Below are 57,671 nucleotides of genomic sequence, written 5' to 3'. Positions count from 1 at the left end.
CCTAATAAGGCAACACTTTTAGTATCAAGAATGAGCGCTTGCGGAGGCTCCTGTGAGTCTTGCGGCGCCGCTTGTGCAGAATCAAAGCCTGAATATATAGAGGTCTTAAATACACAAGATTTAAAACCAGGAGACAGGGTAGAACTTTTAATGGATGCAAAAACCGTTTTAAAATTTATAAGCCTTGTATATGGTATGCCACTTATATTTTTAATTACAGGAGTTATAATTTCTTTAAGTTTAGGATTTAGCCAAATGCTAAGTGTTGGCTTAGGATTTGTAATGATGATTATTTCATATCTTATAATTAAAAAAATAGATAGTAAGTTTAAAAATATGGAAAAAAATTTGGTAGTAAAAAAGATTTAATATGAAAAATAAAGCACTTTTAATTTTCGCAAGTCTTCTTTTAATTTTCAGTGTAGGACTTTTTTATTTTTCTACAAACCTCAACAAAAACATTGAAAATATAAAAAATGAAAATAAGGACCTTGCAAAAAAAGTTGAAGAGAAAACTTTTGATCGAGATCATCTTCAGGGAGAAGCCCTTATTTCAAGAGAAGATTTGGAAAATTTAAAAAATGAATTTAAAATTAAATATGGTTATGAATTTGATAAGGGCGAAAAAGAATTGGTAAATGAGGAAGTTAAAAACCTTGAAAACAAAAATTCAAAAGTTACTGAAAATATTAAAAATATAATCATAAAATACAAGGATTTTTACATCGGCAACTATTTTAAAGATGAAAATTTAGACCTTATAATCGGAAATTTCCTAAATATGTCCAATATTGAAACTGAACAGATAACTAAAGACCTTTATGAAGTTTCAGACATAAATAAATTTATGAACCAAAATATAAATGAGGGGACTCTTGGTTATTTAGTAAAATTAAATGGAGATACGAAGACATTAAAACTTATGTATTTCGCAGCCATAATCGTTTCAAGAGACTTTAATGATGTTGTGTCGACCTCTGATATCAGTAACAATTATAACGCTCTCTACGAGCGTGCTATAGCTTTAAAAACCATATTTAAAGCTATGGAAGACATGGGAATTAAAACTGGAAATTTATCTTCAAAAAATTTGAATCAATTTGCCTATGAATTAAAAGTACAATTTGATGATTTCTTTATGAGAAAGGGAGTCATTGAAACCCTAAAGGCAGGTGTTGAAGATGAAAAATAGAATGCCTTTAATAATAAGCTCTGTCTTTATAATAATTTCAATGCTATTGGGATTTTTTTCCTATAAAAGTTACAGTGAATACAGTGAAAAAATAGCTTTTGAAAAAACTCAAAATGAAAAATTAAAAAATGAGCTTAAAACAAGAACAAGTGAATACGAAAAATTTGAAGAAGAACTTAAAGAACTTGAAGAAAAGAAATTAAAAATAGGTGAAAAATCAAAGGAACTTGATGCTATAAATATTGCAATCGATGGAGAAGCAGGCATAAAAGATTTAAAAACTTCTGCAATAAACTTTATAGGTGCAAACTTTGACATCGACAGAATAAAAAGTTTAGCTGACAGGGGCTTTAAATTAAAAAGTTTAAATTCCACCTATTATGACAATTCAAGTGTAGGATCTATAGAAATCGCAAAAATAAATCTTGTTTATAATGCAATTAAATTTAATTTTGAAGCTATAAACGGAATGAATGAAAAAATTACAGTTCAAAACAACATGCTGAAAAAGAGAGAAGGAGTTTTTAATTATTTTAAAAATTCCAACTATTTAATTAAAAATTATCTCTATAAGGGGATTATTTCTAATAAAAAGAAAGGTAATTTAAAATATAATTCTGAAGACTTTAAAAAATCTAATACAAATATATTGGCACTGAAAAAAAGTCTTATATCAATGTACGATACACTTTTGATGCCAACTCAAAAAAATGCAAGTTATTTGAATTTGGAACTTTCAAAACTTGAGGCGGAAAAAAATAATTCAAAAACAGTTTTGGAAAATGCAAAATTTAGTGAAGATGAAAACAAAAGACTTAAAAGAATATACGACACTATGATTTTTGGAATAGACACCTTAAGTCAAAATGTAGATTATTTAAATAATTATGACATTTTAGATAAGACATTTGCAAAAGACGGTAAAAATATAGTTGTAAGATATCTACTTGATGAAAGAGGAAGAGTTTCACTAATACAAGAAAAAATTCCATCTCAACTTACAAATTTATATTATTTTGCCAGCGATGGAAGTCCCTTTGCTGCAACAAACTTAAATAATTTTAATATAGCCTATATAAAACTAAATTCAAAAAATAGTGCAACATATAAAAATAAGGGCCTAAATTATTTAAAACAATTTAAAAACTTTGTAAAATAACAAAAAACACTCTTAAATTTAAATATAATTTGAGAGTGTTTTTTTATTATAAATTTTCTTTAAAATACAAGGACTATAAAAATTTAATGTTTTTTCTGTTACAATAAAGGCAAGTTAAAGTTTAATTTTTTATTTTTATGGAGTTACAAAATGAAAAAATTTAAGATTTTTTTGATTTTATTAATAGTTTTAATAGCCTGCCTTCCTGCAACACTTATGGATAATTTTTATACATTTATATCGATTTTAAATATTTTTATATTAAGTCCCTTAGCAATTCCACTTTTATTTATTCTTCCTAAATTGTTAGGTAATAACATTTTTTATATTTTGTATGTTTTATTTTTACCCTTAGGATATAACATTCTTGTAAGTATTGTATCTTTAAAGGAAAGCGACTATATAGCCATTCCTATAATTTTTTTATTTATAGGATTTGCTATTATGGAATATTTAAAAAATTCAAAAAATAGTCTTTATGAAGCAAAATAATTTATAGGATTTAAAATCAACAAAAATTATTATAATTTTAAAAGGAGCAAAAAATGAAAGAAATGAAAAATCCAAAGGTTGCCCTTGTTCAAGCTGCACCTTACATATTTGACAAAGAAAGAACTTTGGAAAAAGTTTTAAAGCTTATAAAAGAAGCTGCTTTAAAAAAACCAGACATTATTGTTTTTCCAGAACTTTTTATACCAGGTTATCCCTTCGGTATGACTTTCGGCTTTACAGTTGGACATAGAGATAATTCTGCCAGAAAAGATTTTAAAAGGTATTATGACAATTCAATTTTAGTTCCAGGAAAGGAAACAGCCCTTTTAGGACAGGCAGCAAAGGAAGCTGGAGCCTATTTAAGCATAGGAATAAGTGAAAAAACTGAAAATAATGCAAGTTTATACAATACAAACATTATTTTTGACAAAAATGGAGATTTAAAATATATACACAGAAAATTAAAACCGACAGGAAGTGAAAGAGTAATTTTTGCTGACGGACAAAAATATTTGCTTCCAATTTTAGATAGTCCCTATGGTAAAATGGGAAGTTTAATTTGTTGGGAATCTTATATGCCTCTTGCAAGAGTTGCCCTTACTGAAAAAGGTATGGTTATTTTAATTGCCCCTAATACTAATGACAATTTGGAATGGCAAGACACAATTAAACATATAGCTATAGAATCTCACGTTTTTTATTTAAATTGCAACATGATAATTAAAAAGGAAAATTATCCTAAAGACTTAAAAACTTATGGCGAAATTGAAAAATTAGATGATCTTCTTTGTCGTGGGGGAAGTTCCATTGTGGATCCTTACGGTCACTATTTAGTAGAACCTGTTTGGGATAAAGAAGAAATAATTTATGAAAGTTTAAACATGAATGATATTGTAAAATCACGCATGGAATTTGACTTGTGCGGCCATTATGGAAGAGATGATGTTTTTAATTTTTCCTATAAGGAAATTTAAATAATAAAACAAAATTTAACTAAGAGTTGACAATAAAAAACCAAGGTCTTATTATTATAGTTAAGTTTATCGGAGCAAAGCGATAAAGAAAATTTTTAAGGAGATTTAAATGAAAAATAATAAGTTTACATCAACATGGGGTTTTATACTTACAACTGTGGGCTCTGCAGTAGGCATGGCAAATGTGTGGGGTTTTCCATATAAACTTGCAGCAAATGGGGGCGGAGCATTTTTATTAGTATATTTGTTTTTTATAGCTATTTTTTCTTATTTCGGTTTGTCCGCAGAGTATGCTGTTGGAAGGTATTCAGAAACTGGAACATTAGGTTCTTATGAAAAGGCCTGGTCCCATATTAAACTTCCTAAAGTTGGAAAAGCTGTTGGAATTTTACCTCTTTTAGGGTCTATTTGTATTGCAATAGGTTATGCGGTAATTATTTCTTATGTTTTAAAATCTCTTTTTCAAAGCTTGACAGGAAGTTTGATGACAGTTGATTCTGAAGTTTGGTTTAAGTCATTTTCAAGTAAAAATTTCAGTGTTATACCCTTTCACTTTATAGTAATTGTTGCCACTCTTTTAACCTGTATAAAGGGTGCAAGTTCTATAGAAAAAGCAAATAAAATTATGATGCCACTTTTTTTCATTTTATTTGTAGTTTTGGCTTTTAGAGTTGCTTTTCTTCCAAAAGCTTTTGAAGGATATAAATTTATGTTTACGCCTGATTGGAAGATGGTTCTTCATCCAAAGGTTCTTGTAGGTGCTATGGGGCAGGCATTTTTCTCCCTATCAATAACAGGAAGCGGCATGATTGTTTGTGGAGCTTATTTAAATAAGGATGAAGATATAGTTGCAGGAGCAAAACAAACTGCAATTTTTGATACTATAGCGGCTCTTGTAGCAGCTCTCGTTATGATACCTGCACTTTTTTCTTTCAGTGAAAATCCTGAAGGAGGACCGGGTTTATTATTTGTAACTCTTCCTAAAATTTTACAAAATATGAAGGGGGGAAGAATATTTGCCCTAGCTCTATATCTTGCAGTTTTATTTGGCGGAATTTCTTCTTTACAAAACATGTTTGAAGTAGTTTGCGAATCCATTCTTCATAATTTTAAAAAGCTGAACAGAAAAACAGTTTTGGCATTTATAGGATTAGTAGCCTTTATACCGGGAATTTTCATGGAACCTATAGGAGGAGTTAAGGGAGCAATCCTTGGAGGCTGGGGACCTTGGATGGACCTTGTTTCCATTTATATTATTCCTATGGGAGCAACTCTCGGTGCTTTCTCATGGTTCTGGATTATGGACAAAAATGCACTAATAAATGAAATAAATACAGGAAGTAAAACTAAATATACAAAAACTTGGTACTACCTTGGAAAATTTATTTATGTACCAATGGCTGCGATTTTATGTTTTGTAGCTTTATATTTTAAAGTTGCCTTTTAAAATGTATTAAAAAAAGACCTTACTTAAAAAGTAGGGTCTCTTTTATTTCAAAAACAAATTTACCTGTTTTCATTATTGTTATCTACGGCTTTTCTTCTTTTTTTCTTTTTTGAAGAATTATTTTCATCTGATATTAAATCTTTATTTTTAGATTTTCTTTTTTTACTGCTTTTAGATTCGCTGTTATTATTTCCAGATGAATTTTTCTTTTTTGAAGAATCTTTATCTTTATCTTTATCTTCATCTTCATCATCATACCAAGATAATTTTTGAACATTTCGAGGTTTTGTATTTTCTGCAAACATTTCACTATAACCATTTACATATTTTCTATAGATTCCATCAGGTTTTTCAAAATCTTCATTTTCAAGACCTTCATGAATTGGAGTCATTATATGTCTAAAAACAGTTGCAGCTTTATCAGAGGAGAATCCCAAGCTTTCATGCCTGTCGTTAGCAAGCATAACAGAGCAAGTATAATATGGGGTAAATCCTACAAACCATGCTTCTTTTTTTTGATTTGTAGTTCCAGTTTTACCTGCAGTTGTCATCCCTGGCACTCTTGCATTTGTTCCTGTTCCTCTTCTTACTACTTCTTTTAAAATATCAGTTAAAATATAGGCATTTTGAGGACTTGTAACTTCCTTTTCTTCCATTTTGTGTTCATAAATAACCTCACCGGAATTTGTTAAAATTTTTGAAACCATGTAAGGCTTTTTGAAAATACCCTTGTTTGGAAAAACTGTGTAAGCACCTGCCATTTCCAAGGGGCTTATTCCTCTGTACATTCCTCCAAGGGAGAGGGAATAACCTATATCTTGAACTCTATCAACTGTTGTTACTCCTAAACTTTCAAGAGTATCCATAATTGAATAGAAATTTTTATCATCATTAACGTGCTGAGAATAAACAGAATTTTTGTTTTTTCTATCGTTAAAATCAGTGTTTATATCCCTTGAAACAAGATAAGTTCCAACATTTGATGACCTTACAAGAAGTTGCCTTATTGTTTGCCAACCCCTATAAGAACCGACATTTGTGGGTTTATAAGTTATATAAGGAAGATTAACGTATTTTAAGTTTGAATCTAAATAAACATCGCCAGCTGTTGCACCATGGTTAAAAGCTGCCAAGTAAGGTCCTATAGGCTTTATTGAAGATCCAGGAGATCTTGGAATTAAAGCTCTATTTGCATTTCTTCCTCCACCGACTCCACGACCACCAACAAGAGCTACAATTTTATTGCTTCCGTTTTCTATAATGACAGATCCAATTTGAGGTTGAGGATCTCCTGATTCATTAACCCAACTCCTTGGATAAAGAGAGGGGTTTGAAACTGTATCTTCAAGAGATTTTTGAACTTTTGTATCCATAACAGTGTGGATTTTAAGACCGCCTTTATAAATTTTTGCATTTGCTTCTTCTTGGGAGTAGCCTAAACTTTCTAAAATTTTTATACTTTCATCAAGAGCACTTTCCACATAGTATGAAGAAATTCCCTTTTTCTGTTTTACACCTAAATTTAAATTTATGGTTTCATTCATTGCAGCATCAAAATCTTCTTTACTAATCTTTCCTTGTTGAAGCATGGCTTTTAAAATCTTATGTTGCCTTTCAAGTGATACCGGATTAAATTGAGCCTTCATTGGAGTTAATTGATTAGACTCAACAAGGCGATAGTCAAAATTATCAATTTTTCCCATATCAAAAAGTTGTTTAGCAATATTTAAGGTATTTTCATCATTGGGATTTACAGAAGGGTCTATAGGGACCATTTCAATTTGAAGTTCCTGTAAATTATCTGAAGATTCAATTTTAACTCTGTTATAAGGTGTATATTTTTCAGGATAATTTGTAATACCTGCAATTAAAGCACATTCAGCAAGGCTTAACTTAGAAACGTCTTTTCCAAAAAAGGTTTTGGAAGCTGCTTGCACTCCAACCGTTCCTTTAGAAAAACCTGCAGAATTTAAATAAGCTTCGAGAATTTGATCTTTATTTAAATCTTCTTCGATTTTGTAGGCATAATAAATATCTCTTAGCTTTCTTTCAATGTTTTTTGATCCGCTTGTATATAAGTTTTTTGCAAGCTGCATAGTTATAGTTGAACCACCTTGATCGAAAGATCCGCTTTTTATATCATAATATAAAGCACCTAAAAGTCTTTTAAAATCAACTGCGGAGTGATTGAAAAATCTTTCATCTTCAACAGAAATAACTGCATTTTTTAAATTGTCCGGAATTTTTTCAATGGAGACAAATTCAGCAAACTCATCTTTAACAAGAGCTTGTAATAAATTTTCATTGGAGTCATAAACTCTTGATGTTTCAAATAATTTATCTCTATATTTTTTAGGCTCTACAGGAGGAGCTTTTTTCAAGACTGAAACAAGACTTGTAGCAGCAATAGCTGAAACAGAAACTCCAACCATAGTTATAAGTAAAAATAATATTTTAAAAAATGAAGAAATCCGAAAATGTCTTCTTTTTCTTTTCTTTTTCATACAAACCTCCAATTACATAAAATTATAACAGAAAGCCCCTATTTTCAAAAGTAGTTAAAGTATTAATTAAATATTAAGAAAATTTGAAAATTTTTTAATAAAAAGATATACTAAAGAAGATTTTGAGGTGATTTATGGAACTTATGCTTGCACCTATGGCAGGTTATACAGATAAAGTTTATAGAGGCATTGCAGTTGATATGGGTTGTAACTCAACTATAACTGAAATGGTAAGTGCAAAAGCTCTTTTTTATAATGATAAAAAAACTTTGGAATTAATGGAACTTAATAACAATGAAAAAAATGCTCAAATACAACTTTTCGGAAATGATCCAAAAGTCTTTTCGGATATTGTAGATAAGATACCAAAAAATTTTAAGTTTATAAACATCAATATGGGTTGTCCTGCACCGAAAATTGTAAAAAATGGAAGCGGGTCGGCACTTCTTGATAGTCCTGATCTTTGCGCAGACATTGTAAGGGCTATAAAAAGTGAGACGGATACACCTGTTTCAATAAAAATAAGAAAGGGAATTTTTAATAGGAATCAGGGTATTGAAGTTGCAAAAAAATGTGAGAAAGCTGGAGCATCAATGATAATTGTCCATGGCAGAACAAGAGAAGAGTACTACAGTGGAAATAATGATTGGGATTTCATAAAAAATTTAAAAGAGTCTGTTTCCATAGATGTTATAGGAAACGGTGATATAAAAAATTATGAAGATGCTAAAAGAGCTGTAGAATTTTCGGGGGTAGATGGTCTTGCAATTGGCAGAGGTGCCATAGGAAATCCCTTTATTTTTAAAGAAATAAATTATAGAGAAAGAAATTTATATTATGAAGAGCCTTCATTAGAAGAAAAAATGAATATGTTTTTAAATCATTTAAGGCTTTTAATTGAATATAAGGGTCAAAGAATAGGGATAAGAGAAATGCGTAAACAGTTTGTGGGATATAGCTTCGGTTTGAGAAATTCAAAAAATATGAGAAATCAATTAAATAAACTGGATGAATATGAAGAAGTTGAGAAACTTATAAAAGAATATGTTTCAAAATACGCAGATTCCTTGACTTTACAAGGTTTTTTTAATATAATAGGTTGAATTAAAGGCGGATGCCTTATTTTTATTAGCGAGGTTTTAAAATTGGTAGAAAAAGATATATTTTTCACTCCTGAGGGACTTGAAAAAATAGAAAATGAAATAGAATATTTAAAAACTGTAAGAAGAAAAGAAGTTGCTGAAAGAATAAAAATAGCTCTTGGCTATGGAGATTTATCAGAAAACTCCGAATATGACGAAGCTAAAAATGAACAAGCTCAAGTTGAAGAAAGAATTGCAAAACTTGAAATGATGGTTAGAAATGCCAAAGTTATCGACGGAGATGCTTTAAATACCGATAAGGTTAATATAGGATCTATGGTTAAAGTTTTAGACGTTAAGACTAAAAAAGAAACAGTTTTTAATATTGTAGGTTCAGCAGAAGCTGATCCCCTTAAAGGAAAAATTTCAAATGAAAGCCCTGTAGGGGCAAAGCTGATTGGAAAAGAAATAGGCGACATTGTTGAGATAGAAGTTCCAAAGGGAACTATAACTTACAAAATAGAAGACATTTCTTTATAAGGAGGAAAAAATGGCAAAGCAGCCGCAAGATTTAAATGAAATGCTTCATATGAAGCGTAAAAAACTTGAGGAACTGAGAGAAAGTGGTAAGGATCCCTTTATTAATGAATCTTATCCTGTAAAAAATTATTCTCAAGAAATAAAAGATAACTTTGAAGAATACGAAGAAAAAGAAGTAGCCATAGCAGGCCGTGTAATGAGTAAAAGACGTCATGGTAAAATTGCTTTTTTGGATTTAAGAGATTCAAAGGGTACAATTCAAATATTTTTGAGAAAAGATTTTATGGGAGAAGATTACGATGTTATAAAAGACATTGATATCGGAGACATAATAGGAGTTACAGGTCTTGTATTTAAAACAGATGCAGGAGAAATTACAGTAAGAAGTTCTCAAGTAATTCTTCTAAGTAAATCTTTACAAATTTTACCTGAAAAGTGGCATGGTTTAAAAGATATAGATTTACGTTACAGACAGAGATATGTTGATTTAATTGTAAATCCGGAAATAAAAGAAATTTTTATAAAGCGTACTAAGATAATAAAAGCAATAAGAGAATATCTTGATAACAGAGGTTATTTAGAAGTTGAAACTCCAATTCTGGGAACAGTAGCAGGAGGAGCAAACGCAAGACCCTTCTTAACTCACCACAACACTCTTGATATAGATATGCAGCTTAGAATTGCCAACGAGTTATTTTTAAAAAGACTTATAGTCGGCGGTTTTGACAAAGTTTATGAAATCGGTAAAATGTTTAGAAACGAAGGAATGGACGCAAGACACAATCCTGAATTTACTAACATAGAACTTTATGAAGCTTATGTTGACTATCAAGAAATGATGAGAATAACAGAAGGAATATTTGAATATGTTGCACAAAAAGTCTTAGGAACAACAAAAATAAATTATCAAGGAACTGAAATTGAACTTAAAGCACCATGGAGAAGAATAACCATGGAAGAAGCTATTAAAGAATATGCCGGAGTTGATTTTGAAAAAATTGAATCAGATGAAAAAGCAAGAGAAATTGCAAAGGCAAAGGGACTTGAAGTTCAAGAATCTTGGACAAGGGGAAAAGTTATAAGCGAAATGTTTGAAGAATTTTGCGAAAGTAACTTAGTTCAACCTACATTTGTAATAGGACATCCCGTTGAAGTATCACCCCTTGCAAAGAGAAATCCTGATGACCCAAGAATAACTCAAAGATTTGAAGCATTTATCAATACTTGGGAGCTTGCAAATGCCTTTTCTGAATTAAATGACCCCATAGATCAAAGAGAAAGATTTGAGCAACAAGTAAGAGAAAAAGAACTTGGAGATGATGAAGCTCATCCAATGGATTATGACTTCATAAACGCCATAGAAGTAGGACTTCCGCCTACAGGAGGACTGGGTATAGGTGTTGACAGGATGATTATGCTTCTTACAAATCAACCTACAATAAGAGATATAATTTTCTTCCCAACAATGAAGCCAATAGGCTTAGAAAAGGCAGAAAATGGGGGTTTGTCAAAAGAAACTTACGAAACTTACGACAAACTTACGACAGAAGAAATTGACCTTTCAAAAGTGAAAGTTGAACCATTATTTGAAGATATGGTAGACTTTGAAACTTTCTCAAAATCTGATTTTAGAGTTGTAAAGGTTAAAAACTGCGAAGAAGTTCCTAAGTCAAAAAAACTTTTGAAATTTACATTAGATGATGGTTCTGAAAAAGAAAGAGTTATTTTATCTGGTATTAAGGAATATTACAGCGCGGAGAGCTTAATTGGAAAGACACTACTTGCAATTTGTAATCTTCCTCCTCGTAAGATGATGGGAATCGACTCAGAAGGTATGATTATATCTGCAATTTGTGAGTATGACGGTGAAGAAAAACTTAACTTAATAATGCTGGATGATAATATTCCAGCAGGATCAAAATTATATTAAAGGACACGCTAATTATGAAACTGGGGTTTGTTATGAATCCCAGTTTAATTTTTAGGAGTATGTATGAGATGGATAATTAGAATAATTTTATTACCGATAAGATTAGTGTTGAGTTTGCTCATAGCTTTTTTAACCTTCATATTAAGTTTGAGTACTGCGTTGTTAAGCGTAGTTTCTACTTTGATTTTTATAATTGGAATAGCTAGCATTTTTCAAGGAGACAAGCAAATTGTAATTGAAGCACTAATATTAGCATTTTTATTTAGTCCATTTGGATTACCTAAATTAGGTATATATGTTATTGGATTATTAGAATTATTAAACTATACAATAAAATCAATTTGAAGAAAAATAAATATAAGACAACCGTAGACGATAGAAAGTAATAATTCTGTCGTCTTTTTTATTTCAAAGAAAGGAGGTAGGGATGAATTTTGATTATTTTTATAATAGGCAATCTGAGATGTATAACTTCATTAGGTTACCTATGGTATTAATGGAAGATGAAATTTTTAAGAGCATTTCTATTGAAGCTAAAGTTTTGTATTCATATATGCTTAATCGAATGGGTCTTTCATATAAAAATGGCTGGATAGATGAAGATGGAAAAGTCTTTATTTACTACACAATTGAAAGTATAAAAGATCAATTTAATTGTGCGAGTGAAAAAGCGAATAAATTAATAGCTGAACTTGATATTAAATCAGGAATAGGACTGATTGAAAAGAAAAGACAAGGACTGGGAAAGCCTAATAGAATTTATGTTAAAGACTTTATGAGCATATTTAATAATATGGAATTAAAAAATCAAGAAGTTCGAAAAACAAAATTCCAGAAGTTCGATAATCGAAATTCAAGAGATTCGAATATCGAAAGTCAAGATTTTCGAAAATCGGAAGGTAACTATAACAATATTAGTAATAATGAGTTAAGAAAGAATGATTTTAGTAAGGGACAAAAGCCTTATGGAATATATAAAAATATATTTTTGACTGATGAAGAATACAAGGACTTAACAAATGAGTTAGGAAGTAGAATTAATGAATACATTGATAGATTGTCGTCATATATGAAAGCAAATAACAGAGTGTATCAAGACCACAAGGCAACGATAATTAATTGGTATCTTAATGATCAGGCAAAAAACATTAATGATAATACAACAAAGAAAATGAATTACGATATAGGAGAGAGTTTATGAAAAACTTAAAAGATTTTGTATTAAGAGAAAATGATATTGAAAGAAATGGACATATCTATTGCAAGGTATGTGGTACAAGAGTAGATGGAGAATTACTTGACCTTGGATTTACAAAGTTTATTCCTAGAATTAAATGTGAATGTGAAATAAAAAGAGATAAGGAAAACGAAGAAAGAGAAAGACTGATGAGAATATCGACATTGAAAAGAGATTGTTTTTCATCGCCAAACCAACACCAATATACTTTTGAGAGATTCTTAAATGAAAAAGGTCAAGCTTACAAGGTTGCTTACAATTATGCTAAAAGTTTTGAACAAATGAAGGAAGACAATGTTGGACTTTTATTTTATGGAGATGTTGGCAGTGGAAAGACTTATCTTGCTTGTTCTATTGCAAATGAATTAATTGAAAGAGAACAAGTTAAAGTTAAGATTATGAATTTATCTCAGGTTATAAATCAAATACAAAAATCAGCATTTAAGCTAGATTCAAATGAAATTATAAGTAACCTCTCTAATATTCCTTTGTTAATTTTAGATGACCTTGGAATTGAAAGGGATACATCTTATGCAAGAGAACAGGTATATAACATTATAAACTCAAGATACTTAAAGGGTAGGCCGACAATTTTCACTACAAACTTATCATTAGAAATTATTCAAAATCCTAATATTGAACTTGAGTATCAGAGGATATATTCAAGAATACTTGAAATGACAATACCAGTTAAAGTTATAGGAGAAGATTTTAGAAGAAAAATCCATCAAGAGAAGTTAAGAAAATACAAAGAGTTACTTTTATATGGAGGTGGAATAGATGATTAATGAAGAAGTATCTAGGTCAAGTCTTAATCTTGAAGTAAGACTTGCAAAAGCAACAAGTAAAGCAATTCTTGATGCCTTAAAGAAAGTTCACAAGCAAATAGAAGAGCAAGGAGGTTTGAAAAATGTAATAAAAAATAATGGAGAAGAAGTAAAACTAAAAGATATGGTTAAAAAGGGACAGTTAGAAGAAATTAATCTAAAGGATCCTGAGTTAAAAGAACTAAAGAAAATTTTAAATAAACACGGAGTGAAGTTTTCTGTTATGAAAGATAAGGAAACTGGAAACCACTCTGTGTTTTTTCAATCTAAGGATATAAAAGTAATGGAACATGCCTTTAAAAAAGCAGTTAAGGAATCTGAAAGAAAGGCCGATAGAAAAGATTCAATAACGAAGACTATAAATAAGTTTAAAGATATGGCTAAGGATACCATTAGCAAAGATAAAGTTAAAAATAAACATAAGGAGCAAAGCTTATGATAAGTAATTTAAAAACATTTGAAAATAAGAATTTTGGGAAACTCACTGTTATAGAAAAAGACGGTGAGTTTTTCTTTATAGCTAATGAAGTAGCAACTATGCTAGGATATGTCAATCCAAGAAAAGCTGTTTATGACCATGTAGATGAAGAAGATAAGGGTGTAACGAAATGGAACACCCCTGGAGGAATACAGAATATTTCAATAATTAATGAATCAGGATTATATTCACTTATCCTCTCATCAAAACTACCACAAGCAAAAATATTCAAAGCTTGGGTAACTAGAGAAGTCTTACCAAGTATTAGAAAAAATGGAGGATATATAGCTGGTCAAGAAAAGAAAACTAACGAAGAGCTACTTGCAGATGCAATTCTGGTAGCCAATAGAATTATTGCCGAAAGAGAAGAAGAAATTGACGAATTAAGACCAAAGGCAGATTATTATGACAAATTAGTAGATTATAACCTACTTACAAACTTTAGAAATACTGCCAAAGAGTTAGGAATACCACAAAATCAGTTTATAAGCTTTTTAATGGATAAGGGATTAATTTATAGAGATAAGAAAAAGAAACTCTTACCTTATGCAGATAAGAACAAGGGATATTTTGAAGTCAAGGAATGGGTTGATCCACTAGGTACACTTGTAGGAATACAAACATTTATAACACCAAAGGGAAGACACTACCTACTAATTTTATTAGATAGTGAAGGTTTCTACGATGAATAAGATATTAGAAGCCATTCTTTCTGATATTAAAAACTTAATTAAAATAGACAACCCAAAGAAATTTATATTATCAAACATTCCCTATTTATCATTTTGCTACATTGGAAATATCTTTTCTAAGCACATAAATTCTTATGTAGGAGGAGATATTATTGATAGAATAATGGTGGGAATTTCTGATATAGGAACTTTATCTTATATACCAAGCCTTAATCCAAGGGACTTGTTAGTAGGTATATCAGTTGCTGCTCTTGTTAAGCTAATTGTTTATAGCAAAGGAAAAAACAAAAAGAAATATAGGCAAGGTAAAGAGTATGGATCTGCAAGATGGGGAGAAAGCAAGGATATTGCTCCATATATTGACCCTAAGTTTGAAAACAATGTTCTTATAACTAATACTGAAAGACTTACAATGAACTCAAGACCTAAAGATCCTAAATACGCTAGGAATAAAAATGTATTAGTAATAGGAGGTTCTGGATCAGGAAAGACAAGATTTTATGTAAAGCCAAATCTAATGCAAATGCACTCTTCCTATGTAGTAACAGACCCTAAAGGGACACTTGTGTTAGAGTGTGGAAAAATGCTTTATGAAAATGGATATGACATAAAGATTTTAAACACAATAAACTTTAAAAAATCTATGAAATACAATCCCTTTGCTTATTTGAGAAGTGAGAAAGATATTTTAAAGCTTGTCCAAACAATAATTGCTAATACTAAGGGAGATGGAGAAAAGGCAGGAGAAGATTTTTGGGTAAAGGCTGAAAAGTTATATTACACTGCCCTCATCGGTTATATATATTATGAAGCACCTGAAGAAGAAAAGAACTTTAAAACACTCTTAGATATGATTGACGCAAGTGAGGTTAGAGAAGATGACGAAACCTATATGAATCCAATTGATAGGCTTTTTGAGGCTCTTGAAAAGAAAGACCCAAGTCATTTTGCAGTTAAGCAATACAAGAAATATAAACTGGCAGCAGGAGTAATAGAATTAAGGAGAACACTTAATCACTGTTTTAGTGAAATATGTACTTCTTAATTCTTTTTTATTTAAGAAATTAAGAGGAAGGAGGAAAAAGTGAGGAATTTTGAAAAGATAACAGCACTCTATGAGAGATTAAGTCGAGATGATGAACTTGAAGGAGAAAGTAACTCAATCGTTAATCAAAAGAAAATCCTTGAAGAATATGCAAGTAAGAATAATTTAACCAACATCATCCATTTTACAGATGACGGAATAAGCGGGACACAGTTTGACAGACCGGGATTTATGGCAATGATGAACGGAGTCAATCAAGGAAATATTGGTTGTATCATTGTAAAAGATATGAGCAGACTTGGCAGAGATTATCTCAAAGTCGGTCAATGTATGGAGATACTAAGACAAAAGGGCGTAAGACTAATCGCTATCAATGATAATGTAGATAGTTTTTACAGAGAAGATGATTTTACTCCCTTTAGAAATATCATGAATGAATGGTATGCAAGAGATACATCAAGAAAAATACAATCGACTTTCAGGTCAAAAGGCGAAAGTGGGAAACATACTGCAAGCACACCGCCTTATGGCTATATCAAAGATGAAAAAGATAAAAACAAATGGATAGTAGATGAAAAAGCAGCAGAGATAGTAAGGCGAATATTTAACCTGACCATGCAAGGCAATGGTCCGTATCGAATAGCAAAGATATTGGAGAGTGAAAAAGTAGATATACCCGCCTATCATCAACAGAAATTAGGCTATGGACTATATCAAAGCAAAAACTTTGAACATCCCTATCGTTGGTGCAGCTCAACAATAGCAAGCATTTTAAAGAAACAGGAATACTTGGGGCATACAGTCAATTTCAAAACAAGAAAGCACTTCAAGGACAAGAAAAGCAAATATGTATCCGAGGATAACTGGCTTATTTTTGAAAATACACACGAGCCAATCATAGACCAAGAAACCTTTGATAATGTGCAAAGGATAAGAGGAAATGTAAAAAGGTATCCTGACGGTTGGGGAGAATATCACCCACTCACAGGACTAATGCATTGTGCAGATTGTGGGAGCAAGATGTATGTTCATAGAACAAGCAATTATAAGAATATTCCCTATTACACTTGCAGTGCCTATACCAAAACACCTTGTGGCACACTTTGTCCATCAGCACACAGAATAAAAGCAGAAGCGGTCTTAAACCTTATTAGGGAAACACTAAAAGATATTAAAAAATACCTTAATGAAGATAATGAAGCCTTTATCCGTTCCATTCAAAATGAAATGGAAGAAAAGGAAAAAATAGAGATAGAAAAGAAACGCACAAGGCTTATTGACAGCAAAGGAAGATTACAGGAATTAGAAAGACTGATGTGTCGTATCTATGAAGATATGATCCTTAACAAAATACCAAATAGCAGATATGAAATACTAAATAACCAATATGAAACGGAGCAGATAACTTTAAGTAAAGAAATTAAGGATTTGGAGCAGCAGGTATCAAGATATGAAAAAGAAACAGACAGAGCTAAAAAATTTATATCTCTTATCAGTCGTTATGAAAACTTTGATGAACTTACAACCACAATGATAAATGAGTTTGTAGAAAAGATTGTCGTACATGAAAGAGATAGAAAAGGAAGTCAGACATCAAAGCAAAAGATAGAAATTTACTTTAATTTCATAGGCAATTATGAACTGCCACAGGCGGAGTTAAGTGATGAAGAAAAACAAAAACTTGAGGAAGAAGAAAGAAAAATAAAGAAAAGAAAAGACAAGCTACATCAAAATTACCTGAAACGAAAAGCAAGCGGAAAACAGAAAGAGTATGAAGATAAATATAAGGCAAGGAGAGAACAGAAGAAACAGGAGAAAATAAAGGTTTTGAAAAGAGTGGGGATACCGGTGAGTGAGTATATAAAAACAAATATTTAAACCTATCTTGACAAATATTGAATTTTGATTTATTATTAAATATATATTCAGTATTGGAATAGAAAGAGGTGTGCTATGGCACAAGTATTAAAAGAAGAAGTTAGAAATAGAATACTCGAAGCAGCAGAAAAAGTATTTTATAAAAAGGATTATAGAGGTGCCAAATTAACAGAAATTGCAAAAGAAGCAGATATTCCTGTGGCACTAATTTATACCTATTTCAAAAATAAGGCAGTTTTGTTTGATGCAGTAGTAAGTTCTGTTTATATAAACTTCGAGTCAGCTTTTAATGAGGAAGAATCTTTGGAAAAAGGTTCTGCTTCTGAAAGGTTTGATGAAGTTGGAGAAAATTATATTCATGAACTTTTAAAAGATCGTAAGAAGTTAATTATTTTAATGGATAAAAGCTCAGGTACAAAGCATACAGAAGCAAAACAAAAACTCATATCGCAAATGCAGGTTCATATTGAAGTAAGTTTAAAAAGACAATCGAAACAGGAATATGATCCAATGCTTGCCCATATTTTAGCCAGTAACTTTACAGAGGGACTTCTTGAAATAGCAAGGCATTATCAAAGTGAAAAGTGGGCAAAAGATATGCTAAAACTTATTGCAAAGTGTTATTACAAGGGAGTGGAATCATTGTAAGTTGATTTGATATTTAAATGCGATAAATTTAAATTTTTGGAGGAGATATTTTGAAGATATATAAAGATAAAGAAGAACTGAAATCTGAGATAAATAAAAGTTTTGAAAAGTATATTTCTGAATTTGATATTATTCCTGAATCTCTCAAAGATAAGAGAGTCCCTGAAGTTGACAGAACACCAGCAGAAAATCTTGCTTATCAACTCGGATGGACAACATTAGTTTTGAAATGGGAAAAAGATGAGAAAAACGGTTTTGAAGTAAAGACACCGTCGGATATGTTTAAATGGAATCAACTTGGAGAATTATATCAGTGGTTTACCGATACTTATGCTCATTTATCGATAGAAGAATTAAAGAAACGATTGAAAGAAAATATTATATCTATCTATACAATGATTGATACACTAAGTGAAGAAGAATTATTTCAACCGCATATGAGAAAATGGGCTGATGAAGCTACTAAAACAGCGACATGGGAAGTTTATAAGTTTATTCATGTTAATACGGTTGCCCCTTTTGGAACGTTTAGAACTAAGATTAGAAAATGGAAAAAGATTGTGCTATAATTTTTGATTTGCTGATACAGTAATTTAAAAAAATATAGTGATCGGATAAAATAGACTTTGCGTAATCAGCAAAGTCTTACTTTAAACCTTAATACTGAATTGAAATTCAATATTATTCAATTTTGAAAGGAGAGTTGTTCATGCCGGAAAAAGAATTAAGGAAAAAAGTGATTGGGAAAAATAGTTTATCCAATTCACTTCTTGCTTTAAAAATAGTATTTGATTTGATACCACAAATCTTACTTGTATATTTGATTAGTTCTTTAATCACAAACAATATTAACGAAGGTAATTTAAAGTATATATTCTTGGGAATCTTTATATCGTTTGTATTAAAAGGAGTGTTTTATTATTTTGCAACAAAGGTTGCCCATGAGAAAGCATACGAAAAATTAACAGAACTTAGGTTAGATATTATCGGTCATCTGAAAAAACTAAGTTTGGGATTCTTTAAAGAACATAATACAGGAGAGCTTACCAACATTGTTCAACATGATGTAGAGCAAGTGGAAGTATACCTTGCCCATGGTCTTCCTGAAATAATGGCAGTTACACTTCTGCCTACCATTATTTTTGTAGCTATGATTTTTGTTGATTGGCGTCTTGCTCTTGGAATGATTGCTGGAGTTCCACTCATGTATTTGGTAAAAGTTCTTTCACAGAAAACAATGGATAAAAACTTTGCTATTTACTTTAACCATGAAAATAAGATGAGAGAAGAGCTAATGGAATATGTAAAAAATATTTCTGTGATTAAGGCTTTTGCTAAAGAAGAGGAGATTAGTGAAAGAACATTAAAAACGGCAAGAGAATATATTTACTGGGTTAAAAAGAGCATGGGAGCAATTACAATTCCAATGGGACTCATTGACATATTTATGGAAATTGGAGTAGTTATTGTCATGATTTTGGGAAGTATATTTCTTTACTATGGAAATATTACAACCCCTAATTTTATACTTGCCATTATTTTATCGTCTGCTTTTACTGCATCTATAAGTAAGACGGCTACATTGCAACATTTTTCTATTGTGTTTAAGGAAGCACTAAAGGCGATTGGAAAAGTTTTAACAGTTCCGCTTCCAAAGAAAAAGACAGAACAAGGTTTAGAATTTGGAAATATAGAATTTAAAGATGTGAATTTTGCATACGGAAAAGATAGCTTTGAGCTTAAAAATATCAATTTGAATTTTAAGAAAAATAGTTTGAACGCCTTTGTAGGAGCAAGTGGTTGTGGGAAAAGTACTGTATCTAATTTGCTTATGGGATTTTGGGATGCAGATGAAGGACAAATACTGATAAATGGAAAAGATATAAAAGAATATAGTCAAGAAAATATCTCAATGCTGATTGGTAGTGTGCAACAAGAAGTTATCCTTTTTGATTTAAGTATTTTTGAAAATATAGCAATTGGAAAACTAAATGCAACAAAAGAAGAAGTCATAGAAGCTGCTAAAAAAGCAAGATGCCATGATTTTATTTCAGCATTGCCAAATGGATATGAAACACGAGTAGGTGAAATGGGAGTTAAGTTATCTGGTGGAGAAAAACAAAGAATCTCCATAGCAAGAATGATACTGAAAAATGCACCGATTTTAATATTAGATGAAGCAATGGCAGCTGTTGATAGTGAAAATGAAAGACTAATCGGCGAAGCAATTGACGATTTAAGCAAGGATAAAACCATTATTACAATTGCTCATCATCTAAACACAATTAGAGATTCAGACCAAATTATAGTTATGGATAAGGGTGTTGTTCTTGATGCAGGAAGCCATGAAGAGTTGATGAAAAGATGTGAGTTCTATAAGGATATGGTTGAAGCACAGAACAAGGTAGATAGATGGAATTTGAAAGAGGTGGTAACAGAAAATGTTTAGAGAAATGTTAAAGCTGCTTACAAAAACCGGCAAGAGAGATTTGATTATATCAAGTGTATTCTTTGCCCTTTATGGACTAAGCTCCATAGCCATGATTGTTATCGTATTTTCTATACTGTTTCAGATATTTGATGGGACGAGTTTAGCAAGTTTATATAAAGGTTTTATTGCAATTGGGTTACTTGTAGTATTCAAAGGCATTTGTAATATGGTTGCAGATATGAAAAAGCATAGTGCAGGTTTTGATATTGTTCAGCAAATCAGAGAACGCATGATTATTAAATTGAAAAAATTCAGTTTGGGATTTTATACCAATGAAAGACTGGGAGAGATCAATACAATTTTACACAAAGATGTTGATAATATGTCTCTTGTTGTAGGACACATGTGGTCGAGAATGTTTGGCGATTTTTTGATAGGTGCAGTCGTATTTATCGGTCTTGCAAGTATTGATTTCAAACTTGCTATTCTAATGGCTGTATCTGTTCCGATTGCACTTGTCTTTCTATATCTGACAATTAAGCAATCTGAAAGAATAGAGAATCAGAATAATTCAGCACTTCTTGATATGGTTAGCTTATTTGTTGAATATGTTAGAGGAATACCTGTACTAAAGAGTTTTTCAAACAATAAAAGCTTGGATAATGAGCTTATGAACAAGACAAAAAAGTTTGGAGAAACAAGCAAAGTAGCTTCAAGATTCAAGGCAAAACAGCTATCTATATTTGGGTTTTTACTGGATATTGGATATTTAGTTCTTTTAATTGCAGGAGCAATACTTGTTATAAAGGGAAGTCTTGATGTACTTAATTTTATTATCTTTGCAGTAATTTCAAAAGAGTTTTATAAGCCGTTCGCTTCTATGGAACAACACTATATGAACTATGTTTCGGCGGTAGATAGTTACGAAAGACTTTCAAGAATTTTATATGCAGATGTAATCCCGGATAAAGTGAATGGAATTGTTCCGAAAGATAATGATATAGCTTTTGATAACATTGGATTTTCCTATGAAAAAGATGAATTTAAAATGGAAAAATTGAGCTTTTCTATTGCTGAAAAAACAATGACAGCCTTAGTTGGAGAATCAGGTAGTGGAAAGACCACTATAACCAACTTACTTCTAAGATTTTATGATGTGCATAAAGGAAAAATTACACTCGGAGGAATTGATATAAGGGATATTCCTTATGATGAGCTTTTAGACCGTATTAGCATTGTCATGCAGAATGTTCAATTGTTTGATAACACGATTGAAGAAAATATCAGAGTAGGTAAAAAAGGAGCTACAAAAGAGGAAATCATTGAAGCTGCAAAGAAAGCAAGAATACATGATTTCATTATGAGTTTACCAAAAGGTTATGAAACTGATATTGGCGAAAATGGAGGAATTTTATCAGGTGGACAAAGACAAAGAATATCTATTGCAAGAGCTTTTCTAAAAGATGCACCGATTTTAATTCTTGATGAAATGACAAGTAATGTTGATCCTGTAAATGAATCTTTGATACAGGATGCTATTACAGAACTTGCAAAGAATAGAACTGTACTTGTAGTGGCTCATCATTTAAAAACAATTCAAAAAGCTGACCAAATTCTCGTATTTCAAAAAGGAAATTTACTTGAAAAAGGAAAGCATGGTGAACTTCTTGCGAAAAATGGTTACTACACAAAATTATGGAAAGCTCAGTACGAGGTATAATCATGATTTTGTTAAAAAATGTTTCTTATGAATGGGAAGATGGGCGAACTGCTTTAAAAAATATCAATCTTGAAATTAAAAAAGGTGAATTTGTTTTAATTTCAGGGAAAAGTGGAAGTGGTAAAAGTACTCTTGGAAGTGTAATGAATGGTCTTATTCCACATTATTACAAAGGCAAAATGCAAGGAGAAGCCTTTGCGTCCGGAAAAGATATAAGCAAATTATCGCTTCATGAAATAGGGCGTATTGTAGGTACTGTATTTCAAGATCCAAGAAGTCAATTTTTCACGACAACGACAGATGAAGAAATAGCTTTTGGGCTTCAAACTATCTGCAAATCAAGATATGAAATCAAACAGAGAGTAGAAGAAGTATATGCAGAGCTGGATATTGAGGAACTGAAAGGAAAATCTGTTTTTGAATTATCAAGCGGGCAGAAACAAAAGATAGCTATTGCAAGCATCTATGCAATGAATCCGAAAGTTTTAATTTTAGATGAGCCTTCAGCAAATTTGGATATGAAAGCAACATTTGACCTATTTTTAATTTTGGAAAAATTAAAGAAAAAGGGAACAACTGTTGTTCTAATTGAACATCGTTTGTACTATGTAAAATCTTTATTTGACCGTTTTCTTTTGGTTAAAGATGGAGAGATTGCACAGGACTTGAGTCGGGAAGAAGTTATCCATCTTGAAGGGAAGTTTTGGGATGATAATGGACTAAGAACTCTTGAATTAAAAGAATACAGGATAAGTGAGAAGAAAGATTTATATCAATTAAATGATGAAAGTATCAGTGGGAAAGGCTTGAAATTTTGTTACCCAAGTGCAACTAAGGTTGGAAATAAGCAAAATCAATACATCTTAAATCATCTTGATTTCAATATGGAGTGTGGAAAAGCCATTGGTCTTATTGGGTTAAATGGTACTGGGAAAACTACTTTTGCAAGGGTAATTTCAGGACTTGAGAAGATAAAAGAGGGGAAAATATGGGCGGAAAAAGATAAAGAGTTGAATCGTAAAGATTTAATGGATATGTCATATTTTGTATTTCAGGATTCAGACTATCAGTTATTTTCGGAAAGTGTACTTGATGAAATGCTGCTTGGTATTTCAAATAAAGATAAAAAAGAAAATACCCAAAAGGCAAAGTCTATTTTGAATGTTCTTGGCTTAGATAAATATATAGATAAGCATCCGTTTGCTTTATCAAGAGGAGAAAAACAAAGACTGACAATAGCTTGTGGAATGATGAAACAGGCAAAAGTTTTCATCTATGATGAACCAACATCAGGTTGTGATAAAGACTCAATGCTTTCAGTCGCAAAACTGATTGAAGAACAATTAAAAAAAGGGATAACAGTTTTGGTAATAAGTCATGATTTTGAGTTTTTAGCGAACACAGTGAGTAAGCTCTGGGTAATGGGAGATGGAAAAATAGAAAGTGTTTTGAATATGAGTGAAAGTAATAAAATTCTCATATTGGACAAGATGAGAGGAGGTAGATAACTTGATGGATAGAAAAACAGTCGATCCGAGAATAAAACTTACTCTACTTCCAATTGTTGGATTTACGAGCTTTTTTATAAGCGATACAATTCTACTTTTCGGACTGATTCTCTTTGCCTTTTTTCTGTATGTATACAGCAGTATGTGGAAAAGAGCATTACGCTTTATTTTGTTTTTTGTGATTTTATACTGCATAGAGTTATGGCTTGGAAAGTTTTGTGAAGCAAGTATCGTATTTGCAATATATATGTTTATTTACTTTGCATCAAGGATGACCTTAATTGCTATGTTTGGTGGATATATAACAAAGACTACAAGTGTAAGTGAAATGCTTGAAGCATTAAATAGAATGAAAGTACCAAGAAGCATTGGTATACCTTTTAGTGTTTTGCTTAGGTTTGTACCAACTATAAAAATAGAACTCAAGGCATTAAAAGAGAATATGAAGATTCGAGGAATCGTAACAAGTAGATTTTTCCCCTTGCTACATCCAATTAAATATATTGAATATACGCTTGTTCCGCTTTTAATGAGAATGATTAAGATTTCAGATGAACTGTCAGCTTCAGCACTCATTAGAGGACTTGATAGTGATGAGAACAGGGTTACATTAACAAAATTGAGGTTTAGAACAACGGATTTGTTGATTGGACTATTAGGAGCTTTGATGATTGCTCTTGTGATAGTAATACAGAAAATTTATTAGGAGGACTTTTATGAAAAACAAATTAAATGGTCGTGATTTTATTACAATCGGAATCTTTAATGCAATTGGAATTGTCATATACATGGCGGTTGCATTTGCTATGGCAACAACAGTGATTGGAGGATTTATTGCTTCAGGAGTTAGCTTTATGGTAGCTGCTACCGTTTATATCCTTATGGCTTTGAAAGTTAAAAAGAAGGGCGTATTTACAATATCAGGAACGCTTCTTGGTTTAATTGCATTGTCAGGAGGACATTTGCCTCATGCAGTCTTTGCTGTAATCGGTGGAATTATATGTGATTTGATTATAGGAAATTATGAGAGCAAGGGACGAATGATTATTGGATATGGGATATTTGCATTAGCGGATTTTTTAGGGACAGTAATTCCTGTGATTTTATTCGGAACAGCTTCTTTTGTGGAAAGAGCATCAAAATGGAAAATGAGTGAAGCACAAATAAATGAAGCATTATCTTATTTCAAAGTTTCATGGGCAGTAGGCTTTGCCTTGATAACATTTGTTCTTGCTTGCATAGGAGCATTCGTTGCAACAAAGATACTCAAAAAGCATTTTGAAAAAGCAGGAGTGATTTAATAATAAATTTACTTAGGAGGGAAAATAATGGAGGGATAATTATGTCAAAACTTATAGTTTCGGTTTTCACAGAACGATATAATTATCCTTTTTTATTCTTGGAATTGCTTACACATAGCAATAATACTTTACCAGAAACGACCAAATAGAAAATTATATAAAACATTAGTTTTTAAGCCGAGAGGACTTTTTACGCCAAAGTGTAGAAGTCCTCCTTTTTTATTCTCAAAACCAAAACAGAGAACTTAAAAAGGAGGATGACTAAGTGGCAAAGAAAGAATATTACCTTTATGTAAAAGGCAAAGCCGTACCTGTAAGTGAAGAAGTCTACAAAGCCTATTGGAAGATAACAGAGCATGAAAAGTATCTCCAAAGAAAAGATTGGAAGCATAATGTAATACCATTTTCGGCACTGGATCATGATGGACACTTTGTAGATAACATCATAGATGAAAAGATAGACTTAGAAAAAATTGTAGAAGTAAAAATGCGAATTGAAGAACTTCATAAAGCATTAAATACTCTTACAAAAGAAGAACGAGAACTAATGGAAGCCATCTTCTACAAAGAAGAAAGTCTAAGGTCAATCAGCAGAAGAGAGAAAGTTACACATCAAGCAATCAGTGGGAGGAGGGATAGGATTTTAGAAAAACTGAGAAAGATTTTAGAAGATAAAATCTAAAAACTTGGAAAGGTTAAGTGTCAAAAAAGGTGCTTAACCTTTCTTTATGGAAACAAGCAGATACCAAAACGGAGGAATTAAAAATGAAGAAAGAAAAAACATTACAGGAAGTACAGGAACAAATTTCTGAACTTCAGGAAGAAAGAGAAAAGTGCGATGTAAAGCTGAAACAATTACAAAATCAAGGCAAAAAATTAGAAAAACTGGCAAATGAAAAGGAACGAAAAAGAAGAAATCACAGGCTCATACAAAGAGGCTTGATAGTAGAAAGAGTAATTGAAAATTCCCTTATGTTTGCCAATGAGGAGATAGAAGAACTACTTAAAGTTGCTACTGATACAGAAGAATACAGACAAGCCTATGAAGAAATGATAAATGGAAAAGATATGGAAGATGAAACAGATATTGAGTGAACAGAATAAAAAAACTTAGTTTTTTCAGAAGCTCCCTGCAAGGGCAAAAAGCTTCGCAGAACGCAAAACACCCTTTAGGGTGTATAATTGCGCCCTTAGAAAAACTAAGGGATTTTAGCAAGTATTAAAAAATCCAAAACTTAATAAAAATATACGGATAAAGCAGATAGGAAAAGATACAAAAAATAGCCTGTCTGCTTTTTTCCTTTACCTAAAAACAAATAAAAAATGAAAGGAGCTTATGAAGATGGCAGAAACATTTCACTTTAATATTTCCATGATAAGCAGAGGAAAAAGTAAATCGGCAGTTGCAAGTGCAGCATATATCTCTTGTGAGAAAATCAAAAATGAATGGGATGGAGAAGTTCATGACTATCATAATAAAAAAGGACTTTTACATTCAGAAATCTTCTTGCCGGAGAATGTTCCCATAGCATTAAAAGATAGAACTACTTTATGGAATAGCGTTGAACTAAATGAGAAAGCAAGTAACGCACAGCTTGCAAGAAACTTTATTATTGCTCTACCAAAAGAATTATCCTTTGAAGAAAACAAGAAACTCATTACCGACTTCATACAAGAAAATTTTGTATCAAAAGGAATGATAGCAGATCTTGCCATTCATGATGAAAGTGATGAAGAAAATAATAATATCCATGCACATATTATGACTACCCTTAGACCAATCAATGAAAAAGGAGAGTGGCAGGCAAAAAGCAAAAAAGAATATGTTCTTGATGAAAACGGAGAAAAGATAAAACTAAAAAGTGGAAACTACAAAACAAGGAAAATAGAACTGACGGATTGGAACGATAAAGGAAATGCAGAGAAATGGCGAGAGAATTTTGCAAGCCTTTGTAATCAGTATTTAGAAAAAAATCATCAGGAAAAGAGAGTGGATCATCGCTCCTACAAAAGACAAGGGATAGAAGAAATCCCAACCATACATTTAGGAGCAAGTGCAAGTGCCTTAGAGAAAAAAGGAATCGAAACCGACAAAGGAAACATCAACAGAGAAATCAAAAAGCATAATTCCTTAGTAAAAGCCATCAAGAACAAGATAAAAGAAATCACTTCATGGATAGACTCTTTACTTGGAAATCTGCAAGCAAAATACGATGAGTATAAACAGACCAAGAAAGATGAACTGGAGAACAAAGCAGAACTCTTTAACCTTTATGAATATATTTCTATCTACAACGAAATACAGGGAGAAAAAATAAAAAATCTATCCTACTATGGACAGATAAAAAAGGGAAATGCAGACCTAAAGAGATTTGTAAAAGCAATCTACTATCTAAAAGATAATCATCTTCAAACCATAGCAGACCTACAAGAAAAAGTCATTGAACTGGCAAAGCAAAGTAAAAAGATAAGTGGTGATATTCAGAGTAAAACACAAAGAATTAAAGACCTAAATCAGTGTGTACGCTGCATAGATTCTATAAAAGAAAACAAAGAAGTCTATCAGGAATACAAAAGCAAAACCATATTCAAAGACAGCTTTTATAATTCTCATAAAAAAGGAATAGACAGATACCTAAGAGCAAGAAAGACCATAGAAAAGTTTACCGGGACATCAGCCATAAAGTCGAGTGTTTGGCAAAAAGAAATATTAATCCTTGAAAAAGAGATACAAAATTTAACCGAAGATAAAGCTAAAGTACAAGATGAATTTAAGCAGATAGACCATATCAAATATGCAGTAAAGATTGTCAATGACGAGTATGGAATAGACCTAATCATAGAAATAGACAAGGCAATTAAGAGAGGAGATAAACCAAGTGTTATTGCACAACTGAAAAAATTTCAGGAGCAAGAGGAAAGAAAGGGGCAGTACAAACAAAAAGCCAAGGAAAAGGCTAAAGAAAATTATAAAAATAAAGGGGAGGAAAGATAAAAATGGCAGACAACAGAAGATACTATTGGTTAAAATTGAAAGAAGATTTTTTTACAGATAAGAGAATCAAAAGGCTAAGAAAAATATCAGGAGGAGATACCTATACAATCATTTATCTTAAATTGCTTTTACTTAGCTTAAAAGATAGTGGGAAGCTGTATTATGATGGAGTAGAAACAGACTTTATCAAAGAGCTTGCCTTAACGATTGATGAAACGGAAGATGATGTAATGGTTATAGTGAACTATCTTATGGCACAAGGATTGATGGAGATAATCACAGAAAATGACGAGTATTTTTTAACAGAAATCCCAAGTCTTATAGGTTCAGAAACAGCGTCTACAAGGCGTTCGAGAAAATCGAGAGGACAAAAAGCGTTGCAATGCAACACTAATGCAACACATTGCAACCTTTTGCAACAAAATTGCAACGGAGATATAGAGAAAGAAATAGATATAGAGTTAGAAAAAGAGGGGGAGATAGAAAAAATATCCCCCGTTTTTTACGGAGAATATAAAAATGTTTCCTTAACAGATGAAGAATATGGAAAGTTAAAGGATAAAATGCAAGGTCATAGGGAGAAAATGATAGAAAAGCTTTCGACTTATATGCAAAGCACAGGAAGAAACTACAAAGACCATTATGCGACCTTAATTCATTGGTATGAACAAGATAAAGGGAAATTAAAGGAGTGTAGTAAATCAACAGTATATACCCTTGAAGATTATGACAAGGGAGAACATTTATAATCTCATATAAGACGGTGGAGAGGCTTTTTTAGAGCGTTAATGGCAAAAGAGGTATCAGAATATAGCTAAGTGTGAAAACATCATGTGAGGGCTTAAAATTGCAGTATGGAAAAATCATCGTATTTATGATAAAATGACAGTGATATGATAATAAACTCAGTTATAAAGAGAGGATATATAAATGCGAATTCAATTTACAGTAAACGATGAAGAACTGAAAATTTTAACTAAAAAAGTTATAGAGGGTAATTACCCAAGTATTAGTGAATATTGTAAGTGTAGCAGTTTACAAGAAAATACAAGTTATGTTGACTTATATAATACCTTACTAAATAAAATAAGCTTTTTGCCGAAAGACAAAGAATTTGTTTTACGAGAGTTAATAGCAACACCGCCGGCTTTGATTGGCAGATGGTTTTATGAAAATGTAAATAAGGGACTTGTGAAAAATGTAGAACACATCGGAAAAGCTGAAGGTGGAGTAGAAAAATATAAAAAGATATGAGACTTATTTCAAAAAGCTACGCAGTGCGTGGCGGATTGGAAAAGATATTTAGATAATTTTGGAGGTGCATTTCATGGCAGATGAAAATAAAGAGATAGTTATTGTAGATGATAAAACTATACAAGAAAAAATATATTTCATTCGTGGACAAAAAGTAATGCTTGATGCAGATTTAGCTGAAATATATGGTTATGAAACTAAAAACTTTAATAGACAGGTAAAAAATAATATTGAAAAGTTTGAAGGCGAAGATTTTATGTTTCAATTGACCGAGAATGAGTTTGAAAACTTGAGGTGCAAAAATTTCACCTCAAGTTGGGGCGGCTCAAGGTACCTACCAAATGCCTTTACGGAACAAGGTATTTATATGCTTATGACTGTATTAAGGGGAGAACTTGCGATTAGGCAAAGCAGAGCCTTAATTAGAACATTTAAGCAGATGAAAGACTTCATTATTGAAAATCAAGATTTTATCGGTTCAAAAGAATTAGTCCAAATAGCTATTCAAACCAACCAAAACACAAATGATATTGCAGAAATAAAATCTCAAATGGCTACTAAAGAAGATTTGAAAAAAGTAATGGATAATTTTATCGATCCGGACACTTACAAGCATTTCCTTTTGATGAATGGAGATAAGATTGAAGCGGATGTTGCCTATACAAAAATATATAAGTCAGCAAAGAAAAGCATTTACGTAATAGATAACTATATAGGCTTGAAAACCTTAGAATTATTAAGAGCTGCAAAAGACAATGTTGAAATTATAGTCTTTAGCGACAATGTGAAAAATAAAGATATGCTTACAAAAAACATCCTAAATGATTTTAGAAGAGATTATCCAAATATCAACTTAAAAATGAAGGTTGCAGGCAAAAAATATCACGATAGATATATTGCAATAGACTATGGAACAGAAAATGAAGCCTTTTATCTTTGCGGAGCTTCATCAAAGGACGCAGGAAATAAAATATCAAGTATTACCAAGATAGAAGAATCCTCTAAGGATATGTATCATACAATGTTTGGTGGAATGTTAAACAATAAGAATTTGAAAATTTAATATGCAGATAACAGAATAGACAGTTATATGAGCTTTAAGCAAGGCGGTAGAAGTAAAAATCTATCGTCTTTTTTAATTGCAACAAACAGGAGGAAAACTATATGCAAGAAAATAAAAATGAACAGAATACAGGAACAAAGACGATAAAGAAAATTGGGAAAGTAACCTATGAGGTTGTTGTCCACTTTAATGAAAATGCAACGGAAACCATGCAAGACAAATTAAAAAGGATAATGCTTAGAGAAATGGAGATGAAAAAACATCAAAAAGGAGATAAAAATGATTAGAAAGTCCTTGACAAGTTGTTACAGGAAAAACTGCCAAGTCAATTCTAATATCTTGTGGAGCAAGACTTGCACCTTTTGATATAAGAGAGCTTAGAGAACTAATGAGCGAAGATGAATTAGAACTCGATAAAATTGGAGATAGAAAAACTGCTTTATTCGTAATAATATCAGATACTGATGATACCTTTAACTTTGTAGTATCAATAATGTATTCCCAATTATTTAATCTACTTTGTGACAAGGCAGATGATGTATATGGTGGAAGACTTCCAGTTCATGTTAGGTGTCTACTTGATGAGTTTGCAAATATAGGATTAATTCCTAAATTTGAGAAACTAATAGCGACAATTCGTTCAAGAGAAATATCAGCAAGCATAATATTACAAGCACAATCTCAATTAAAAGCAATCTATAAAGATCATGCAGATACAATAGTTGGTAACTGTGACTCTACACTCTTTCTAGGAGGAAAAGAAAAAACGACAGTAAAAGAGTTATCAGAGACCTTAGGAAAAGAAACCATAGACCTATATAACACATCAGAAACAAGATCCAACCAAAAATCTTTTGGTCTAAATTACCAAAAAACTGGTAAGGAACTTATGAGCCAAGATGAAATAACTGTAATGGATGGCGGTAAGTGTATTTATCAGTTAAGAGGAGTAAGACCTTTCTTGTCTGATAAGTTTGATATTACAAAGCATAAGAATTACAAGTTGTTGGAAGATTATGATAAGAAAAACTTGTTTGATGTTGAAGAGTATCTAACAAATAGAGATAAGGTAAAGTTAAAATCAAGTTATAAAATAAATAGATTAAATATTTGAGTTTATGGAGAAAGCAAAATGTGTAAAAATAGAAAATCATCTTTAATTATATTAAATATAAATGGGGAGCAGTTTATTCTAGAAAGTGATACAGAACTCACTATGGATAAGAAAAATTATATTGAAGCAATATGTGAGACAATGTACGATGAAAGCAATGAATGGTATGAAGATATATATGATATGTCCCCATATGATATAGCTGAGCTATTTGAAAAAATAGTAAAAGAAGAAGTAGGAATAACTGTTACATTTAAAGCGATAGACCTTGAAGTATCGATTTTAGAAGACTAGAAATAAGGTATTAATAGGAGATAGAAATTAAAAATTCTCAGGGTAAATATCAGCAAGTACAATCTTAATTAAAAGCAATCTATAAAGACCATGTAGATACAATAGTTGGTAACAATGATTTTACACTCTTTCTAGGGGGAAAAGAAACTATAGACCTATATAACACATCGGAAACAAGATCAAATCAAAAATCTTTAGGTCTAAATTACCAAAAGACTGGTAAGGAACTTATGAGCCAAGATGAAATAACTGTAATGGATGGTGGTAAGTGTATATACCAGCTAAGAGAAGTAATACCTTTCTTGTCTAATAAATTTGATATTACAAAGCATAAGAATTACAAGTTATTGGAAGATTATGATAAGAGAAACTTATTTGATGTGGAAGAGTAATTTAAAGCAAAAAGGTAGGACTGAATTAAATGGAAATACAGTGATTACAAGATTGTAATATTTACTGTTATAACTACACGGACGAGGGTATATTTAATATAATAGAGCTATATAAGTTAGAATTTATGAGGGTGTTTTTATGGAAAAATTTAGAAAAATGTTAATATATTTGATTATAATCATTCTTGCATTTTATCTAGCGCCATTTCTTATTATAGATACTGGAAGTGGTATGTTCATTTTATTAATTGCAATTCCAATTATATGCTTAATTGTTTCATTGATTTATGGAATGAAAAATTCGTTTAATTGGTTATTTTCTTTGTTTGTTATGTTGTTATTTATACCGACTATATTTATCTTTTACAACGATAGTGCAGCTATTTATATATTGGCATATGGGATAATTTCAGTAATTGGTAACTTTATAGGAAGCTTGCTTTTTGAGAAAAATCAATAGATTAAAAAATTCCAGTTTGCAGAGTTAAACAATTAAATAAACGTTCAATAAACACAATAGATGATAGAAAAGCGTAAAGTTATTCTATCGTCTTTTTTTATACTCAAAATTAGGAGGTAAAAATGGTAAGGATAAGAAGTCCCACTTAAAACAATTTAATATATAAGAAATTTAGCGATTGAAATATAATTTCAGTCGCTTTTTTAATTGAAATATATAGATTAAGGAGAAGAAATTAATGGATAGAGAAATGATAAATATTAATGCAAATTTAGTTAAGGAAGCTAAATTTTCAGAATTTGAAAAAGATGGAAAAAGTGTTCAAGTAGCAAATTTTGCTCTTGTTAAAAAATATGGAAAGGGCAAAGAATATACAAATTGCTCAGTATATGGAGAAAAGGTAGAAATTGCAAAAGAATTTGAAAAAGGAGATCTGATCCATGTCTTTGGATATTTCAAAGAAAACAAAAAAGGAGATAAGGTCTACAAGAACTTTATAGTTAAATCACTAAACAAAATAGAAAATAAGAAAGAAAACGAGGAGGAATAATATGGAATTTTTTACAGCTGGAGTTGGAGTTTTAAAGACACTTGTAACTGCAATTGGTGCAGGTTTAGGAGCATGGGGAGTTATTAACTTAATGGAAGGTTATGGTAATGATAACCCTGGTGCTAAATCTCAAGGTATTAAGCAATTTATGGCAAAATAAGGACGGAATAACACAACAAATTCTCTAAAACAAATCACTAAATCAATGTAAGATTGAATGAAATCAATATTTATGTTATAATTGAATAAATTTAATGAAGAGAAAAAGAGGGATATTATGGCACTTAACTATAAACCATTATGGATACAACTAGCAAAAAAAGGATTAAAGAAAACTGATGTAATAGCTATGGCAGGATTGACAACAAATGTTATGGCACAAATGGGCAAGGATAAACCAATTACATTTAAGAATTTAGAAAGAATATGTAAGGCTCTATCTTGCACTCCTAACGATATTATTAGTTTTGAAGATGAATTTGAACAAGAGATTTAAATTCTTATAGTTCTTTAAACTTGATTTATAAGGAATCAAAGAAAATCTTAATAAAGTTATCTAAAATTTTATTGAAATAACAGTAATGGATGGAGGCACGTGTATGTACCAGATAAGAGTAGTAAGACTTTTACTATCTGATAAATTTGATATCACAAAACATAAGAATTACAAGTTACTGGAAGATTATGATTAAATATTAAGATATAATTATTTTTGGTAAAATATCTATATACAAACCATGGAGGTAGGCATATGAGGTCTTATGAAAGTAAGGAAGAATTAAAAAATGAGATAAAGAAAACTTTTGAAAAATATATTTCAGAGTTTGACAATATACCAGAAGAACTAAAAGATAAAAGACTAGAAGAAGTTGATAGGACACCAGCAGAAAATCTTGCCTATCAAGTAGGCTGGACGACTTTAATATTAAAATGGGAAGAAGATGAGAAAAATGGATTAGATGTTAAAACACCATCAGATAAATTCAAGTGGAATCAACTTGGAGAATTATATGAGTGGTTCACTGATACCTATGCTAATAAATCTTTAAAGGAACTAAAAGAACAACTCATAAAAAATATAGAAGATATTTATCTTTTGATAGATGAATTAACAGATGAAGAATTATTTAAACCACATATGAGAAAATGGGCAGATGAAGCAACAAAAACTGCAACTTGGGAAGTTTATAAATTTATTCATGTAAACACAGTAGCACCATTTGGTACATTTAGAACTAAGGTTAGAAAATGGAAGAAATTAGTACTTTAGTAACATAACTTTGACGTATATTAGAATAATTTGATTTAGACGATAGAAATTAAAACTATATCGTCTTTTTTTATACTCAAAATTGGGAAATTAAGTGGGTTGAAAAAAATTTTTATTGGTGGTATTATTAAAATAACAAGTACACATAAGTACACTTCTGAAACAGGAGGTGCAATATCAATATTATAATAAATACCGATTCTAGCGAACCGATTTATGAACAAATCGAAAATCAGATAAAAAAACAAATTATGAATGAAGATTTGAAAACTGGAGATTCTATACCATCTATGAGAGTATTGGCTAGAAATCTTAAGGTAGCTGTAATTACAGTTCAAAAGGCTTATGAAAATTTACAAAAAGATGGATTTATTGAAACTATTCATGGCAAAGGCAGTTTTATATCAGCAAGAAATATTGAATTACAAAAAATAGAAACATATAAAGAAGTGGAAGATTTAGCTAAGAAAATTGTCAAGAGCATACAATCAAGTTCTATTTCAATAGATGATTTGATAGATTTAATAAAAAAGATATATGAGGAGGGGCAATGATGGATTCATATGAAAATAAATTAGCATTAAGGGTATCTGGATTAAATAAAAAGAATAAAACAAATGATTTTTCTTTGAAAAATATAAATATTGAAGTACCTTATGGATCTATTGTAGGAAATATAGGAAGAAATGGAGCGGGGAAAAGTACTACTATTTCTTGTATACTTGGAATGTTTCAAAAAGATGATGGAAAAATAGAGATATTTGGTACTGAAGATTGTAATCAAGTAGATATTAAAAAACACATAGGTGTTGTTTTAGATGACCCAAACTTTTCATTATTATTAACGCCTAATGAGATAAATGAGGTAATGAAATTTAATTATAGTAATTGGGAAGAAGATATTTTTAAAAATTATTTGAATCGATTTAATTTGCCAATAGACAAGAAAACTAAGCAATTTTCATTTGGAATGAAAAAAAAGTTATCGTTGGCTATAGCATTGTCTCATGAAACAAAACTTCTCATATTAGATGAAATTACTTCAGGGTTAGACCCAGTAAGTAGAGATGAGATTTTATGTATATTATTAGAATTTATAGAAAACCCAGAACACTCGGTATATATATCATCACATATTACAACAGACTTGGAAAAAATAGCTGATTATATAGTTTTTATGGATAATGGTAAAGTCGTGTTGAGCGAAGAAAAAGATGAATTGTTATATAACTATGGGATACTTCGTTGTAATGATACGGATTTAGAAAAAGTCGATAAAACAGACATAATTTCATATAGGAGAGAATATGGGAGAGTAAATATTTTAGTAAAAGATATATCGAAGATAAAGAATAAGTATAAAGAATTTGTTGTAAATAAACCTAATTTTGATGAAATTTTGCTGATTTTGACAGAGGGAGGAGAATCCTAATATATGAAAGGTCTATTATTAGAAATATATTATAAAAATATTAAAAACATATGTGTAATGAATGCGTTTTTGCTTACAATTTGGATTTTGATAAATCTTTTTTCTAGCACGCAAATGCTTGTTTTTGCGTATTTTGCAGTTGTAATCTTCGCTAACAGTTTGTTGATCCTTTTATCTCAAAGAAAAGATTATGATTTAAAATTATATAAATATGAATTCATGCTACCAATAAAAAGTAAAAATATAATACTATCAAAATATATAAGTCAAGTAGTTATTATTCTCTTCTCTATATTGATGTTGATTATTTTGAATTATATATCAATTTATCTTGGTAAGCATTATTTTGATTATGGATTTTCAGACTTAATATCTTTGTTAAATGTTCTATTAGGTCTTATATTACAATTAGTATCAATCTTCTACTTAGCCATGTACTTTATTGATTTAGAGAAAGGTGACTTGTGGATAGTTTTAGGATTGATTGGCTCTATAATGCTAGTATCAATAGAAATATTTGCATTAAATAGGCTTGGATTTTCTAAGTCTGGTGGCAATGTTGCACTTTGTGTAATATATTTGATGTTATTTATAACATCATGCGTATTGAATTCAAAAAGAATGGTAAATCTAAAATTAAATATTTAGGATGAATGATGAATATCTTAGGCGATAGAAACTAAAACTCTATCGTCTTTTTTTATTACAAGAAAGGAATTATATATGAAAAATTTAGACCAAATTAGACAAGAGTCAAAAGAAATTAAAGATAAAATTGATGATACAGAAGAAAGATTAAGGCAACTAAAAAATCAAGAAAATAAGATATTAAAACAAGACATAGTAAAAAGAAGAAAAGAAAGAACTCATAGGCTAATAACAAGAGGAGCAATCTTAGAAAGCCTTATAGAAAACGCTGAAGAACTAACAGATGAAGAAATAAAAATCCTACTAGAAGAAGCAACAAAGACAAAAGAATTTAAAGAAACACTAAGAATAATTGGAGAAAATTAAAATAATAAATAGGAAGATTAGTATATTGCATAACTTATTTTATTTGAAAGTTTCAAGAAATATCTGAAAGAATACTTAAGAGAAACCAAGATCTTAAATATATTCAAACGGAAATCAAAGTTGCCAATATGAGGAAAGATAAAAATAACCTTTACAATCAAATATTAGAAATACGAAAATAAGTAGAACAAGCAGATAAAGTTAAGACTTGCATAGAGCATTTACTAGAACAAGCAAAACGACTATCACAGGTAAAGAGGAATTAGTTAGACCTATAAAACTAAGTGAAAAAATGGTACAATTGTATATAATTATTTGATTTTAGAGGTGTTTAAATTTATGAATGAAAGAGAAAAAATCATTCGTTTATGGTTTGATATGTGGCTCACACAACAAGACTTAGGTATAGATGATATTTTTTTAGATAATGTAATTTATATTGAGTGCTGGAGTCCTAAGTATGAAAATTGTAAAACAGTAAAGCACTGGTTTAATGAATGGAATACAAGAGGAAAAGTGCTTGCTTGGGATATAAAGCAATTTTTTCATAAGGATAATCAAACTATTGTAGAATGGCACTTCAAAAATAAAATGAATGAGGGGAAAGATGAAGAATTTGACGGTATTTCTTTGATTGTTTGGACAGCCGATAATAAGATAAAAGCATTGAAAGAGTTTGGCTGTAATTGTAATAACTACAATCCTTACAAAGAGAGTGAAACACCATTGTTTAGAGATGAAAAAGTGAATTGGTTTTAAGTTGATTACTATGGATATAGATAGATTTTTCAAAACAGTTTTATCACAAAATGCAGAAGAACTTAGGAAATTTTTTCAAAAAAATGCCGTTATAAAATGGCATTGCACAAATGAGGTATTTACCTTAGATGAGTATATAAAAGCAAATTGTGAATATCCAGGAAACTGGAATGGAGGAATAGAACGAATCGAAGAAAATGCAAATACCATTATTCTGGCTTGCCGAGTCTTTCCAAGAGATAATAGTGAGTCTTTTCATGTAGTAAGCTTTATCCATCTTAAGGATGATTTGATTATAGAAATGGATGAATATTGGTCTGATGATGGAATAGCACCAGAATGGCGTAAGAAAATGAAAATTGGGAAACGCATTAGGTAAATTGGTTTAAGGAGATAAAATATTGATAGAAAGTAGACCTGAGTTTGATAAAATCACATCGTTTTATGAGTTTAATAAATACTATTGGTATCATGAAGAACTTTCACAGATATGCAAGTCATTAGGATTAGAATACAGAGGTACAAAACAGGAACTCAATTATATTATTGAACAGTACTTTAAGGGTGATTTGATTAAAAAGTCATCAATAAAAAATGAAAAGAAACAAGTAGAAACTATTACCTTAGATACTCCATTACTTGAATGCGGGTTCTCCTTTAACACACATTTCAGAGAGTATTTCTCAATTTTAACAGATGTTTCGCCATTTAAATTTACTGCTGATATGGCTACTGCTTGGAGAAAAGTAAAAAGAGAAAATGATTTGAGTTTTACAATTCAAGATATGCTAAAAGTTTATTATGGGAAATCAAATTATGCTAAGTATGATAATTCGGTTTGTCAATGGAATAAATTTTTAAAGGATTTCTGTGCAGACGAAAATAGTTACAACTACTCGAATAAATTAAAAGTAGCCTCCATTCTTTGGAAAGAAGTTAGAGATTCAAAAAACAAAAAAGTTTATTCACGAGAACTTATAAAAAAATATGAGGATAAAATAGAAGACTATCACAAGTAAACAGAAACTATTTTTTGAATGAAAAAAATTAATACAGATAGATGTTAGGCGATAGAAATTAAAAACTCTATCGTCTTTTTTTATACTCAAAATTAGGAGGTTAAAATGGTAAGGATAAGAAGTCCCACTTAAAACAATTTAATATATAAGACATTTAGCGATTGAAATATAGGTTCAGTCGCTTTTTTAATTGAAATTTATAGATTAAGGAGAAGAAATTAATGGATAGAGAAATGATAAATATTAATGCAAATTTAGTTAAGGAAGCTGAATTTTCAGAATTTGAAAAAGATGGAGAAAGTGTTCAAGTAGCAAATTTTGCTCTTGTAAAAAAATATGGAAAAGACAAAGAATATACAAATTGCTCAGTATATGGAGAAAAGGTAGAAATTGCAAAAGAATTTGAAAAAGGAGATCTGATCCATGTCTTTGGATATTTCAAAGAAAACAAAAAAGGAGATAAGGTCTACAAGAATTTTATAGTTAAATCACTAAACAAAATAGAAAATAAGAAAGAAAACGAGGAGGAATAATATGGAATTTTTTACAGCTGGAGTTGGAGTTTTAAAAACACTTGTAACTGCAATTGGTGCAGGTTTAGGAGCATGGGGAGTTATTAACTTAATGGAAGGTTATGGTAATGATAACCCTGGTGCTAAATCTCAAGGTATTAAGCAGCTTATGGCTGGTGGAGGAATTGTGCTAATCGGTATCAAATTAATTCCACTACTTGCAAATGCTTTAAAATAGGAGAAAGTCTATGTTTGGTATCTTTGACAAGCTAACTGAATTTTTTAAGGATATGCTACTCGGAGGTATCAAAGCAAATCTTGAGTCCATGTTCTTAGATATAAATGACAAGGTAGGAGTTATTGCAACTGATGTTGGAAAGACGCCAATGGGTTGGAATGGAGAAGTATATAACTTCATAAAAAGCATTAATGATAATGTGATTGTTCCAATAGCAGGGCTTATTATAACAGCAGTTTTATGTATTGAACTCATAAATATGGTTATGCAAAAGAATAATATGCACGATACAGATACTTTTGAGTTTTTCAAATACATTATAAAGATGTTTATAGCAGTCTACCTTGCAAGCCATGCCTTTGAATTTTCAATGGCAGTCTTTGATGTGGCACAAAATCTTGTAAACAAAGCGGCAGGGGTAATCACTACTTCTGCCACTGTTTCAGGAGATCAGATAGTTGCAATGGTTGATACATTAAAAGAAAAAGATGTTGGTGCATTAATAATGATATTAGTTGAAACAAGCCTAGTGAGGATTGCAATTCAATGTATATCATTAACTATTACCTTAATAGTATATGGGCGTATGTTTGAAATATATGTCTACTCATCAGTATCATCCATACCATTTGCGACTATGGGAAATAAAGAATGGGGTCAGATTGGAACAAATTATATCAAGGGACTTTTTGCCTTGGGACTACAAGGTTTGTTTTTGATGGTATGTTTAGGTATCTACACCGTTTTAATAAGAACGGTACAGGTTACAGATATTCACGCAAGCTTGTTTAGTATATTAGGATATGCTCTACTACTTGGACTTATGATGTTTAAGAGTGGAACAGTTGCAAAAAGTATTATGAATACACACTAGGAGGAATAAATGTTAAAAAAGAAAAATTGTGCTTTATTGGGACTTGGAATTTTATTGGGAGGAACTTATGAAATCTTAAAAGAGAAAAACAGGAATGAAGAGATTAGAAACTTAAAGAAAAGAATAAATAGGCTAGGAAGATGTCACAATGAATTTGTTATGTATCAAGGAGAATACAATGACAGAAATGAAGAAAAACAAGAAGAATTAGAAGAAAGAATTAGCTACCTAGAAGAAGAAACAACATCTAATTATGACCATATACTTGAACTTTCCAAAGAAGAAGTAGAGGGAGATTAAAATGGCATATGTACCAATACCAAAAGATTTGGACAAGATTAAAACAAAGGTTGCCTTTAACTTAACTAAAAGGCAACTTATAGGTTTTTCTGTGGCAGGACTAATTGGCATACCAACCTATTTATTTATGAAGAAATATCTACCCAATGATGTTTCAATTATTGTAATGCTAATAGTAACCCTGCCAATCTTTTTTATAACCTTATATGAAAAAGATACCTTAACTTTTGAAAAATATTTTAAATTTTTCTATCTTCACAAGTTATATCAACCAACTAAGAGAATAAGAAAGGAGGCATACCTTGAAGCAAAGAAAAAAGCAAATAAGCGACTTAAATCTAAGGGAAAAACAATTAAAAAAAGACCGCAAGGAAGTAAGAAGGCTAAAAGCAAAGAAAGATCCAACAAATAGTCTTCTAAGTGTACTTTTAAAGAAAGAGAAAAAGAGATTTACAGTTGAGGATACTATTCCCTATATAAGAATGTTACCAGAGGGCATTTGCCAGTTAGATGAAAAAAATTATTCAAAGACAATTTCATTTCAAGATATAAATTACCAGTTGGCATTGGAAGAAGATAGAGATTTAATCTTTAACCAATTTGCCAACTTTTTAAATTCTTTTGATCCAAGTGTCCACATTGAACTTTCATATGTAAATCAATTAGGAAGAAATAAAGACCTACAAGATGCAATTAAAATTGCTGATAAGGGAGACTTCTATGACGATGTAAGAAAAGAGTTTAGGGAGATGTTAAAGCTTCAACTTGCAAAGGGGAATAACGGACTTAAAAAGATGAAGTATATAACCTTTACCACAGAAGCCGATAACCTAGAGCAAGCAAGAGCAAAGTTAAATAGACTTGAAGTAGATATTTTATCTAACTTTAAATCTATGGGAGTAAGAGCAGAGAGTCTTGATGGCGAAGAAAGACTAAGACTTGTTCACGATATGTTAAATCCAGACAAAAACTTTGATTTTTCATATAAAGATTTGAAGAAGAAAGAGTCTACAAAGTCACATATAACTCCCAATATCTTTAACTTTGCACCAGCAAATAATTTTAAATTTGGGAAATTCATTGGAGCAGTAAGCCATTTTCAAATACTAGCAAGCGAGTTATCAGACAGAATGTTATCTGAGTTTTTAGATATTGATGATAATATTTATGTAGCTTTTCATATAGATGTAGTTGAACAAGCAGAAGCCATTAAACTCATTAAGAGAAAAAACACAGACCTGGATAGAATGAAAATTGAAGAACAAAAGAAAGCAGTTCGTGCTGGATATGATATGGATATTATTCCTTCAGATATAAATACTTTTGGAGCTGATGTTAAGTCCATGTTATCTGACCTACAAAATAGAGATGAAAGGCTCTTTGTAGTTACCATTGTAATGATGAATTTTGCTAGAACTAATCAAAAATTAGAAAATACAATTGCTCAAATTTCATCAATTGCTAACAGACATAATTGTCAGGTAAAAAGATTATCTCATCAACAAGAGCAAGGACTCGTTTCTGTCTTACCTCTAGGACTTAATCAAGTCGAGATAAAAAGATTTTTAACTTCATCATCAACGGCAGTATTTATGCCTTTTACAACAGAAGAGCTATTTATTGATTCAGCAAATTCTTTGTACTATGGATTAAATGCCCTTAGCCAAAACTTGATTATGGCAGATAGAAAGAAACTTAAGAACCCTAACGGACTAATATTAGGTACACCAGGTTCTGGTAAATCTTTCTCAGCAAAGAGAGAGATGGCAAATGCAATTCTTGTAACAGACGATGATGTAATTATTTGTGATCCTGAAGGCGAGTATTCAAACCTTGTAAAACAATTTAATGGAGAAGTTATTAAAGTTTCGGCAAAGTCAAAGGACTATCTAAATCCATTAGATATTAATATGAACTATGGAGATGGGGACGCACCTTTAAAGGATAAGGCAAATTTCATAATGTCTATGCTTGAACTTGTAGTAGGAGGATCTGGTCTTACTGCTGCAGAAAAATCTGTTATAGATAGGTGCTTACCAAAGATATATCAAAAGTATTTTGAAGACCCAAAACCAGAAAATATGCCTATATTAGGAGATTTATACGATATGCTCCTATCTCAAGAAGAGGGAGTTGGTAGAAAGCTCGCAACAGAAATGGAAATTTATGTTAAGGGAAGTCTTAATGTATTTAATAATAGGTCAAATGTTGACCTAAATAGGCAACTGCTCTGTTTTGATATAAAAGAGCTAGGAACACAACTTAAAAAAATAGGTATGCTTGTAATTCAAGACCAGGTTTGGAACAAGGTTTCCCTTAATAGAGGAAGCAAGTCTACAAGATACTATATAGATGAGTTCCACCTTTTATTAAAAGACCCACAAACTGCTTCATATTCAGTAGAAATCTGGAAAAGATTTAGAAAATGGGGAGGTATTCCAACAGGTATAACACAAAACGTAAAAGACCTTTTAACAAGTCAGGAAATTGAAAATATCTTTGATAATACAGACTTTGTTCTAATGTTAAATCAAGCATCTGGAGATAGAGATATTCTTGCTAAGAAATTAAAAATATCGCCTTATCAGTTAAACTATATTACTAATTCAAACGCAGGTGAGGGACTATTATTCTTCGGAAATACTATTGTTCCATTTATTGATAAATTCCCTAAAGACACCATGCTATATAAGCTAATGACAACAAAACCAGAAGAAGCTAAGTAGGTGTGATATGGATAAAAAACTAAAAAAAGATTTTCAAAAGAAAATTATACGAAATAGGGACGCTCCTGAAAAGAATATTGATAGTAAACTTGTTCATTCAGATGATTATACCAATAAGATTATTAAGACTAAGGATAGGTTCGGAGATAAAATTTCAGAAAAAGAATCTAAACTTATTCATGAGAATGTATTATCTAAAGATCAAAAACAAGATAAACTAAAAGATTTTCAGAAGTCTAAAAACAAGGAAAGAATTAAAAACGAAGTTTTAGAAAATAAGTATAAGGCTGGAGAAACAAAACAAGCTAATCTTGAATTAAGAACAGATGAAAGCTTTAAACTTGATGAAGACTTAGATGTAGACTTTAAAAAGGTAAATTTTGGTAGTGAAAATAGTAGAAATATTAATTCTAATAAACTAACAACAGATGATATTTCAGCTAAGGCTCAACCAATAAGCAATAATAAGGCATCAAGTAAAAGACAAGTTCTTAAAAATTATGAGGATAAACTTATCCATAGTAAAGATAAATTCCAAGACAAAATCAACGAGAAAGAGTCTAAGCGAATCCACACAAGTGAAGGTAAACCTGTTGTAGCAAAGAAAAGCAAGAGAATATATAGAAAAGATAAGCATGTTTTAGATGAAGAAAACAAGAACGAGAGTAATACTAATATCGATAAAAAGCAAAAGCAAAAGCTTTATCAAGAAAAAAAGTTTAGAGATAAGGGAAAAATTTCTAATGAAATAGATAAAGAAAATAAGCTAAGCGAAGTTGATACAGATAAAACTTTTGATAACCCTGAGTTTAAAGACAATAATCAAGAATTTATAAAGGATGAAAAGGAAACAAGCCTTAAACCTTCAGAACAAAAGAAAGTTAATAAAAAGAAGACTTACTATAAGAGAAAAAATTATGAAAGTGATAAATTCACTCGAAAGAAAATCGATGACTTAAAAAATGAATCTAAGAAAGTTACAACGAAAGATTCTAAGAAGGCACAAGATGTTAAGGACTTTATCTCAGATAAAAAGATTGGAGAGCTTGAAAAGTCTAAAAGCAAGCTAAAGGATAATATCTTAAAGAATAAAACTAAAGGAAGTCTATCTTCTGGGGTTTTATTATCTGGAGCTAAGTCCTCAGAGTTAGTGAGAGATTATCTAAGTTCAGGATCTGACAATACTGGTGTAGAATCTGGAGAAAAGGCCGCTAATGTAAGCTCTAAGCTCCAGCATGGAATAAGGAAGTATAAGCTAGATAAAAAGAAAAAGTCCTTAAAAAAGCTATCTAAACTTGATAAGAAAATAAGAAAGAGAAAAAGCAAGTTGGAGTTTAAAAGTGGCTTGGAAGATTTAAAAAAGTCAGATGCTTATATCAAGAAAAATAGATTTAAGAAGTTTTACCAGAGAAAACAAATGAAGAGCATGATAGCTAAAAAGCACGAAACAAGACTTGTAGATAGAGTTAAAAAAGCTATTTTAAGTTTAGGTAAGGCTTCTAAAGATCTAATCGTAAGAAAAAGTAAAATGGTTCTATTTCTAGTAATAGGACTAGGTCTTATGCTATCAATCATGATTGGTGGTGGAAGTGTTGGTATGAGTGGACTAAGTAATTCAGTAAACTCAGTAATGACAACAACATACCTATCACAAGATACAGTTCTAAATGAAGTAAATCAAGAATTTTCGTCAATGGAATATGACCTACAATCACAAATCGAAAGTGTAAAAACAAGTCATCCTGGATATGACGAATATATCATAAACAAAGAAGGAGAAATTGGTCATAATACCCATGAACTTCTATCCTATATAACTTCAAGATGTGGTGAAGTAAAATCAGCATCTGAAGTAAAAGGAATTTTAAAAGAGCTTTTCGATAAAATGTATAAGCTTGATTTTAAGGAAGAAATCGAAATTAGAACAAGAACAGTAGCAAGAACTAGATATGATAGTCGTGGTAATCCTTATACTAGGTATGAAAAAGAAGAGTACGAATATAAAAAGTTAATTGTAACTTTAAATAAAAAAGAAATGGATGAAGTTGTTAGGGAAATATTTAAAGATTATCCAGACAATGTAGTTCATTATGAAGCTCTTCTTGAAGCTAAGGGGAATATGGGAGATGTTTTTGGATCAGGTAATGGGGACTTAGGAGAAATAGTAGACAATCCAAACTTTGGCAATCCTGGTCTTGCTTTTGATTCAGCTACTGCCAAGGCTCTTTTTAATGAAGCAGAAAAACATATAGGTAAAAGATATGTGTTTGGAGCAAGTGGACCATCTAACTTTGACTGCTCAGGATTTGTATGTTGGTCATTTACAAAGTCTGGTGTAAAGAGAATGCCAAGAACAACTGCATGGAGAATATACAAAGACTATTGTAATCCAGTAAGTCCAAGTGAAGCTCAACCTGGAGATATTATATTTTTCCACTCAACATATAACAGTGGAACACCAATATCTCACGTAGGAATATACGCAGGTAACGGAATGATGATTCACGCAGGAGATCCAATTCAATACACATCAATAAATTCAAAATATTGGAAATCACACTTTTATGGTTTTGGAAGACCAAGATAGAAGGGAGATATTATGTGAACAGAAAACTTATAAGTATTAGGAATAAAAAGAAAAAAATGGAAGAGAAATTGAAAGATTTAAATGCAAAATATAAAGAAATTTGCGATGAAGAAATACAAGTTGAAAATGAAGAAATAATTGTAACTCTTAGGAGGAACAATATTAGCTTGGAAGAATTAATGGAGAAAATCAATGATAGAAAAAGAGAAGAAAAATTAAAAGAAAAGGAGAACATTCATAATGAAGAAATTTAATACGAACAGACTAAGAGCCTTTTTTATGGCTCTTTTATTAGTTTTAACATCAACCTCAACTACTAATGTACTAGCTAAAGCTGATGATACAGATGGTAGTAAAAAAGTGATAGAAAGTTCTATTAGTAAAATTAGTGATTTAGAAAATCAGATTAAAGACTTAAATGATAAGAAACAAGAAGACCAATCAAAGATAGATGAATTAAAGGAAAAGTTAGAATCTTGCAAAGATAATGGAGAGAAACTAAAACAAGAAAAAGCTAAGCTAGAAGAAGAGATTAGAGATAAAGATAATAAGATTGCTCAATTGAATAAAGAAATTGAGGATCTTAAAAACTCCAATAATGATGAACTAATATCAGAAATCACTCAGCTTAAAGATGAATTAAAAAGATTACAAGATGAAAATGCAAAACTAAAAGAAGATTATTCATCTACAAAATGGGAGTTAGAAGCTGAGAAAGAAAAGACAGATAAAAACGAAAATAAAATCAAAGAAATGCAAGAAAAGCTTGAGTCTTTAGAAGGAGAACTTGCAAAGAAGACTAAAGAAATTGAGGATAAAGATAATAAAATTAAGGACTTAGAAAAAGCTCTTGATGAAAAAGATACTAAGATAAAAGACTTAGAGTCTAAAAAGAAAGAAACAGAAAATTCTAAGTCAGAATGCTTTAAGAAAATTGAAGAGCTTCAAAAGGCTATTGGTAGCTTAAAAGAATCTTCTGAAAATACGAAAAAAGAATTAGAAGAGAAGATTAAAGGACTAGAAGAAAAACAAAAAGCTTCTGAAGAAGAAATTAAAAAGCTAAAAGAAGAATTAAATAAGAAAATTGAAGAAGCAAAGAAGTTAATCGAGGAAGCAAATAAAAAAGCTAAAGAAGAACTTGAAAAGCAGGCTAAAGATGAAAAAGAAAAAAACCTAAACCAAGACCTATCTAAGAAATTAGATGAACTTCTAAAACTCCAAAAAGAAAACAAAGAGAAGAAAGAAGATAAGAAATCTCAAGATAAGAAGTGGGACGAACTTTTAAAAGCTGATGACAAGAATATTCTAAATCAATTTGATCTTAACAAGATGAAAAAGCAAGAGGAACAACAAGGCAAAAAACAAGTTAAAGATGAAAAAGAATTTGCAGTTTTTCAAGTAGACAAAAACTTTTATAACATTATCAACAAAGATGGTAAGACAACAGTCTACATGGATGTAAAAACTTATGTGGATCAAGGAAGAACTATGATTCCAGTAAGATATATTGCTTATACTCTAGGTTTTAATGTTGAGTATGACAACTCTACTCGTGAAGCCATTTTCTCAAACAAAGAGAATAATATCTTAGCTAAAAAGACATTAAGACTAAATATTGATACTGGTGTTATGAAAGATTCAGATGGAAAGGTCTACAATTCAGATGTTAAGCCAGTGATTATAAATGGAAGAATTCATGCTTCAATTTCAAATATTGCTAAAGCTTTTGGAGCAAGTCATGGAGATATTAAAGATGGCAAAAACCAAACAATAGAATGGGACAATGCTAGAAAAGCAGTCTATGTATTTAAAAATGTAAAATAAGAAAGGATAGAAAAATGAATAAGAGTATTAAACGAGGAGTAGCCATAGCGTTACTCCTTTTTACATTTACAGTACCAGCAACTACATTTGCGATGACAAATGAAGGACAGATTGAAAGTCAAAACAAATCAATCTATGAACCACAAAAAGAAGAATTTGAAAAAATGTTGAAAGAAGATGTTTTTACACCATCAAAAGAAGAAATTCCTTATCAAGATGTTCCAAGAATACCAGGAAATACAAGTGAAGCAAATAAGCCTTCAAATAATCCTCCTAAGAAAACACCACTTGTAAAAGGTGGTAATACAAAGGCAGTAAATAATCTTGCGACTGGGGAAAATAAGGCAAGAGGTTCAGTAATTGAAAATGTCGATAGGAATGGAAAAGATATTACACCAAGTGGAGATACAGAAAAAGATAAAGAAAATCCAGTAGATGTAAGACAATTTTTAACATTTCAAACCAAAAGTGGAAAAACTATGCACCTAATAGTAGATCACTCATCAAATCAAGATAATGTAAGATTATTAACAGAAGTAGGAGAGCAAGATCTACTTAATATGATTGAATCAGAAGATAAAAATACTATAAAGGTTGAAGAGCCTAAGAAAGAAGAAGTAAAGAAAGAAGAACCTAAGACTGTTCCAGTAAAAGAAGAAAAGAAAAGTGGAATAGGTTCATTTCTAATTGTTGCACTTGTAATTGGAGGAGTTATAGGAGCAGGATATTATTTTAAGGTAGTCAAAGCAAAAGAAGATAGAATGTTGGAAGACTTTGAAGAAGATGATGAGGATTATATTAGTGAGTCAGAAGATGAATCTTACAATGAAGAAAGTCATGAAGAATCTTTAGATGAAGACGATGAAGATGAACTATTATAATAATTTTTAAAACTTTGAGCGAGAGAGAAATCTTTCGCTCTTTTTTTATTTATGGAGGTATTAATGAAGTTAGTAATAGCAGAAAAGCCAAGTGTAGCAGTTACAATTGCAAAAGTAATTGGAGCAAGAACAAGAAAAAACGGATATTATGAGGGGAATGGATACATTGTTTCTTGGTGTGTAGGTCATTTAATTCAAATGGCAAGTCCAGAAAGACACGACGAAAAATGGAAGAAGTGGACAATAGAAAATCTTCCTATAATTCCAGAAGAATATATTTATGAAGTATCTAAAAGCACTAAAAAACAATATGGAGTTTTAAAGAAACTTTTAAAGGATAAGAACATCGACACAGTTATAAATGCTTGTGATGCTGGAAGAGAGGGAGAACTTATTTTTAGGCTTGTATATAATCAAGCTAAATGTAAGAAGAAGATTCAAAGACTTTGGATATCTTCAATGGAAAACAAAGCTATTGAAGATGGCTTTAGAAATCTTAAAGACGGAGAAAACTTTGAAGATTTATATAGATCAGCAAGTGCAAGAGCCATTGCAGATTGGTTGGTAGGAATGAATCTAAGTAGGCTTTATTCTTGCATTTATAAGGAAACATATTCAGTTGGTAGAGTACAAACTCCAACTCTATATTTAATAGCTAAAAGAGATAGTGAAATAAACCTATTTAAGAAGCAAAAATATTATACAGTTGACTTATCTTATGAAGGATTGAAACTTGTATCTGATAGGATTGATAAAATTGAAGTTGCAGAACAACTGTTAAACCTATTAGAAGATGAAATAGTTATTACAGAGGTAGAAGACAAAGAAGTAAGCACAAAACCAGATAAGCCTTATGATCTTACTACCTTGCAAAGAGAAGCAAATAAATATTTTGGGTATTCAGCAAATGATACTTTAAATCTGGCACAAGCTTTGTATGAAAAAAAGCTAATCACATATCCAAGAACAGATAGTAGGTACTTAACCGATGATATGGTTAATACTATGAAAGAATTATTAGAAGGACTTGAAGAAGATTTTAAGATTAATGAATCAAACTTTAAGTCTATTTTTAATTCAGCTAAAGTTACAGACCACTATGCAATTATTCCTACTATATCAGGTATTGGGAAAGCTAGAGATTTATCTGATAAAGAAAGCAAAATCTATAATTTAATTAAGAATAAATTACTTGCTTCATGTTCGGATAACTTAAAGGAATCTAGCAAAAAAATCAGATATGAATATGACAAGTTTAACTTTAATGCAAGTGGCAAGACTGTAATCGATGAAGGTTATATCAAGTATCTAAAGACTTATGGAAAGGAAAGACAAGAAAATGAATTACCAGATGTAAAGACTGGAGATAAAATTAAGCTAACTTCTAAAAATATATCAGAGAAATTTACCAAAGCTCCAAGTCATTATAATGAAAATACACTTTTAAAGGCTATGGAGAGTGCAGGAGTAGAGACCTTGGATAAAGATATAGAAGTAGAAAGGAAAGGCTTAGGAACACCAGCTACAAGAGCAGGAATTATTGAAAATCTTATCCATAAGGATCTCATAAGAAGAGATAAGAAAAATTTACTTGTAACTGAAAAAGGCAATAGACTTGTATCGATTGTAGAGGATAAGTTTAAGTCAGCTGAAACAACATCTGAATGGGAAATGAAACTTGCAAAGATTAGCTCTGGTGAAGTAGATAAAGAAGACTTTTTAAGAGAAATAGAAGATAGTATAAGGGAGCTTATAGATAGGTACAAGAATAATCTAAATGAATAAGGTAAAAATATTAGAGCTTTTCGGTGGCATAGGTGCTATTAGAAAGGCTTTTATTAATTTGAAGATACCTTATGAAGTTGTTGATTATGTAGAAATAGATAAGGCTTGTGTTAAATCATACAACGCACTTTATGGAGAAGACTATAAGCCAAAATCAGTAGTAGGATATAAAGCTCCTAATGAGAAGATAGACTTAGTTATGCATGGAAGTCCTTGCCAAGACTTTTCAAGAATAGGAAAAAAGCAGGGAGGAGTTAAGAATTCAGGAACTAGATCAAGCTTACTATTTGAAACAATTAGAATAATCAAAGAAATGAAAGATAAACCTAAATGGATAATTTGGGAAAATGTAAAGGGAGTCCTTGATAGAAATATGAGGGACTCCTTTTTTATTTATCTAAAAGAGCTAGAAAACCTTGGATATAAAAGCAAATATGAAATCTTAAATGCAATGGACTTTGGGATACCTCAAAAAAGGGAGAGGATATTTGTTGTTTCATGTCTTGGAGCAAATAATTTTTCTTTTAATAAATTGGAGAGGAAAGAAACAAGACCACTAAGTGAATTTTTAGAAAAGGATGTAAGTGAACTTTATACAATGACCCAACCTTATATGCTGAAATTTTTAAATAAATGCATAGATAACAGTTTTAGAGGGCGACTAAAAGTTATTAAAGATTTTTCTTATACTATTTCTACAAAACAGATGAGAGTACCTAATTCTGGAATAATAGATATTGGAAACGGTCAATATAGGTATTTAACAGAAAGAGAATGCCTAAGACTCATGGGTTTTGATGATAGTGATATTGACAAACTAGAAGAAGTACATCCAAGAAGAAAAAATTGCACCTCAAGTAAACTATATAAGCAGGCCGGCAATTCTATTGTGGTTGATGTTTTAATGGCTATTATAAAAGAAATTCAAAGAATGGAGGTAGGAAATGCAAGTAAATGATTTTAAAAATATACAAGAAGCAATAAAGTATGAAGTGTTACAAGAAGAAAAAGAATATTTAAAACTCTTAAAAGTTATAGGCAATAATCAGAAATATGATTTTTCAAGCCAACTAAGTATATATAACAAAGAACCTGAAGCTATAGCTTGTGCGACTTTTGATATGTGGAAGAAATATTTTGGCAGAGTTGTTATGAGGGGTCAAAAGGGTATTCCAATTTTAGTTGGAAGTGATGTAAATCAAAGAATTTCATATATTTTCGATATTAGTCAAACCACATCAATGGATAGGAATATCAATGAGGTTAGCTTATGGCAGTTTGATCACGAAAACCATAACGAGGCTTTAAAAGAAATAATAAATGCTTCTTCATTTGAAGCTAGTGATTCACTTAATGAAAATATATTTTCTTTAAGTCGAATTTATGGAGATGAATATATTAACTTGGCTCTTGCTGATTTAAGGATAGATATAGAGGATAGACTTAGCTTTGAAAAGTTTATGAGAGACTCAATATCCTATGCGGTAGCTAATAGGTTTAATACAGTCTACCCTATGGATATGGAAAATTTAAAAAATAATTTTTCTAGGATTAATACAATTTCTTTAGAACAGATAGGTCTTGTAATATCAAGGATTAGCGAAGATATTATAGATAGCACAATAGAAAAATCTAAGGAAATGGATCGTGCTAGGCTGCTGACAGAAAGGGCCGATGCCGACTATAATAGAGATATAGAAAATACAAATGAAGATAGAGGAGGTCAAAATGATTTATATAGACGAGATGATAGGTCAAGAAGTAGAGATGGACGAGTTTTCACAGATGGAAGCGACAGAGGAAATAGCGATGAAGATCGAAGAGAAAGCCTTGGATATGATGGAGAAGGATCTGGAATTTATGGAGAGATTTCCGAATCCGACTTACGCAGTCCTAAGACTGTCTTACCTAGTAGGGAGCGAGGACATGGAGAACTGGAAGAAACTTCAGGAAATGTACGAGGAGAAAACACTTTTGAACCATCTGAAGGAAATTCAAGATCAGGCAGTGGACTTTATCAAGAGAGAGAAAGTCAAGATGATGAGAGCACAAGGATTGACAGAGAAGATGATGAGAGAGAATCCAGAGGAATACCAAGGACAGATGAACAACTTGATGGCAACAGTGAAGAGAATGGCAATCAAGGAATACGTGGAAGCTTAGAAAATGAAATAAGCCAAGAAAAGGAAGCTGATGAAGCTTCTTTTTTTGATGGCAACAATATTGAAAAAAGAAAAGACTACTGGATTGTAGAATTTAATGAAAACCACGAATTAGTTCCCGATTATAGTGGGCAGATAGTAACTAAAGACTTAATTAATGTCCTAAGACAAAGGGATATTGATGTTAAAGACCATAATCAAACTCTTGGAGAAAATGAATTTGGAGAAATGACTGATGATTATATCGGATATTTCAAATTCTATTTTGACCACTATGTAGACGGTGAAGTTATCGAGCACTATAGGATTGACCTTGGTGATGGTGAAGAAGTAAATGAGCGTGAATTTTCATATTTAGAAGAGCAGGTTGCACTAAGCGAGGAAAAATCTTTACAAGAAGAAATTAAAGAAAAGATAGAGCCTAAATTTAAGATAGGCGATCAGGTTAGATATAAAGATAAGGACTTTACCATTACAGATTTTGATGAACTAAGTGGAGGACTTAAAACTGTCACTATCAGAGATAATATGGAATATATGGGAGGTATGATTAGGGGTTTGGAAGTAATTCCATACAGAAACGATTCATACCTTGAAGAAATCTTTGAAAATCTAAGTCAAACACCAGAAAAACTAGCAGTAAAGGTTGGTAAGGAATTTATTTTAGAAGATGAGAAGATCTTTAATGGAATTAACTTGATTGAAACTGGAACTAAAGTAGAAGTTAATGGGAAAGAATTTCCTTTATTTAAGGGCGAAACATTTGAAGAAAGTAGAAAGATTGATGATATTTTAGATAGTGGAAATTATGAAATATATAAGTTATCTGAGTATGAAAAACAAACTGAAAGACAAGTAGTGCAAGAAAGCTTTATTGATAGCCATAATCCTGAAATTGACCAAATGATGAATAGGTACAATGTCCCAAGAGAAGCAGCCGAAAACTTATTGAGGGGAAAAGAAGATTTAAAGAATCTAGGCTATGAACTTAATAAGGAAAGGATAAGTTTTGCTAGAAATTATGACTTGAAAAATCATATCTACTCAGAATACCTTACACCATCAGAAAAGCTAGATAAAAATATCAAAGCTATTAAAATGCTAAAAAGACTTGAAAATGAAAATAGGAGTCCAAGAGAGTATGAACAAGCATATCTTGCTGACTATTTAGGTTGGGGAGGTCTTGCCGAAGTTTTCGATGAAGAAAAGGGAGGACAATGGCTCGAAGCAAGAAATATTTTAAAAGAAAATCTAACAAATGAAGAGTATTTGAATGCTAGAGAGTCTACCTTAACATCGTTTTATACACCTAGAAAAGTAATGGATGGAGTATATAAGACTCTAACAGATATGGGATTTAAGACTGGGAATATCCTTGAACCATCTGCAGGGGTCGGTAATTTCATTGGTAATATGCCAAGTGAAATACAAGGCTCTAAAGTATATGGAGTAGAAAAAGATAGTCTAAGCGGAAGAATAGCAAGAGAACTTTATCCTGAAGCTAATATTCAAATTAAAGGCTTTGAAGAAACAAACTTCTCAAATAACTTTTTCGATTTAGTTATAGGAAATGTTCCCTTTGGAGATTTTAAAGTTAACGATCGTGAATATAACAGAAATAACTTTCTGATTCACGATTATTTTTTTGCAAAGTCAATAGATAAGGTTAGGAATGGAGGAATTATTGCCTTCATAACATCATCTGGAACTATGGATAAAAAAGATGAATCTGTTAGAAAATATATTAATGCAAGATGTGAATTTTTAGGAGCTATGAGGCTACCTAATACAACATTTAAAGGACTTGCTGGTACAGAAGTTACTTCAGATATTATTTTCTTAAAGAAGAGAGATTCAGTTATAGAAAGAGATGACGATTGGATACACCTAGCAACTGATAAAAAGGGTTTAACCTATAATAAATACTTTGTAGATAATCCTCAAATGGTATTAGGGGATATGAAAGAAGTATCTGGAAGATTTGGCAATACTATCACTTGTGATGCAAAAGAAGACGAAAATCTAAAGGATTTAATGGATCTTGCAAGTAAGGAAATATCTTCAAATTCAAAATATGAAGAGGTCGAACTGTTGGAAGATGAAGAATTAAGTCTTCCAGCAACAGATGATGTTAAGAATTTTTCCTATACCATTATTGACGAGGAAGTCTACCTAAGAGAAAACTCAGTCTTAATCAAGCAGAATATATCAGAAAAAAATAAAGAAAAGATAAAAGATTATCTTGATGTAATGAATGCTTTAAAAGATGTAATAGAAAAACAAAAGGACGATTTTTCTGATGAAGAAATAAAAGAGTCACAAGCAAAGTTAAACGAAGTCTATGATAACTTTTCAAAGAAACATGGCTTTATTAACTCCTTATCAAATACTAGAGCTTTAAAGGAAGACTCAAACTTTCCTTTGGTTTCATCAATAGAAATACTTGATGATGAGGATAATTTCAAAGCTAAGAGTGATATATTCTCAAAAAGAACAATAACAAAGGCAAAAGTAGTAGACCGTGTAGATACTTCCCTTGAAGCCTTAGTCTTATCTGTTTCACAAAAAGGATATGTAGATTTTGAATATATGGAATCTATCACTAACAAAGATAGGGACACCTTAATTGGTGAACTTGAGGGCGAGATATTTTTAGATATTAAGGATACAGACCTAATAAATAACAGAATGCCCTTTGAGAACTTTGACAATGACGATCCCTTTCATTTTTCATATGTATCAGCTGATGAATATTTAAGTGGAAATATTAGAGAAAAGATTGGCTATCTCAATTCATATATCGGAGAAATTGAAAATGTAATAGATTTAGCACCTTCTGAAAAGAAAGACACATTATTAAACGAGTTAGGCAAACTTAAATATCAAAGAGAAAAATTACAAGAAGTTATGCCTGAAGAACTAACTGCCTCTGATATAAATGTAAGGTTAGGAGCAACTTGGATACCTCAAAAAGATATAGAAGACTTTACTTTTAATCTTTTAAAAACCCCAGGTTATGATAGGTGGAATATAAATGTTAGGTTCTCGCCACACACAAGTGAATGGAATATTGAAGGTAAAAGCGTTGACTCGGCTAATGACCTTGCTAACATGACTTATGGTACAAGTAGAGTGAATGCCTATAAGCTAATTGAAAATGCTCTTAATCTAAAAGATACAAAGGTATTTGACCAAGTAATAAATGATGATGGTTCGAAGACTTCTGTATTGAATAAAAAAGAAACTATGCTTGCAAGTCAAAAGCAGGAACTGATTAAGGAAGAATTTAAGAATTGGATATTTGAAGATCCTGATAGAAGATATAGGTTAGAAAAAATTTATAATGAAAAATTCAATTCAATTAGAAATAGAGAATTTGATGGTTCTAACTTAACTTTTGATGGAATGAATACTGAAATCAGACTACGAGAACATCAGAAAAATGCCATAGCAAGGACTTTATATGGTGGAAATACACTACTTGCCCATGTAGTTGGAGCAGGAAAAACTTTTGAAATGGTAGCTTCTGCCATGGAATCTAAAAAGTTAGGACTTGCAAGTAAATCATTATTTGTAGTTCCTAACCATCTAACCACTCAAATTGGTAGAGAGTTTATGCAATTATATCCGTCAGCAAATATTATGGTGGCCGATAAAAAAGATTTTCAACCAAAAAACAGAAAAAGATTTATTGGTAGGATTGCAACGGGAGAATATGATGCGGTCATCATAGGACACTCTCAATTTGAAAAAATACCAATGTCTAAGGAATACCAGGTAAGGCATATACAAGACCAAATAGATGATATAGTTTCCTTTATTGGCGAAAATAAAAGAAATAGAGGAGAAAATTTTACAGTAAAACAACTAGAAAAGACAAAGAAGAAACTCTTGGTAAGACTTGAAAAACTAAATGATGACTTTAAAAAAGATGATGTAATAACCTTTGAAGAACTAGGAGTAGATAAGTTATTTATAGACGAAGCTCATAATTACAAAAACTTATTTTTGCATACCAAGATGAGAAATGTTGCAGGTATCGGTCAAAGTGAAGCCTTTAAGTCTTCAGATATGTATATGAAATGTAGGTATATGGATGAAATGACAGATGGCAAGGGAGTTGTTTTTGCTACTGGTACACCAATATCAAATTCAATGACTGAGCTTTATACTATGCAAAGATACCTTCAATATGACGATTTAAAGGCAAGAGGATTAGAACATTTTGACGCTTGGGCTTCTACTTTTGGAGAAACAGAAAACACCTTTGAATTATCTCCAGAAGGTACTGGATATAGGCAAAAGACAAGATTTTCAAAGTTTTATAATTTGCCAGAACTGATGAGCATGTTTAAAGAAGTAGCAGATATAAAGACTTCAGATATGTTAAATTTGCCAGTACCAGAAGCAAACTTCGAAGTTATTAAAACAAAACCTACTGAGGAACAAAAAGAAATATTAGAAGCTATTTCAGAAAGAGCTGACGCGGTTAGAAATAACCAAGTAGAGCCAACAGAAGATAATATGTTAAAGATTACAAATGATGGTAAAAAACTTGCCCTTGACCAAAGATTAATAAATCCACTACTTCCCGATGATCCTAATTCAAAGGTTAATGTATGTGTAAAAAATATCTTTTCGATCTGGGATAAGACAAAAGAAAATTCATCGACCCAATTAGTATTTTCAGATATGTCTACACCAAAAGGAGATGGAGAATTTAATATATATGATGATATTAAAAATAAGCTAGTAAATATGGGAATACCAAAAGAGGAAATAGCCTTTATCCATGAAGCAGATACAGACAAACAAAAAGATGAATTATTCTCCAAGGTAAGAAGAGGAGAAGTAAGAGTATTATTAGGCTCTACTCAAAAAATGGGAGCAGGTACAAATGTACAGAACAAATTAATAGCCTTACATGATTTAGACGTTCCGTGGAGACCGTCTGACCTAGAGCAAAGAAGTGGTAGAATTGTTCGCCAAGGAAACGAAAATGAGAAAGTAAATATCTATCGTTATGTTACAGAGAATACCTTTGATGCGTACCTTTGGGTGCGACATGAAGTCGCTTAATT

The 57,671-nt window shown here is 31.0% G+C and carries 55 protein-coding genes and 5 pseudogenes (1 of these 60 running past the window's edge); 59 read left to right on the top strand and 1 reads right to left on the bottom strand.

What is annotated here, in order from left to right; all coding sequences use genetic code 11:
• The 6 genes from J2S72_RS06405 to J2S72_RS06380 form a co-directional block, all read left to right on the top strand.
• Nucleotides 1-369 carry the 3' portion of a SoxR reducing system RseC family protein gene (locus tag J2S72_RS06405; protein ID WP_307495199.1) on the top strand. It extends 45 nt beyond the left edge of the window, so only the last 369 of its 414 coding nucleotides appear in the window; its start codon lies beyond the left edge, outside the window; its stop codon occupies nt 367-369.
• Nucleotide 370: 1 nt separating this feature from the next.
• Entirely contained in the window at nt 371-1,192 is an 822-nt protein-coding gene (locus J2S72_RS06400; protein ID WP_307495198.1) for a hypothetical protein, read from the top strand.
• Complete coding sequence (locus tag J2S72_RS06395; protein WP_307495197.1) at nt 1,182-2,351, top strand: hypothetical protein; 1,170 nt, start codon at nt 1,182-1,184, stop codon at nt 2,349-2,351. The genes J2S72_RS06400 and J2S72_RS06395 overlap by 11 nt, the downstream gene beginning before the upstream one ends.
• 150 nt (nt 2,352-2,501) lie before the next feature.
• Complete coding sequence (locus J2S72_RS06390; protein ID WP_023056505.1) at nt 2,502-2,843, top strand: hypothetical protein; 342 nt, start codon at nt 2,502-2,504, stop codon at nt 2,841-2,843.
• Between the two features lie 53 nt (nt 2,844-2,896).
• Nucleotides 2,897-3,817 carry a carbon-nitrogen hydrolase family protein gene (locus J2S72_RS06385; protein ID WP_307495196.1) on the top strand — a complete coding sequence of 307 codons (921 nt, stop codon included), beginning with the start codon at nt 2,897-2,899 and terminating at the stop codon, nt 3,815-3,817.
• Nucleotides 3,818-3,926: 109 nt separating this feature from the next.
• Nucleotides 3,927-5,264, top strand: a complete 1,338-nt coding sequence (locus J2S72_RS06380; RefSeq protein WP_023056520.1) for a sodium-dependent transporter — start codon at nt 3,927-3,929, stop codon at nt 5,262-5,264.
• 59 nt (nt 5,265-5,323) lie between these two features.
• Here the strand turns inward: J2S72_RS06380 and J2S72_RS06375 are convergent, their stop codons facing one another.
• Entirely contained in the window at nt 5,324-7,768 is a 2,445-nt protein-coding gene (locus tag J2S72_RS06375; protein WP_023056566.1) for a transglycosylase domain-containing protein, read from the bottom strand.
• Nucleotides 7,769-7,902: 134 nt separating this feature from the next.
• On the opposite strand from J2S72_RS06375, the gene dusB reads away from it, so the two are divergent.
• The 53 genes and pseudogenes from dusB to J2S72_RS06115 form a co-directional block, all read left to right on the top strand.
• Nucleotides 7,903-8,871 carry a tRNA dihydrouridine synthase DusB gene (dusB, locus tag J2S72_RS06370; protein ID WP_023056462.1) on the top strand — a complete coding sequence of 323 codons (969 nt, stop codon included), beginning with the start codon at nt 7,903-7,905 and terminating at the stop codon, nt 8,869-8,871.
• A 42-nt stretch (nt 8,872-8,913) separates the two neighbouring features.
• Nucleotides 8,914-9,390 carry a transcription elongation factor GreA gene (gene greA, locus J2S72_RS06365; protein ID WP_023056527.1) on the top strand — a complete coding sequence of 159 codons (477 nt, stop codon included), beginning with the start codon at nt 8,914-8,916 and terminating at the stop codon, nt 9,388-9,390.
• A gap of 10 nt (nt 9,391-9,400) precedes the next feature.
• Nucleotides 9,401-11,320, top strand: coding sequence for a lysine--tRNA ligase (gene lysS / locus J2S72_RS06360; protein ID WP_023056468.1), 1,920 nt, complete (start codon nt 9,401-9,403; stop codon nt 11,318-11,320).
• 63 nt (nt 11,321-11,383) lie between these two features.
• A complete protein-coding gene (locus J2S72_RS06355; protein ID WP_001267200.1) occupies nt 11,384-11,665 on the top strand; it encodes a CD1845 family protein in 282 nt (93 codons plus the stop codon).
• Nucleotides 11,666-11,747: 82 nt separating this feature from the next.
• Nucleotides 11,748-12,521, top strand: coding sequence for a replication initiator protein A (locus tag J2S72_RS06350; RefSeq protein ID WP_023056551.1), 774 nt, complete (start codon nt 11,748-11,750; stop codon nt 12,519-12,521).
• On the top strand, nt 12,518-13,345 hold the full coding sequence (locus tag J2S72_RS06345; RefSeq protein ID WP_023056485.1) for an ATP-binding protein: 828 nt from the start codon (nt 12,518-12,520) through the stop codon (nt 13,343-13,345). Before J2S72_RS06350 ends, J2S72_RS06345 begins: the two co-directional genes overlap by 4 nt.
• Nucleotides 13,338-13,823 (top strand): PcfB family protein, encoded by a 486-nt coding sequence (locus tag J2S72_RS06340; protein ID WP_007894980.1) that lies wholly within the window; start codon nt 13,338-13,340, stop codon nt 13,821-13,823. Before J2S72_RS06345 ends, J2S72_RS06340 begins: the two co-directional genes overlap by 8 nt.
• Entirely contained in the window at nt 13,820-14,554 is a 735-nt protein-coding gene (locus J2S72_RS06335) for a phage antirepressor KilAC domain-containing protein (protein ID WP_070641234.1), read from the top strand. Before J2S72_RS06340 ends, J2S72_RS06335 begins: the two co-directional genes overlap by 4 nt.
• Nucleotides 14,547-15,542, top strand: a pseudogene (locus J2S72_RS06330) (type IV secretory system conjugative DNA transfer family protein); the annotation flags it as partial. The gene J2S72_RS06335 and the pseudogene J2S72_RS06330, both read left to right, overlap by 8 nt.
• Nucleotides 15,543-15,638: 96 nt before the next feature.
• Nucleotides 15,639-17,477, top strand: a complete 1,839-nt coding sequence (locus J2S72_RS06325; protein WP_072470441.1) for a recombinase family protein — start codon at nt 15,639-15,641, stop codon at nt 17,475-17,477.
• A gap of 75 nt (nt 17,478-17,552) precedes the next feature.
• Nucleotides 17,553-18,125 (top strand): TetR/AcrR family transcriptional regulator, encoded by a 573-nt coding sequence (locus J2S72_RS06320; RefSeq protein WP_000079884.1) that lies wholly within the window; start codon nt 17,553-17,555, stop codon nt 18,123-18,125.
• Between the two features lie 50 nt (nt 18,126-18,175).
• Nucleotides 18,176-18,694, top strand: coding sequence for a ClbS/DfsB family four-helix bundle protein (locus tag J2S72_RS06315; RefSeq protein ID WP_000708365.1), 519 nt, complete (start codon nt 18,176-18,178; stop codon nt 18,692-18,694).
• A 140-nt stretch (nt 18,695-18,834) separates the two neighbouring features.
• Nucleotides 18,835-20,574, top strand: a complete 1,740-nt coding sequence (locus J2S72_RS06310; protein WP_001114256.1) for an ABC transporter ATP-binding protein — start codon at nt 18,835-18,837, stop codon at nt 20,572-20,574.
• A complete protein-coding gene (locus tag J2S72_RS06305) occupies nt 20,567-22,276 on the top strand; it encodes an ABC transporter ATP-binding protein (protein ID WP_004837644.1) in 1,710 nt (569 codons plus the stop codon). Before J2S72_RS06310 ends, J2S72_RS06305 begins: the two co-directional genes overlap by 8 nt.
• A 2-nt stretch (nt 22,277-22,278) precedes the next feature.
• Nucleotides 22,279-23,784, top strand: a complete 1,506-nt coding sequence (locus tag J2S72_RS06300) for an ABC transporter ATP-binding protein (RefSeq protein WP_028078446.1) — start codon at nt 22,279-22,281, stop codon at nt 23,782-23,784.
• Nucleotide 23,785: 1 nt separating this feature from the next.
• Entirely contained in the window at nt 23,786-24,490 is a 705-nt protein-coding gene (locus tag J2S72_RS06295; protein ID WP_025194627.1) for an energy-coupling factor transporter transmembrane component T, read from the top strand.
• Between the two features lie 10 nt (nt 24,491-24,500).
• On the top strand, nt 24,501-25,085 hold the full coding sequence (locus J2S72_RS06290; RefSeq protein ID WP_000791747.1) for an MptD family putative ECF transporter S component: 585 nt from the start codon (nt 24,501-24,503) through the stop codon (nt 25,083-25,085).
• A 265-nt stretch (nt 25,086-25,350) separates the two neighbouring features.
• Nucleotides 25,351-25,767: a sigma-70 RNA polymerase sigma factor region 4 domain-containing protein gene (locus J2S72_RS06285; protein WP_001074477.1), complete on the top strand. Its 417-nt coding sequence runs from the start codon at nt 25,351-25,353 to the stop codon at nt 25,765-25,767.
• Nucleotides 25,768-25,850: 83 nt separating this feature from the next.
• On the top strand, nt 25,851-26,180 hold the full coding sequence (locus tag J2S72_RS06280) for a DUF3847 domain-containing protein (RefSeq protein ID WP_028078447.1): 330 nt from the start codon (nt 25,851-25,853) through the stop codon (nt 26,178-26,180).
• A 247-nt stretch (nt 26,181-26,427) separates the two neighbouring features.
• Entirely contained in the window at nt 26,428-28,080 is a 1,653-nt protein-coding gene (gene mobQ, locus J2S72_RS06275) for a MobQ family relaxase (protein ID WP_307495194.1), read from the top strand.
• A 2-nt stretch (nt 28,081-28,082) separates the two neighbouring features.
• Entirely contained in the window at nt 28,083-28,829 is a 747-nt protein-coding gene (locus J2S72_RS06270; RefSeq protein ID WP_065355236.1) for a phage replisome organizer N-terminal domain-containing protein, read from the top strand.
• Nucleotides 28,830-29,010: 181 nt separating this feature from the next.
• Nucleotides 29,011-29,334, top strand: a complete 324-nt coding sequence (locus tag J2S72_RS06265) for a hypothetical protein (RefSeq protein ID WP_028078916.1) — start codon at nt 29,011-29,013, stop codon at nt 29,332-29,334.
• A gap of 73 nt (nt 29,335-29,407) precedes the next feature.
• Nucleotides 29,408-30,397, top strand: a complete 990-nt coding sequence (locus tag J2S72_RS06260; protein WP_002838522.1) for an ORF6N domain-containing protein — start codon at nt 29,408-29,410, stop codon at nt 30,395-30,397.
• Between the two features lie 101 nt (nt 30,398-30,498).
• Nucleotides 30,499-30,684 (top strand): transposon-encoded TnpW family protein, encoded by a 186-nt coding sequence (locus J2S72_RS06255; RefSeq protein ID WP_028078917.1) that lies wholly within the window; start codon nt 30,499-30,501, stop codon nt 30,682-30,684.
• Between the two features lie 11 nt (nt 30,685-30,695).
• A pseudogene (locus J2S72_RS06250) lies at nt 30,696-31,511 on the top strand (VirD4-like conjugal transfer protein, CD1115 family); the annotation flags it as partial.
• Nucleotides 31,512-31,529: 18 nt separating this feature from the next.
• Nucleotides 31,530-31,805, top strand: coding sequence for a hypothetical protein (locus J2S72_RS06245; protein ID WP_023055626.1), 276 nt, complete (start codon nt 31,530-31,532; stop codon nt 31,803-31,805).
• Between the two features lie 68 nt (nt 31,806-31,873).
• A pseudogene (locus J2S72_RS06240) lies at nt 31,874-32,194 on the top strand (DEAD/DEAH box helicase family protein); the annotation flags it as partial.
• A 142-nt stretch (nt 32,195-32,336) separates the two neighbouring features.
• Nucleotides 32,337-32,657, top strand: a complete 321-nt coding sequence (locus tag J2S72_RS06235; protein ID WP_036739488.1) for a hypothetical protein — start codon at nt 32,337-32,339, stop codon at nt 32,655-32,657.
• Nucleotides 32,658-32,895: 238 nt separating this feature from the next.
• Entirely contained in the window at nt 32,896-33,207 is a 312-nt protein-coding gene (locus tag J2S72_RS06230; protein ID WP_023055631.1) for a hypothetical protein, read from the top strand.
• Between the two features lies 1 nt (nt 33,208).
• Nucleotides 33,209-33,367: a Maff2 family mobile element protein gene (locus J2S72_RS06225; protein ID WP_004825242.1), complete on the top strand. Its 159-nt coding sequence runs from the start codon at nt 33,209-33,211 to the stop codon at nt 33,365-33,367.
• Nucleotides 33,368-33,484: 117 nt separating this feature from the next.
• Complete coding sequence (locus J2S72_RS06220; RefSeq protein WP_004830100.1) at nt 33,485-33,703, top strand: helix-turn-helix domain-containing protein; 219 nt, start codon at nt 33,485-33,487, stop codon at nt 33,701-33,703.
• A gap of 73 nt (nt 33,704-33,776) precedes the next feature.
• A pseudogene (locus J2S72_RS08750) lies at nt 33,777-33,896 on the top strand (conjugal transfer protein); the annotation flags it as partial.
• Between the two features lie 62 nt (nt 33,897-33,958).
• On the top strand, nt 33,959-34,477 hold the full coding sequence (locus J2S72_RS06215; RefSeq protein ID WP_023055630.1) for a ClbS/DfsB family four-helix bundle protein: 519 nt from the start codon (nt 33,959-33,961) through the stop codon (nt 34,475-34,477).
• Between the two features lie 176 nt (nt 34,478-34,653).
• A complete protein-coding gene (locus J2S72_RS06210; RefSeq protein ID WP_074017833.1) occupies nt 34,654-35,031 on the top strand; it encodes a GntR family transcriptional regulator in 378 nt (125 codons plus the stop codon).
• A complete protein-coding gene (locus J2S72_RS06205) occupies nt 35,031-35,909 on the top strand; it encodes an ABC transporter ATP-binding protein (RefSeq protein ID WP_238318884.1) in 879 nt (292 codons plus the stop codon). The genes J2S72_RS06210 and J2S72_RS06205 overlap by 1 nt, the downstream gene beginning before the upstream one ends.
• Before the next feature lie 3 nt (nt 35,910-35,912).
• Nucleotides 35,913-36,557, top strand: coding sequence for an ABC-2 transporter permease (locus J2S72_RS06200; protein ID WP_023055633.1), 645 nt, complete (start codon nt 35,913-35,915; stop codon nt 36,555-36,557).
• Nucleotides 36,558-36,632: 75 nt separating this feature from the next.
• Nucleotides 36,633-36,923: a DUF3847 domain-containing protein gene (locus J2S72_RS06195; protein ID WP_023055637.1), complete on the top strand. Its 291-nt coding sequence runs from the start codon at nt 36,633-36,635 to the stop codon at nt 36,921-36,923.
• 339 nt (nt 36,924-37,262) lie between these two features.
• Nucleotides 37,263-37,682, top strand: a complete 420-nt coding sequence (locus tag J2S72_RS06190; protein ID WP_023055635.1) for a nuclear transport factor 2-like protein — start codon at nt 37,263-37,265, stop codon at nt 37,680-37,682.
• A gap of 10 nt (nt 37,683-37,692) precedes the next feature.
• Nucleotides 37,693-38,061: a hypothetical protein gene (locus J2S72_RS06185; protein ID WP_023055642.1), complete on the top strand. Its 369-nt coding sequence runs from the start codon at nt 37,693-37,695 to the stop codon at nt 38,059-38,061.
• A 22-nt stretch (nt 38,062-38,083) separates the two neighbouring features.
• On the top strand, nt 38,084-38,701 hold the full coding sequence (locus J2S72_RS06180) for an SAP domain-containing protein (RefSeq protein WP_023055624.1): 618 nt from the start codon (nt 38,084-38,086) through the stop codon (nt 38,699-38,701).
• A 221-nt stretch (nt 38,702-38,922) separates the two neighbouring features.
• Nucleotides 38,923-39,234, top strand: a complete 312-nt coding sequence (locus J2S72_RS06175) for a hypothetical protein (protein WP_006740599.1) — start codon at nt 38,923-38,925, stop codon at nt 39,232-39,234.
• 1 nt (nt 39,235) lies between these two features.
• Nucleotides 39,236-39,451 (top strand): Maff2 family mobile element protein, encoded by a 216-nt coding sequence (locus J2S72_RS06170; protein ID WP_000394203.1) that lies wholly within the window; start codon nt 39,236-39,238, stop codon nt 39,449-39,451.
• 10 nt (nt 39,452-39,461) lie between these two features.
• Nucleotides 39,462-40,325: a VirB6/TrbL-like conjugal transfer protein, CD1112 family gene (locus J2S72_RS06165; RefSeq protein WP_307495193.1), complete on the top strand. Its 864-nt coding sequence runs from the start codon at nt 39,462-39,464 to the stop codon at nt 40,323-40,325.
• 9 nt (nt 40,326-40,334) lie between these two features.
• A complete protein-coding gene (locus tag J2S72_RS06160) occupies nt 40,335-40,625 on the top strand; it encodes a hypothetical protein (RefSeq protein WP_110058837.1) in 291 nt (96 codons plus the stop codon).
• A 1-nt stretch (nt 40,626) separates the two neighbouring features.
• Nucleotides 40,627-41,037, top strand: coding sequence for a PrgI family protein (locus J2S72_RS06155; RefSeq protein WP_307495192.1), 411 nt, complete (start codon nt 40,627-40,629; stop codon nt 41,035-41,037).
• Entirely contained in the window at nt 40,928-43,351 is a 2,424-nt protein-coding gene (locus tag J2S72_RS06150; protein WP_307495191.1) for a VirB4-like conjugal transfer ATPase, CD1110 family, read from the top strand. Before J2S72_RS06155 ends, J2S72_RS06150 begins: the two co-directional genes overlap by 110 nt.
• A gap of 7 nt (nt 43,352-43,358) precedes the next feature.
• Nucleotides 43,359-45,938: a CD1108 family mobile element protein gene (locus tag J2S72_RS06145; protein WP_307495190.1), complete on the top strand. Its 2,580-nt coding sequence runs from the start codon at nt 43,359-43,361 to the stop codon at nt 45,936-45,938.
• Nucleotides 45,939-45,952: 14 nt separating this feature from the next.
• Nucleotides 45,953-46,192: a hypothetical protein gene (locus J2S72_RS06140; protein ID WP_047211607.1), complete on the top strand. Its 240-nt coding sequence runs from the start codon at nt 45,953-45,955 to the stop codon at nt 46,190-46,192.
• Complete coding sequence (locus J2S72_RS06135) at nt 46,179-47,762, top strand: stalk domain-containing protein (protein WP_307495188.1); 1,584 nt, start codon at nt 46,179-46,181, stop codon at nt 47,760-47,762. Before J2S72_RS06140 ends, J2S72_RS06135 begins: the two co-directional genes overlap by 14 nt.
• A 14-nt stretch (nt 47,763-47,776) precedes the next feature.
• Nucleotides 47,777-48,643 carry a CD1107 family mobile element protein gene (locus J2S72_RS06130; protein WP_307495187.1) on the top strand — a complete coding sequence of 289 codons (867 nt, stop codon included), beginning with the start codon at nt 47,777-47,779 and terminating at the stop codon, nt 48,641-48,643.
• A gap of 63 nt (nt 48,644-48,706) precedes the next feature.
• Nucleotides 48,707-50,428, top strand: a complete 1,722-nt coding sequence (locus tag J2S72_RS06125; protein WP_307495186.1) for a DNA topoisomerase 3 — start codon at nt 48,707-48,709, stop codon at nt 50,426-50,428.
• A complete protein-coding gene (locus J2S72_RS06120) occupies nt 50,421-51,386 on the top strand; it encodes a DNA cytosine methyltransferase (protein WP_307495185.1) in 966 nt (321 codons plus the stop codon). The genes J2S72_RS06125 and J2S72_RS06120 overlap by 8 nt, the downstream gene beginning before the upstream one ends.
• A 1,792-nt stretch (nt 51,387-53,178) precedes the next feature.
• A pseudogene (locus J2S72_RS06115) lies at nt 53,179-57,648 on the top strand (helicase-like domain-containing protein); the annotation flags it as partial.
• Nucleotides 57,649-57,671 lie beyond the last annotated feature (23 nt).

Source organism: Peptoniphilus koenoeneniae, assembly GCF_030812875.1.
Classification (GTDB): Bacteria; Bacillota; Clostridia; order Tissierellales; family Peptoniphilaceae; genus Peptoniphilus_B; species Peptoniphilus_B koenoeneniae.
Note: the sequence above shows the minus strand (reverse complement) of the source record. Positions and strands in the feature narration are given on the sequence as shown.

Bases quoted from the DNA above. Each gene is read 5' to 3' on its own strand.
- J2S72_RS06225 (WP_004825242.1), top strand. From the start codon at position 33,209: ATGGAATTTTTTACAGCTGGAGTTGGAGTTTTAAAGACACTTGTAACT.
- J2S72_RS06380 (WP_023056520.1), top strand. From the start codon at position 3,927: ATGAAAAATAATAAGTTTACATCAACATGGGGTTTTATACTTACAACT.
- J2S72_RS06280 (WP_028078447.1), top strand. From the start codon at position 25,851: ATGAAGAAAGAAAAAACATTACAGGAAGTACAGGAACAAATTTCTGAA.
- J2S72_RS06205 (WP_238318884.1), top strand. From the start codon at position 35,031: ATGGATTCATATGAAAATAAATTAGCATTAAGGGTATCTGGATTAAAT.
- J2S72_RS06165 (WP_307495193.1), top strand. From the start codon at position 39,462: ATGTTTGGTATCTTTGACAAGCTAACTGAATTTTTTAAGGATATGCTA.
- J2S72_RS06345 (WP_023056485.1), top strand. From the start codon at position 12,518: ATGAAAAACTTAAAAGATTTTGTATTAAGAGAAAATGATATTGAAAGA.
- J2S72_RS06235 (WP_036739488.1), top strand. From the start codon at position 32,337: ATGGAAAAATTTAGAAAAATGTTAATATATTTGATTATAATCATTCTT.
- J2S72_RS06135 (WP_307495188.1), top strand. From the start codon at position 46,179: ATGAAGAAATTTAATACGAACAGACTAAGAGCCTTTTTTATGGCTCTT.
- J2S72_RS06310 (WP_001114256.1), top strand. From the start codon at position 18,835: ATGCCGGAAAAAGAATTAAGGAAAAAAGTGATTGGGAAAAATAGTTTA.
- J2S72_RS06355 (WP_001267200.1), top strand. From the start codon at position 11,384: ATGAGATGGATAATTAGAATAATTTTATTACCGATAAGATTAGTGTTG.
- J2S72_RS06385 (WP_307495196.1), top strand. From the start codon at position 2,897: ATGAAAGAAATGAAAAATCCAAAGGTTGCCCTTGTTCAAGCTGCACCT.
- J2S72_RS06160 (WP_110058837.1), top strand. From the start codon at position 40,335: ATGTTAAAAAAGAAAAATTGTGCTTTATTGGGACTTGGAATTTTATTG.
- J2S72_RS06170 (WP_000394203.1), top strand. From the start codon at position 39,236: ATGGAATTTTTTACAGCTGGAGTTGGAGTTTTAAAAACACTTGTAACT.
- J2S72_RS06185 (WP_023055642.1), top strand. From the start codon at position 37,693: ATGGATATAGATAGATTTTTCAAAACAGTTTTATCACAAAATGCAGAA.
- J2S72_RS06300 (WP_028078446.1), top strand. From the start codon at position 22,279: ATGATTTTGTTAAAAAATGTTTCTTATGAATGGGAAGATGGGCGAACT.
- J2S72_RS06145 (WP_307495190.1), top strand. From the start codon at position 43,359: ATGGATAAAAAACTAAAAAAAGATTTTCAAAAGAAAATTATACGAAAT.
- J2S72_RS06290 (WP_000791747.1), top strand. From the start codon at position 24,501: ATGAAAAACAAATTAAATGGTCGTGATTTTATTACAATCGGAATCTTT.
- J2S72_RS06220 (WP_004830100.1), top strand. From the start codon at position 33,485: ATGGCACTTAACTATAAACCATTATGGATACAACTAGCAAAAAAAGGA.
- J2S72_RS06395 (WP_307495197.1), top strand. From the start codon at position 1,182: ATGAAAAATAGAATGCCTTTAATAATAAGCTCTGTCTTTATAATAATT.
- J2S72_RS06130 (WP_307495187.1), top strand. From the start codon at position 47,777: ATGAATAAGAGTATTAAACGAGGAGTAGCCATAGCGTTACTCCTTTTT.
- J2S72_RS06195 (WP_023055637.1), top strand. From the start codon at position 36,633: ATGAAAAATTTAGACCAAATTAGACAAGAGTCAAAAGAAATTAAAGAT.
- J2S72_RS06260 (WP_002838522.1), top strand. From the start codon at position 29,408: ATGGCAGATGAAAATAAAGAGATAGTTATTGTAGATGATAAAACTATA.
- J2S72_RS06255 (WP_028078917.1), top strand. From the start codon at position 30,499: ATGCAAGAAAATAAAAATGAACAGAATACAGGAACAAAGACGATAAAG.
- J2S72_RS06200 (WP_023055633.1), top strand. From the start codon at position 35,913: ATGAAAGGTCTATTATTAGAAATATATTATAAAAATATTAAAAACATA.
- J2S72_RS06155 (WP_307495192.1), top strand. From the start codon at position 40,627: ATGGCATATGTACCAATACCAAAAGATTTGGACAAGATTAAAACAAAG.
- J2S72_RS06375 (WP_023056566.1), bottom strand. From the start codon at position 7,768: ATGAAAAAGAAAAGAAAAAGAAGACATTTTCGGATTTCTTCATTTTTT.
- J2S72_RS06270 (WP_065355236.1), top strand. From the start codon at position 28,083: ATGGCAGACAACAGAAGATACTATTGGTTAAAATTGAAAGAAGATTTT.
- mobQ (WP_307495194.1), top strand. From the start codon at position 26,428: ATGGCAGAAACATTTCACTTTAATATTTCCATGATAAGCAGAGGAAAA.
- J2S72_RS06175 (WP_006740599.1), top strand. From the start codon at position 38,923: ATGGATAGAGAAATGATAAATATTAATGCAAATTTAGTTAAGGAAGCT.
- lysS (WP_023056468.1), top strand. From the start codon at position 9,401: ATGGCAAAGCAGCCGCAAGATTTAAATGAAATGCTTCATATGAAGCGT.
- J2S72_RS06320 (WP_000079884.1), top strand. From the start codon at position 17,553: ATGGCACAAGTATTAAAAGAAGAAGTTAGAAATAGAATACTCGAAGCA.
- J2S72_RS06390 (WP_023056505.1), top strand. From the start codon at position 2,502: ATGAAAAAATTTAAGATTTTTTTGATTTTATTAATAGTTTTAATAGCC.
- J2S72_RS06120 (WP_307495185.1), top strand. From the start codon at position 50,421: ATGAATAAGGTAAAAATATTAGAGCTTTTCGGTGGCATAGGTGCTATT.
- J2S72_RS06400 (WP_307495198.1), top strand. From the start codon at position 371: ATGAAAAATAAAGCACTTTTAATTTTCGCAAGTCTTCTTTTAATTTTC.
- J2S72_RS06230 (WP_023055631.1), top strand. From the start codon at position 32,896: ATGGATAGAGAAATGATAAATATTAATGCAAATTTAGTTAAGGAAGCT.
- dusB (WP_023056462.1), top strand. From the start codon at position 7,903: ATGGAACTTATGCTTGCACCTATGGCAGGTTATACAGATAAAGTTTAT.
- J2S72_RS06190 (WP_023055635.1), top strand. From the start codon at position 37,263: ATGAATGAAAGAGAAAAAATCATTCGTTTATGGTTTGATATGTGGCTC.
- J2S72_RS06305 (WP_004837644.1), top strand. From the start codon at position 20,567: ATGTTTAGAGAAATGTTAAAGCTGCTTACAAAAACCGGCAAGAGAGAT.
- J2S72_RS06125 (WP_307495186.1), top strand. From the start codon at position 48,707: ATGAAGTTAGTAATAGCAGAAAAGCCAAGTGTAGCAGTTACAATTGCA.
- J2S72_RS06215 (WP_023055630.1), top strand. From the start codon at position 33,959: ATGAGGTCTTATGAAAGTAAGGAAGAATTAAAAAATGAGATAAAGAAA.
- J2S72_RS06265 (WP_028078916.1), top strand. From the start codon at position 29,011: ATGCGAATTCAATTTACAGTAAACGATGAAGAACTGAAAATTTTAACT.
- J2S72_RS06350 (WP_023056551.1), top strand. From the start codon at position 11,748: ATGAATTTTGATTATTTTTATAATAGGCAATCTGAGATGTATAACTTC.
- J2S72_RS06335 (WP_070641234.1), top strand. From the start codon at position 13,820: ATGATAAGTAATTTAAAAACATTTGAAAATAAGAATTTTGGGAAACTC.
- J2S72_RS06245 (WP_023055626.1), top strand. From the start codon at position 31,530: ATGTGTAAAAATAGAAAATCATCTTTAATTATATTAAATATAAATGGG.
- J2S72_RS06340 (WP_007894980.1), top strand. From the start codon at position 13,338: ATGATTAATGAAGAAGTATCTAGGTCAAGTCTTAATCTTGAAGTAAGA.